This is a genomic window from Ramlibacter sp. (genome assembly GCF_035627355.1).
Taxonomy (GTDB): domain Bacteria; phylum Pseudomonadota; class Gammaproteobacteria; order Burkholderiales; family Burkholderiaceae_C; genus Ramlibacter.
The window spans coordinates 1-55,551 of record NZ_DASPLW010000054.1; the positions used below are offsets into that span (position 1 = coordinate 1).

54 protein-coding genes are annotated in these 55,551 nt (G+C 71.5%); 27 read left to right on the forward strand and 27 right to left on the reverse strand.

Going from position 1 to position 55,551, the window contains the following annotated elements; all coding sequences use genetic code 11:
- A partial coding sequence (locus VEC03_RS13655; RefSeq protein ID WP_324916031.1) for a M48 family metallopeptidase occupies positions 1-1,088 on the reverse strand: 1,088 nt, incomplete at its 3' end.
- A 52-nt stretch (positions 1,089-1,140) separates the two neighbouring features.
- Between VEC03_RS13655 and orn the strand changes: the two genes are divergently transcribed.
- The 3 genes from orn to VEC03_RS13670 all read left to right on the forward strand — a co-directional run bounded on the left by orn (position 1,141) and on the right by VEC03_RS13670 (position 4,504).
- The gene (orn, locus tag VEC03_RS13660; protein WP_324916033.1) at positions 1,141-1,728 is read left to right on the forward strand and encodes an oligoribonuclease; all 588 of its coding nucleotides are present in this window, start codon (positions 1,141-1,143) and stop codon (positions 1,726-1,728) included.
- Between the two features lie 257 nt (positions 1,729-1,985).
- Positions 1,986-3,629 (forward strand): DEAD/DEAH box helicase, encoded by a 1,644-nt coding sequence (locus VEC03_RS13665; protein ID WP_324916035.1) that lies wholly within the window; start codon positions 1,986-1,988, stop codon positions 3,627-3,629.
- A 35-nt stretch (positions 3,630-3,664) separates the two neighbouring features.
- Positions 3,665-4,504, forward strand: a complete 840-nt coding sequence (locus VEC03_RS13670) for an IclR family transcriptional regulator (protein ID WP_324916037.1) — start codon at positions 3,665-3,667, stop codon at positions 4,502-4,504.
- 61 nt (positions 4,505-4,565) lie between these two features.
- On the opposite strand, the gene VEC03_RS13675 is transcribed toward VEC03_RS13670, so the two are convergent.
- From VEC03_RS13675 to VEC03_RS13710, 8 genes are all read right to left on the reverse strand, one after another.
- Positions 4,566-5,729, reverse strand: a complete 1,164-nt coding sequence (locus VEC03_RS13675) for an ABC transporter substrate-binding protein (RefSeq protein ID WP_324916039.1) — start codon at positions 5,727-5,729, stop codon at positions 4,566-4,568.
- 41 nt (positions 5,730-5,770) lie between these two features.
- Positions 5,771-6,478, reverse strand: coding sequence for an ABC transporter ATP-binding protein (locus VEC03_RS13680; RefSeq protein WP_324916041.1), 708 nt, complete (start codon positions 6,476-6,478; stop codon positions 5,771-5,773).
- Positions 6,465-7,229 (reverse strand): ABC transporter ATP-binding protein, encoded by a 765-nt coding sequence (locus VEC03_RS13685; protein WP_324916043.1) that lies wholly within the window; start codon positions 7,227-7,229, stop codon positions 6,465-6,467. The genes VEC03_RS13680 and VEC03_RS13685 overlap by 14 nt, the downstream gene beginning before the upstream one ends.
- Entirely contained in the window at positions 7,222-8,253 is a 1,032-nt protein-coding gene (locus VEC03_RS13690; RefSeq protein WP_324916045.1) for a branched-chain amino acid ABC transporter permease, read from the reverse strand. The genes VEC03_RS13685 and VEC03_RS13690 overlap by 8 nt, the downstream gene beginning before the upstream one ends.
- Positions 8,250-9,113 carry a branched-chain amino acid ABC transporter permease gene (locus VEC03_RS13695; protein ID WP_324916046.1) on the reverse strand — a complete coding sequence of 288 codons (864 nt, stop codon included), beginning with the start codon at positions 9,111-9,113 and terminating at the stop codon, positions 8,250-8,252. The genes VEC03_RS13690 and VEC03_RS13695 overlap by 4 nt, the downstream gene beginning before the upstream one ends.
- A gap of 254 nt (positions 9,114-9,367) precedes the next feature.
- Positions 9,368-10,603 (reverse strand): multidrug effflux MFS transporter, encoded by a 1,236-nt coding sequence (locus VEC03_RS13700; protein ID WP_324916047.1) that lies wholly within the window; start codon positions 10,601-10,603, stop codon positions 9,368-9,370.
- Between the two features lie 129 nt (positions 10,604-10,732).
- Entirely contained in the window at positions 10,733-10,996 is a 264-nt protein-coding gene (locus VEC03_RS13705) for a hypothetical protein (RefSeq protein WP_324916049.1), read from the reverse strand.
- A 335-nt stretch (positions 10,997-11,331) separates the two neighbouring features.
- On the reverse strand, positions 11,332-12,450 hold the full coding sequence (locus VEC03_RS13710) for a PepSY-associated TM helix domain-containing protein (protein ID WP_324916050.1): 1,119 nt from the start codon (positions 12,448-12,450) through the stop codon (positions 11,332-11,334).
- Between the two features lie 49 nt (positions 12,451-12,499).
- Here VEC03_RS13710 and VEC03_RS13715 point away from each other — a divergent pair, with 49 nt between their 5' ends.
- The 5 genes from VEC03_RS13715 to VEC03_RS13735 all read left to right on the forward strand — a co-directional run bounded on the left by VEC03_RS13715 (position 12,500) and on the right by VEC03_RS13735 (position 19,187).
- On the forward strand, positions 12,500-14,596 hold the full coding sequence (locus tag VEC03_RS13715; RefSeq protein ID WP_324916052.1) for a TonB-dependent siderophore receptor: 2,097 nt from the start codon (positions 12,500-12,502) through the stop codon (positions 14,594-14,596).
- Between the two features lie 22 nt (positions 14,597-14,618).
- Positions 14,619-16,574 carry a cytochrome c/FTR1 family iron permease gene (locus VEC03_RS13720; protein WP_324916053.1) on the forward strand — a complete coding sequence of 652 codons (1,956 nt, stop codon included), beginning with the start codon at positions 14,619-14,621 and terminating at the stop codon, positions 16,572-16,574.
- 73 nt (positions 16,575-16,647) lie between these two features.
- A complete protein-coding gene (locus tag VEC03_RS13725; protein ID WP_324916054.1) occupies positions 16,648-17,868 on the forward strand; it encodes a c-type cytochrome in 1,221 nt (406 codons plus the stop codon).
- Between the two features lie 87 nt (positions 17,869-17,955).
- A complete protein-coding gene (locus VEC03_RS13730) occupies positions 17,956-18,327 on the forward strand; it encodes a DOPA 4,5-dioxygenase family protein (protein ID WP_324916056.1) in 372 nt (123 codons plus the stop codon).
- A complete protein-coding gene (locus VEC03_RS13735) occupies positions 18,324-19,187 on the forward strand; it encodes an alpha/beta fold hydrolase (RefSeq protein ID WP_324916057.1) in 864 nt (287 codons plus the stop codon). The genes VEC03_RS13730 and VEC03_RS13735 overlap by 4 nt, the downstream gene beginning before the upstream one ends.
- A 3-nt stretch (positions 19,188-19,190) precedes the next feature.
- On the opposite strand, the gene VEC03_RS13740 is transcribed toward VEC03_RS13735, so the two are convergent.
- Positions 19,191-20,864, reverse strand: coding sequence for an FAD-dependent oxidoreductase (locus VEC03_RS13740; RefSeq protein WP_324916058.1), 1,674 nt, complete (start codon positions 20,862-20,864; stop codon positions 19,191-19,193).
- A gap of 17 nt (positions 20,865-20,881) precedes the next feature.
- Between VEC03_RS13740 and VEC03_RS13745 the strand changes: the two genes are divergently transcribed.
- A complete protein-coding gene (locus VEC03_RS13745) occupies positions 20,882-21,754 on the forward strand; it encodes an intradiol ring-cleavage dioxygenase (protein ID WP_324916059.1) in 873 nt (290 codons plus the stop codon).
- A complete protein-coding gene (locus VEC03_RS13750) occupies positions 21,751-22,836 on the forward strand; it encodes a maleylacetate reductase (protein WP_324916061.1) in 1,086 nt (361 codons plus the stop codon). Before VEC03_RS13745 ends, VEC03_RS13750 begins: the two co-directional genes overlap by 4 nt.
- Before the next feature lie 4 nt (positions 22,837-22,840).
- Here the strand turns inward: VEC03_RS13750 and VEC03_RS13755 are convergent, their stop codons facing one another.
- The 3 genes from VEC03_RS13755 to VEC03_RS13765 form a co-directional block, all read right to left on the reverse strand.
- Positions 22,841-23,398 (reverse strand): hemerythrin domain-containing protein, encoded by a 558-nt coding sequence (locus tag VEC03_RS13755; protein ID WP_324916062.1) that lies wholly within the window; start codon positions 23,396-23,398, stop codon positions 22,841-22,843.
- A 98-nt stretch (positions 23,399-23,496) separates the two neighbouring features.
- Positions 23,497-23,898, reverse strand: coding sequence for an Hsp20/alpha crystallin family protein (locus tag VEC03_RS13760; protein ID WP_324916063.1), 402 nt, complete (start codon positions 23,896-23,898; stop codon positions 23,497-23,499).
- A 13-nt stretch (positions 23,899-23,911) separates the two neighbouring features.
- On the reverse strand, positions 23,912-24,361 hold the full coding sequence (locus VEC03_RS13765) for an Hsp20/alpha crystallin family protein (RefSeq protein WP_324916064.1): 450 nt from the start codon (positions 24,359-24,361) through the stop codon (positions 23,912-23,914).
- 165 nt (positions 24,362-24,526) lie between these two features.
- Between VEC03_RS13765 and VEC03_RS13770 the strand changes: the two genes are divergently transcribed.
- The 7 genes from VEC03_RS13770 (at position 24,527) to VEC03_RS13800 (ending at position 27,413) form a co-directional block, all read left to right on the forward strand.
- Positions 24,527-25,696: an MFS transporter gene (locus tag VEC03_RS13770; protein WP_324916066.1), complete on the forward strand. Its 1,170-nt coding sequence runs from the start codon at positions 24,527-24,529 to the stop codon at positions 25,694-25,696.
- A gap of 108 nt (positions 25,697-25,804) precedes the next feature.
- The gene (locus VEC03_RS13775) at positions 25,805-26,272 is read left to right on the forward strand and encodes a septal ring lytic transglycosylase RlpA family protein (RefSeq protein WP_324916067.1); all 468 of its coding nucleotides are present in this window, start codon (positions 25,805-25,807) and stop codon (positions 26,270-26,272) included.
- Between the two features lie 82 nt (positions 26,273-26,354).
- Complete coding sequence (locus VEC03_RS13780; protein WP_324916068.1) at positions 26,355-26,642, forward strand: hypothetical protein; 288 nt, start codon at positions 26,355-26,357, stop codon at positions 26,640-26,642.
- A gap of 95 nt (positions 26,643-26,737) precedes the next feature.
- Positions 26,738-26,893: a hypothetical protein gene (locus VEC03_RS13785; protein WP_324916070.1), complete on the forward strand. Its 156-nt coding sequence runs from the start codon at positions 26,738-26,740 to the stop codon at positions 26,891-26,893.
- 10 nt (positions 26,894-26,903) lie between these two features.
- Entirely contained in the window at positions 26,904-27,059 is a 156-nt protein-coding gene (locus tag VEC03_RS13790; RefSeq protein ID WP_324916071.1) for a hypothetical protein, read from the forward strand.
- Positions 27,060-27,084: 25 nt separating this feature from the next.
- Positions 27,085-27,228: a hypothetical protein gene (locus tag VEC03_RS13795; RefSeq protein ID WP_324916072.1), complete on the forward strand. Its 144-nt coding sequence runs from the start codon at positions 27,085-27,087 to the stop codon at positions 27,226-27,228.
- Positions 27,225-27,413, forward strand: coding sequence for a hypothetical protein (locus VEC03_RS13800; RefSeq protein WP_324916074.1), 189 nt, complete (start codon positions 27,225-27,227; stop codon positions 27,411-27,413). The genes VEC03_RS13795 and VEC03_RS13800 overlap by 4 nt, the downstream gene beginning before the upstream one ends.
- A gap of 1 nt (position 27,414) precedes the next feature.
- Here VEC03_RS13800 and VEC03_RS13805 read toward each other — a convergent pair whose 3' ends face one another.
- Entirely contained in the window at positions 27,415-28,149 is a 735-nt protein-coding gene (locus VEC03_RS13805) for a hypothetical protein (protein ID WP_324916075.1), read from the reverse strand.
- Between the two features lie 104 nt (positions 28,150-28,253).
- Between VEC03_RS13805 and VEC03_RS13810 the strand changes: the two genes are divergently transcribed.
- The 9 genes from VEC03_RS13810 to VEC03_RS13850 all read left to right on the forward strand — a co-directional run bounded on the left by VEC03_RS13810 (position 28,254) and on the right by VEC03_RS13850 (position 38,442).
- Positions 28,254-28,562 carry a hypothetical protein gene (locus VEC03_RS13810; RefSeq protein WP_324916076.1) on the forward strand — a complete coding sequence of 103 codons (309 nt, stop codon included), beginning with the start codon at positions 28,254-28,256 and terminating at the stop codon, positions 28,560-28,562.
- Between the two features lie 536 nt (positions 28,563-29,098).
- A complete protein-coding gene (epsA, locus tag VEC03_RS13815) occupies positions 29,099-29,887 on the forward strand; it encodes an XrtB/PEP-CTERM-associated transcriptional regulator EpsA (protein ID WP_324916078.1) in 789 nt (262 codons plus the stop codon).
- Positions 29,880-31,340 (forward strand): undecaprenyl-phosphate glucose phosphotransferase, encoded by a 1,461-nt coding sequence (locus VEC03_RS13820; protein ID WP_324916079.1) that lies wholly within the window; start codon positions 29,880-29,882, stop codon positions 31,338-31,340. The genes epsA and VEC03_RS13820 overlap by 8 nt, the downstream gene beginning before the upstream one ends.
- 102 nt (positions 31,341-31,442) lie before the next feature.
- Positions 31,443-32,768, forward strand: coding sequence for an XrtB/PEP-CTERM-associated polysaccharide biosynthesis outer membrane protein EpsL (gene epsL / locus VEC03_RS13825; RefSeq protein WP_324916080.1), 1,326 nt, complete (start codon positions 31,443-31,445; stop codon positions 32,766-32,768).
- Between the two features lie 43 nt (positions 32,769-32,811).
- Positions 32,812-33,672: a polysaccharide export protein EpsE gene (gene epsE, locus VEC03_RS13830; protein ID WP_324916082.1), complete on the forward strand. Its 861-nt coding sequence runs from the start codon at positions 32,812-32,814 to the stop codon at positions 33,670-33,672.
- 26 nt (positions 33,673-33,698) lie between these two features.
- Positions 33,699-35,102 carry a chain length determinant protein EpsF gene (gene epsF, locus VEC03_RS13835; protein ID WP_324916083.1) on the forward strand — a complete coding sequence of 468 codons (1,404 nt, stop codon included), beginning with the start codon at positions 33,699-33,701 and terminating at the stop codon, positions 35,100-35,102.
- Positions 35,099-36,004, forward strand: a complete 906-nt coding sequence (gene epsG / locus VEC03_RS13840) for a chain length determinant protein tyrosine kinase EpsG (protein WP_324916084.1) — start codon at positions 35,099-35,101, stop codon at positions 36,002-36,004. The genes epsF and epsG overlap by 4 nt, the downstream gene beginning before the upstream one ends.
- Positions 36,004-36,789: a WecB/TagA/CpsF family glycosyltransferase gene (locus tag VEC03_RS13845; RefSeq protein WP_324916086.1), complete on the forward strand. Its 786-nt coding sequence runs from the start codon at positions 36,004-36,006 to the stop codon at positions 36,787-36,789. Before epsG ends, VEC03_RS13845 begins: the two co-directional genes overlap by 1 nt.
- A gap of 231 nt (positions 36,790-37,020) precedes the next feature.
- Positions 37,021-38,442, forward strand: a complete 1,422-nt coding sequence (locus VEC03_RS13850; protein ID WP_324916087.1) for a hydroxysqualene dehydroxylase — start codon at positions 37,021-37,023, stop codon at positions 38,440-38,442.
- 76 nt (positions 38,443-38,518) lie between these two features.
- On the opposite strand, the gene VEC03_RS13855 is transcribed toward VEC03_RS13850, so the two are convergent.
- From VEC03_RS13855 to VEC03_RS13915, 13 genes are all read right to left on the reverse strand, one after another.
- The gene (locus VEC03_RS13855; protein WP_324916088.1) at positions 38,519-39,850 is read right to left on the reverse strand and encodes a glycosyl hydrolase family 8; all 1,332 of its coding nucleotides are present in this window, start codon (positions 39,848-39,850) and stop codon (positions 38,519-38,521) included.
- A gap of 573 nt (positions 39,851-40,423) precedes the next feature.
- Positions 40,424-41,470 carry a GNAT family N-acetyltransferase gene (locus VEC03_RS13860; protein ID WP_324916090.1) on the reverse strand — a complete coding sequence of 349 codons (1,047 nt, stop codon included), beginning with the start codon at positions 41,468-41,470 and terminating at the stop codon, positions 40,424-40,426.
- 52 nt (positions 41,471-41,522) lie between these two features.
- Positions 41,523-42,530, reverse strand: coding sequence for an NAD-dependent epimerase/dehydratase family protein (locus VEC03_RS13865; protein WP_324916092.1), 1,008 nt, complete (start codon positions 42,528-42,530; stop codon positions 41,523-41,525).
- Positions 42,527-44,212: a GMC family oxidoreductase gene (locus tag VEC03_RS13870; RefSeq protein WP_324916093.1), complete on the reverse strand. Its 1,686-nt coding sequence runs from the start codon at positions 44,210-44,212 to the stop codon at positions 42,527-42,529. The genes VEC03_RS13865 and VEC03_RS13870 overlap by 4 nt, the downstream gene beginning before the upstream one ends.
- On the reverse strand, positions 44,209-45,393 hold the full coding sequence (locus tag VEC03_RS13875) for a glycosyltransferase family 4 protein (protein ID WP_324916095.1): 1,185 nt from the start codon (positions 45,391-45,393) through the stop codon (positions 44,209-44,211). Before VEC03_RS13875 ends, VEC03_RS13870 begins: the two co-directional genes overlap by 4 nt.
- Positions 45,394-45,401: 8 nt before the next feature.
- On the reverse strand, positions 45,402-46,457 hold the full coding sequence (locus VEC03_RS13880; RefSeq protein WP_324916097.1) for a glycosyltransferase family 2 protein: 1,056 nt from the start codon (positions 46,455-46,457) through the stop codon (positions 45,402-45,404).
- Positions 46,454-47,422 carry a glycosyltransferase family 2 protein gene (locus tag VEC03_RS13885; RefSeq protein WP_324916099.1) on the reverse strand — a complete coding sequence of 323 codons (969 nt, stop codon included), beginning with the start codon at positions 47,420-47,422 and terminating at the stop codon, positions 46,454-46,456. The genes VEC03_RS13880 and VEC03_RS13885 overlap by 4 nt, the downstream gene beginning before the upstream one ends.
- Positions 47,419-48,858: an O-antigen ligase family protein gene (locus VEC03_RS13890; protein ID WP_324916100.1), complete on the reverse strand. Its 1,440-nt coding sequence runs from the start codon at positions 48,856-48,858 to the stop codon at positions 47,419-47,421. The genes VEC03_RS13885 and VEC03_RS13890 overlap by 4 nt, the downstream gene beginning before the upstream one ends.
- Positions 48,855-50,351 carry an oligosaccharide flippase family protein gene (locus VEC03_RS13895; RefSeq protein ID WP_324916102.1) on the reverse strand — a complete coding sequence of 499 codons (1,497 nt, stop codon included), beginning with the start codon at positions 50,349-50,351 and terminating at the stop codon, positions 48,855-48,857. The genes VEC03_RS13890 and VEC03_RS13895 overlap by 4 nt, the downstream gene beginning before the upstream one ends.
- The gene (locus VEC03_RS13900; protein WP_324916104.1) at positions 50,348-50,704 is read right to left on the reverse strand and encodes a hypothetical protein; all 357 of its coding nucleotides are present in this window, start codon (positions 50,702-50,704) and stop codon (positions 50,348-50,350) included. Before VEC03_RS13900 ends, VEC03_RS13895 begins: the two co-directional genes overlap by 4 nt.
- A gap of 144 nt (positions 50,705-50,848) precedes the next feature.
- The gene (locus tag VEC03_RS13905; RefSeq protein ID WP_324916106.1) at positions 50,849-51,772 is read right to left on the reverse strand and encodes a DMT family transporter; all 924 of its coding nucleotides are present in this window, start codon (positions 51,770-51,772) and stop codon (positions 50,849-50,851) included.
- On the reverse strand, positions 51,769-52,263 hold the full coding sequence (locus tag VEC03_RS13910; protein ID WP_324916108.1) for a methylated-DNA--[protein]-cysteine S-methyltransferase: 495 nt from the start codon (positions 52,261-52,263) through the stop codon (positions 51,769-51,771). Before VEC03_RS13910 ends, VEC03_RS13905 begins: the two co-directional genes overlap by 4 nt.
- Positions 52,260-53,882: a DNA-3-methyladenine glycosylase 2 family protein gene (locus tag VEC03_RS13915; protein ID WP_414708499.1), complete on the reverse strand. Its 1,623-nt coding sequence runs from the start codon at positions 53,880-53,882 to the stop codon at positions 52,260-52,262. The genes VEC03_RS13910 and VEC03_RS13915 overlap by 4 nt, the downstream gene beginning before the upstream one ends.
- Before the next feature lie 103 nt (positions 53,883-53,985).
- On the opposite strand from VEC03_RS13915, the gene VEC03_RS13920 reads away from it, so the two are divergent.
- Complete coding sequence (locus tag VEC03_RS13920) at positions 53,986-55,368, forward strand: phosphomannomutase/phosphoglucomutase (RefSeq protein ID WP_324916112.1); 1,383 nt, start codon at positions 53,986-53,988, stop codon at positions 55,366-55,368.
- Positions 55,369-55,551 lie beyond the last annotated feature (183 nt).

The window sequence follows — 55,551 nt, forward strand, 5'->3', positions numbered from 1 at the left end:
AATTCGTGGCGGCGCGAGAACTGCGCCAGCAGCGGCGAGATGAAATAGGTGAACACCGGCACCGCCAGCATGAACAGCAGCAGCGCCAGGGCATCGTTCGGGCCTTCCAGGTTGGGCCGCACGCCCAGCCCGGTGTAGAACCAGACCCGGCTGGCCAGCGATCCCAGCAGCGCGAAGCCCAGCAGGCTCAGCGCGAACAGGGCCACGATGCGCTTGATGATGTGCTTGTGCTTGAAGTGCCCGAGCTCGTGCGCCAGCACGGCATCCACTTCCGCGGGAGACAGCTTGGAGAGCAGGGTGTCGTAGAAGACCACGCGCTTGGCCGCGCCGAAGCCGGTGAAGTAGGCGTTGGCGTGGGCGCTGCGCCGGCTGCCGTCCATGACGAACAGGCCCTTGGCGCGGAAGCCGCAGCGCTGCATCAGCGCGGTGACGCGCGACTTCAGTTCCTCGTCCTCCAGCGGCTTGAACTTGTTGAACCAGGGCGCGATGAAGAGTGGGTAGACCACCATCGCGAGCAGGTTCACGCCCATCCACACGGCCCAGGCCCAGACCCACCACAGCGGCCCGGCCGCGCCCATCAGCCACAGGATCAGCCAGGCGATCGGTCCGCCGATCACCACGGCCAGTACCAGCCCCTTGGCCAGGTCGGCGATCCACAGCTTCCAGGTCATCTTGTTGAAGCCGAAGCGCTCCTCCACCACGAAGGTGCCGTACAGGGAGAAGGGCAGCTCCAGCAGGCCGCCAATCAGGACGAAGCCAGCCAGCAGCGCGAGCTGTTGCGCCATGCCCGGACCCAGCGCGGCGAGCAGGGCCTGGTTGAGGGCGTGCAGCCCGCCCAGCAGGGTCCAGCCCAGCAGCACGGCGGCGCCGAACGCCATCTCCAGCAGGCCGACGCGCGCCTTGGCCAGGGTGTAGTCGGCCGCCTTCTGGTGGGCGGCCAGCGGGACCGTGCCGGCGAAATCGGCGGGCACTTCGGCGCGGTGGCGCGCCACGTGCCGGATCTGGCGGGTGGCGAGCCAGAATTTCACGCCCAGCCCCGCCAGCAGGGCGAGGGCGAAGGCCAGGGTCCAGAGATACGACGCGCTCATCGCGGCGAGTGTAGGGAATCCGCCGGTCGTCCGCTGCGGTGACAATCGGGCGATGACCGACATCGCTCCCGCCGCCGAAGTCGCGGCCCTGCAGAAAAACGACCAGAACCTGGTGTGGCTCGACTGCGAGATGACGGGGCTGGACCCGGAAGTCGACCGCATCATCGAGATCGCCGTGGTGGTCACCGGCCCCCTGCTGGAGCCGCGCGTGGAAGGGCCGGTGTTCGCCATCCACCAGACCGACGAGCAGCTCGACCGGATGGACAACTGGAACAAGACCACGCACGGGCGCAGCGGGCTGACCGACCGGGTGAAGGCCTCGGTCATCTCCGAGGCGATCGCCGAGCAGGCCGTGCTGGACTTCATCGGACAGTACGTGGACAAGGGGGTCTCGCCGATGTGCGGCAACACCATCGGCCAGGACCGGCGCTTCCTCGTCAAGTACATGCCGCGGCTGGAGGCCTGGTTCCACTACCGCAACCTCGACGTCAGCACGCTCAAGGAACTGGCGCGCCGCTGGCGGCCCGAGATCTACAACAACTTCAAGAAGCGGCAGGCGCACACGGCGCTGGCCGACGTGCACGAGTCGATCGACGAACTCGCGCACTACCGGCAGCACTTCATCCGGCTCGGGGAATAGAAGCCGCTCCCCAGCACGCGCGGCGCGCTTGTGGGACAATCACGGTCTTCGCGGCGCACACCGTGCCGCAATTCCCGCATCCGACCTTCATGCACAGGCCCCCGATGGGCCACCGGCGCCACGCGCCGGACGTCGTTGATGGTTGCATGTTCCCTTGACCATTGACGACGGCGTTCTGATCGGTGGGGGTCAGAGAAATTGCTTCGCAATTTTGTGATCAGACCCCCAAGGAATCCGACTCGCCGCATGAAAGTTCCATGACCGACACGTTCGACGTGCAGGGCGACTTCGCGCCCGCGCACACCTCCTTCGAAGACACCACCGCCACGGCCGCGCTGCCGAACGGCTTCACCCGCCTGGGCCTGGAGCCCGAGCTGATCGCCGCCGTGGAGGACCTCGGCTTCTCGCAGCCCACCGCGGTGCAGGAAGAAGTGATCCCGCGGGCGCTGCCCACCGGCCAGGAAGGTGGCGACGCCTTCATCGACCTGATGGTGTCCAGCCAGACCGGCAGCGGCAAGACCGCGGCCTTCCTGCTGCCGGTGCTGCACACGCTGCTGCAGATGCAGCGCGAGACCCTGGAGCGTGAGCGCGCCGAGGAAAAGCGCCAGGCCGAGGAGGCCGCCGCCCGCGGCGAGGCGCCGCCCAAGCGCCGCCGCCGCAATCCGGCCGACCCGCGCAACTTCAAGCCGGCGGTGCCCGGCGCGCTGGTGCTGTGCCCGACGCGAGAGCTGGCGCAGCAGGTGGCGCACGACGCCATCGACCTGGTGAAGCACTGCAAGGGCCTGCGCATCGCCAACGTGGTGGGCGGCATGCCCTACCAGCTGCAGATCGCCCGCCTGCAGAACGCCAACCTGGTGGTCGCCACCCCCGGCCGCCTGCTGGACCTGCAGCGCTCGGGACAGATCCAGCTCGAGCAGGTGCGCTTCCTGGTGGTGGACGAGGCCGACCGCATGCTGGACCTGGGCTTCGCCGACGACCTGGCGGAGATCCAGCAGCTGACGGCGCAGCGGCAGCAGACCATGATGTTCAGCGCCACCTTCGCGCCGCGCATCCAGCAGCTGGCCGCGCGCGTGATGCGCCAGCCGCAGAAGATCCAGATCGACACGCCGCAGGAGCGCCACGCCAACATCCGGCAGGTGCTGTTCTGGGCCGACCACCCGCAGCACAAGCGCGCGCTGCTGGACCACTGGCTGCGCGATGCGTCCATCGACCAGGCCATCGTGTTCGCCTCGACCCAGGTCGAGTGCGACGCGCTCGCCGGCGACCTGCAGCAGGCCGGCTTCGCCGCCGTGGCGCTGCACGGGGCCCTGAGCCAGGGCCTGCGCAACCGCCGGCTGGGCGCGCTGCGCAACGGCCAGGTGCAGATCCTGGTGGCCACCGACGTGGCGGCGCGCGGCATCGACGTGCCGACGATCACGCACGTGTTCAACTTCGGCCTGCCGATGAAGAGCGAGGACTACACGCACCGCAGCGGCCGCACCGGCCGCGCCGGGCGCGACGGCCTGGCGGTGACCTTCGCCGAATACCGCGACCGGTTCCGCATCTTCGACATCGAGGCGTTCACCAAGCAGCCGTTCAAGGCCGAGGTGGTGGCGGGGCTGGAGCCGCAGCAGCGGCCGCCGCGCGCGCCGCAACCGGGCTTCGGCGGCCGCGGTCGCAACGGCGCCTCCGCGCCGCGCGGCGGCGCACCCGGTCCGCGTGGCGGCCATGGCGCCCGCCGCAGCCCCGGTGGCGAATACGGCCGCAAGGCCGGCTTCGGCGATTTCGGCGGCGACCGCCGCGAGCGCGAGGCCTCGCCCTGGGAGAAGCCGGCGCCGCGCTCGTTCGCCAAGCCCGGCAACGGCGGCAAGGTGTTCGTGCCGCGCGATGCGAAGAAGCGCGCGTACAAGCCGGCGCGCTGAGCGCCGCATGGGCCGGCGCTGACACAATCGCGGCCATGGCCGCACGCCGCGATCCCGCTTCCGCTGCGCCCCCGCGCGCCTCGAGACCCGTCGAAGACCGGCACTTCGTGACCGCGCTGGCCCGCGGCCTCGAGGTGCTGGCCTGTTTCCGCACCGGCTCCGTCCTGGGCAACCAGGAGCTCGCCGTGCGCTGCCAGCTGCCCAAGTCCACCGTCTCGCGGCTGACCGCCACGCTGACGCGCCTGGGCTACCTGATCCAGATCGGCGAGAGCGGCAAGTTCCGCCTGGGCACCGCGACCCTGTCGCTGGGCAGCGCCATGCTGTCGAAGCTGGACGTGCGGCAGGTTGCGCGGCCGTGGATGGAGGAACTGGCCGCGCAGTGCAAGGTGGAAGTGGCGCTGGGCGCGCGCGACCGCCTGTCCATGATCTACATCGAGTCCTGCCGCAGCCCGCGTCCGCCCGCGGTCGTGCTGGACGTGGGCGCCCGCATCCCGGTGGCGACCACGGCGATGGGCCGTGCCTGGCTGTCGGCCATCGACGGCCACGAGCGGGAGGAATTCCTGGAGCGGGTCCGCCGGCGCGATGCGGCGGCCTGGCCGGAGACGAAGCGCGGCATCGAGCGCTCGCTGCACGAGCACCGCACGCTGGGCGTGACCTGCTCCTTCGGCGAATGGCAGTCCCACATCAACGGCATCGCCTGCGCCGTGCGCCCGGGCGACGGCCTGCCGCCGATGGCGATCAGCTGCGGTGGCCCCGCGGCCCGGCTGTCCCCGCGCCAGCTGCTGGCCGAGGTGCGCCCGCGCCTGATCGCGATGGTGGCCCGCATCGAGGATGCGCTCACGCTGCCGAACGGCCGGGCCCGCTGGTCCGCCTGAAGGCGCTTCCCAACGAAAAGGGCGTGCCGCGGCACGCCCTTTTCGCTGCAAGCCGGCCGGCTTACTTGAAGGAACTGAGCGCGCGTTCCTTGACCTTGCCGCCTTCCACCACCGCGACGCGGGTGTCGGCCAGCGAGCCGCCGCGCTCGTCCACGCCGTCCAGCCCGTGCGGGTTCACCGACGCCGGCAGCTGCTTCATGGCCTTGTCGAGGTTGGCGCGGATCGCCACGGCGTCGGTCACGGTGCCGGCCAGCTTCATGGCCATCGCGGTCGCGTGCACCGTGGTGTAGTTGAGCGACACCTCCGAGCTCGGGTTGCGGCCCGGGTAGGCCTTCTGGAAGCGCTGCACGAAGGCGCGGGTGTCGGGGGCGGAGTCGTCCACCACCGGCAGCACGCCGATCGAGCCTTCCAGGGCCTGGTAGCCGCCCATCACCTTGGCCATCTCGTCCATCTTGGCCTGGTCGATGATCACGAAGCCGCCCTTGAAGCCCAGTTCGCGCGCCTGCTTGGCCACCAGCGCGGTCGGCTCGGAGGCGCCGCCGATGAACATCACGTCCGGCTTGGCCGCCGCCACGCGGCTGACGCCGCTGTAGAAGTCGGTCGACTTGTTGTAGCTCATCGGGTTCTCGGCCACGATCTTGCCGCCCGCGGCTTCCCAGGCCGGCTTGAAGGCGGCCATCCAGGCCTTGGCGTAGTCGTGGTCGGCTGCGGCGATCGCCAGGTTCTTGCCGTACTTGCCCATCGCATGCTTGATGAAGGGCTGGATGTAGGTGGTGAACTCCGGCGGGATGCGCAGCGTCATCTTGTTGCCGCGGGCGGTGACCTGCGGCACGCTGGTGTAGGACAGCAGCAGGTACTTCTGCTGCTCGTTGTTGGTCTGCAGCGCGAAGGTGCCGCCCGAGTGCGGGGTCAGGATCGCCGGCGTCTTGTGCTCCTGCACCAGGCGCTGGGCGTTGATGGCGGTCTCGCTGGGGTTGTACTTGTCGTCCAGCGCGACGATCTCCAGCTTGTACTTCTTGCCGCCCACCTCGAAGCCGGCCGCGTTGATCTCGTTGACGGCCATCTGCATGCCGTCCAGCACGTTCTTGCCGTACAGCGCGGCGCCGCCGGACAGCGGCCCCGAGTAGCCGATCTTCACCACCTCCTGGGCGAGGGCGGGTGCGCCGGCCAGCGCGCCGAAGGCGACGGCTGCGGCGATGCGTTGCAGTTGCTTGGGAAATGCCATGGTGCTTTGTCTCCTGGATGGCGAAGGGAAAGGGGAAGTGCTCAGGCCCCGATGTAGGCCTTGCGGACGGATTCGTTGCCCATCAGGCTGTCGCGATCGCCTTCCATGACGATGCGGCCGCCCTCGATCACGTAGGCGCGGTGGGCGATCTTCAGCGCGGCATAGGCGTTCTGCTCGGCCAGCAGCACGGTGGTGCCGGCCTTGTTGATCCGCTGGATCACCTCGAACACCTGCTTGACCACCAGCGGCGCCAGGCCCAGCGAGGGCTCGTCCAGCAGCAGCGCCTGCGGCCGGCTCATGAGGGCGCGGCCGATGGCCACCATCTGCTGCTGCCCGCCCGAGAGCGAGCCGGCCGCCTGCTCGCGGCGCTCGGCCAGGATGGGGAACAGCTCGAACACCTCGTCCAGGCGCTTCTGGTTGCCGGCCTTGTCGCGGCGGTGCACGTAGGCGCCCAGCATCAGGTTCTTGAGCACCGACATCTGCGGGAACAGCTTGCGGCCCTCGGGGCACAGCACCACGCCGCGCTCGACCACCTCGGACGGCTTCATGCCCGCGAGTTCGTGGTGGCGGAAGCGGATGGAGCCGCCGCTGGCCTTCAGCAGGCCGCTGGCCGTGAGGAAGATCGTGCTCTTGCCGGCGCCGTTGGCCCCCAGCAGGACCACCAGCTCGCCTTCCTTCGCCTGCAGGCTGATGCCGTCCAGGGCGCGGAAGCTGCCGTAATGCTGCGAGACGTTCTCAAGCGCCAGCATGCTCGCTGCCCAGGTAGGCGTCGATGACGGCCGGGTTGCTGCGGATCTCGGCGGGGGTGCCCTCGGCGATCTTCTCGCCGTAGTTCAGCACCATGATCTTGTCGGCCAGGCTCATGATCATGTCCATCTTGTGTTCGATCAGGCAGACCGTGATGCCGTGCCGCACGAACTTGCGGATCAGGTCGGCCAGGCCCGCGGTCTCCTCCGGGTTGACGCCGCCGGCGGGTTCGTCCAGCAGCACCAGCGTGGGATCGGTGGACAGCGCCAGCGCGAAGGCGACGCGCTTGCGCTCCTCCTGCGAGATGTCGCCGGCCAGCCGGTTGGCGACGTGCGACAGGCCGACGAAGTCCAGGGCGGCGCGCGCCTTCTCGCGGCAGGCGCGCTCCTCCTCGCGCAGCCGGCGCGAGTTGAACAGCACGTCAACCAGCCCCGACTTCGTGCGCAGTCGGTGGCCCACGATCAGGTTGTCCAGCACCGTGGCCATGTCGAACAGGGTGGTGGCCTGGAAGGTGCGCGAGATCCCGAGCTGCGCGACCTGGTCGGCGCGCAGCCCCGCGAGGTCGCGGCCCTCGAACACGATGGAGCCGGAGCTCGGTGGCAGCGTGCCGCTCACCAGGTTGAAGAAGGTGGTCTTGCCGGCGCCGTTGGGTCCGATGATGGCGTTGACCTTGCCGCGTTCCACCGTGGTGGAGACGTCGTGGACGGCGGTGAGGCCGCCGAATCGCTTGCTGACGTTGAGGATCTCAAGCACGGCTGGCTCCCGGCTGCGCGTCCGTCGGCGTGGTTTCGGCGGCGGCGCTGCGAGCCGCCGGTGCGGGCGCCGGACCCGCGGCGGCAGCCCGCCGTGCGCGCCAGCCCAGCCAGGTGCCGACGATGCCGTGCGGCAGGAAGATCACCAGCGCGACCAGCAGCGGCCCGAACACGATGAAGCGGAACTCCTGCAGGAACTGCAGGTACTGGGTGAGCCAGGGCACGGCCAGTGCGCCGAGCAGCGGGCCGAGCAGGGTGCCCAGGCCGCCCACCAGCATGTACATGGTCATGTCGAAGCTGTGTTCCACGCCGGCCACGCCGGGGCCAAGGAAGCGCACGAAGCCGGCATACAGCCCGCCGGCCAGCCCGGCGTAGAACACCGACAGCATGAAGGCGAGCAGCTTGTTGCGCATCAGCGGCATGCCCAGCGCCTCGGCCAGCGCCTCGCCGTTGCGGATCGCCATGAAGGTGCGCCCGAGCAGCGAGTTGGCGATGCGGCCCATGACGAACACGGCCAGCACCAGGAAGAAGAACACCAGGTAGTACAGCGAGCGGGGCGTGTCGAAGGCGATCGGCCCGATCGCGCTCGGAGCGGGGATGCCGATGATGCCCACCGTGCCGTGGGTGAGGCTCTCCCACTTCTCGATCACCAGGTACATGATGTAGCCCACGCACAGGGTGAAGATCGAGAAGTAGTGGCCCTTCAGCCGCAGCGACACCAGCCCGACGAAGAAGCCGAGCGCGGCGGCCGTGAAGCCGGACAGCGCGAAGGCGATCCAGAACGGCACCTGGTGGTCCACGGTGAGGATGCCCACCGTGTACGCCCCCACCGCCATGAAGCCGCTGTGCGCCAGGTTGTACTGGCCGGTGTAGCCGGTGATCAGGTTCAGCCCCAGCGTCGCGATCGCGAAGATGTAGGCGGTGGACATCACCGTCAGGTGGTAGTCGTTCTTCGCCAGGAAGGGGAAGGCCAGCCCCAGCGCCAGCAGCAGCATCCAGCCCGGCTTGCCGGTGAGGTACTTCATCCGTGCGCTCCCTTGAACAGGCCTTGCGGGCGCAGCGAGAGGATCGCCACCAGCAGCGCGAAGGCGATGATGTCCTTGTAGTCGGTGGAGATGTAGAAGGCGCCGAAGCTCTCGGCGAAGCCGATGATCAGGCCGCCGGCGATGGCGCCGGGCACGCTGCCCATGCCGCCCAGGATGATGATCACGAAGGCCTTGGTGATCACCAGGTGGCCCATCGCCGGGTAGACCAGGTTGATCGGCGCATACAGCGTTGCGGCCACCGCGGCCAGCACGCCCGAGATGGCGAAGGTGAGCATGGACACGCGGTTGGCGTCGATGCCGACCAGCGAGGCGCCGTCGCGGTTCTGCGCCATCGCGATGATGGTCGAGCCGGTCACGGTGCGCGTCAGGAACAGGTGCAGCGCCACCACCAGGCCGAAGGCGGCGCCCACGATCATCAGCCGCTGCACCGGCGCGGTCACGCCGCCCAGTTCGACGATGCCGGTGTAGGGCGTCTGCATGCGGTGGAAGTCGGCGCCCCAGATCGCCTGCGCCGCCGCTTCCAGGAACAGCAGCACGCCGATGGCCGCGATCATCGGGTGCAGCCCCGAGGCGTTGCGCAGCGGGTGGAACACCAGCCGCTCGGCCAGCGTGGCCAGCAGCGCGACCGCGAGCGCGGAGCCGCCCATCGCCAGCCAGTAGTTGAAGCCCCAGGCCGACATCAGGTGGAAGGACACGAACGCGCCGGCCATGTACAGAGCCCCGTGTGCGAAGTTGGGCACGTGCAGGATGCCGTACACCAGGGTCAGGCCCAGCGCCACCAGGCTGTAGATGCCGCCCAGCGTGAGGCCGTTCAGGACTTGTTGCAGGAAGAGGTCCATGGGTCTTTCGTGCGGGGCGGACGGCAGGTGCGCCGCGCCTCTCGGACCCATGTTGCCTGCGTCATCGCGCGGATTCGCGGCCGCAGTTCTGCAGTGCGGAACACAGGAGGGAAAACACCAGCACTCGACGCCCCCTGCATGTCACGTAGGCGGCACGGTGCGCACGCAATGAATACGTTCGTTGGATGCGGCGCCCGTGCGCCATGAGTACGTTCGTTGGACCGCGTTGCGCCGCGGCCGCGCGGGCAGCGCCGTCAGGCGTGCGCGACCACGTGCCGGCCGATCTCCGGCCAGCGACTGTGCACGTACAGCCAGGCGAACAGCCCCACGCTCATCATCAGCAGCGAGGCGACCGCCAGCCAGGCGGTGGAGTGCATCACCAGCGGCGCGATCACGCCCGCCACGATGCCGTTGGCGGTGGAGCCGATCACGGCCTGCAGCGAGGAGGCCAGGCCGCGCCGGTCCGGATTGAGGTCCAGCACCAGCAGGGTCACCACCGGCACCATCAGCGACCAGCCGAAGGCGAACAGCGCGATCGGCAGGAGGGCCCACCAGGCCTGGGCCGGGAACAGCAGGTTGGCCGCCACGTTCAGCAGCGAGATCGCCAGCATGATCACGAAGCCATGCCGGATCTGCTGCTTGGGCGGGATGCGCCCGGCCAGCCGCCCGCTGAACCAGGCGCCGCCCATGATGCCGGTGATGGTGAGCACGAAGAACCAGAAGAACTCGGTGGGCGCGAGCCGCAGGTGCGTGCCCAGGAACTCCGGCGCCGCCAGCACGTACAGGAACATGCCGTTGAAGGGCACGCCGCTGGCCAGCGCCAGCAGCAGGAAGCGCGGGCTGGAGACCAGTGACCAGTAGCCCTGCATCAGGTTGCGCGCGTTGAAGGGCTGGCGGTGGTCGAGGTGCAGCGTTTCCGGCAGCAGCTTCCAGTTGGCCACCCACAGCAGCACGCCCACTGCCGTGAGGAACCAGAAGATCGAGTGCCAGTCCAGGTGCACGAACAGCCAGCCGCCGATGATGGGCGCCACGGCCGGCGCGACGCCGAAGTAGATGGTCACCTGGCTCATGACCTTCTGGGCCTGCGCCGGCGGGAACATGTCGCGGATCACCGCGCGCGACACCACGATGCCGGCGCCGGTCGACAGCCCCTGCAGACCGCGGAAGAACACCAGCTGGCCGATGGTCTGCGACAGCGCGCAGCCGATCGACGCGATCGTGAACACGGCGATACCCCACAGCACCACCGGCCGGCGGCCGAAGCTGTCCGACAGCGCGCCGTGGAACAGGTTCATGAAGGCGAACCCGAACAGGTAGGCCGAGAGCGTCTGCTGCATCTCGACCGGCGTCGCGCCGATCGCGGCCGCGATCCCGGAGAACGCCGGGATGTAGGTGTCGATCGAGAACGGCCCCAGCATGCCCAGCACGGCGAGCAGGACCGCCAGCGCCCAGCGCGGGGCGCGCCACAGCTTGTCGGCGTCGGGGTTCACGCGAGCCGCTCCGTGGGGGAGGGCGGTTGGGATTCGGGGGAGTCGGTCGCGTGCGGGGTCGGGATCATGTGGCCCCGATGTTAGAGGCAAGTCGCGGCGCGCTGCGTCGCCGCGCCGCGCCCCGGCGCGTCAGAACGGTGCCGCGGGCGCCGTGTCCGGCTGGCGCACGGGAAGGGGTCGCACGGCGGCGTCGAAGAAGGCCTTGTCCAGGTGGCGTGCGAAGCGCGTGGGCCAGGTATCGCGTGGGTAGAACGCGGTGCCGCGCGGACCCGACAGGCGCACCAGCCCGTCGGCCTGCAGGGCGATGCGGAAGCTGCCGGGATCGCGGCCGCGCTCGCGCAGCAGGCTGTCCAGCAGCGCGCGTTCGTCGGGGCGGAGTTCGGGGGCAGGCATGCCGCGCATCTTGGCCCCGCCCGCAGCCTGAGCGGTAGGCGCCCGAGAGGCAGCGCGTGTAGGACGGCGCCTTGCAGGTCAACGCAACGTGAGTCGTCGCACGAACGGGCGCAGCGCTGTCCTACGAGACCGACCAGCCGCCGTGGCGACCATCGCAGTCAAGCGAAGCCTTTCGTCACATCGAGCATCCGGCCGCAGCCGGCACAGCGGAGACTGACATGCCCCCGGAAGATTTCGGACTGGTCGGTACGCCCTATTTCTGGACAGGGATCGGCAGCGTGGTCGCCGTCTGGGCGATCGTGATGCTGGTGCTCTGGTCCTGAGCCCGCCCCGCGTCAGCGGTTGGGCTGCCCTGCCGCCGCGCCGGTGCGGCGGGCGCGCGGCACGCGCCTTCGCTTCCACCACAACAGCAGGCCGCTGCCACCCAGGGTCGCCAGCGCCAGCCCCGTCACGCCCACCAGCACCTCGTGCAGCGGGCCGCCCAGCACGCCCGTGTGCAGCGGATAGGCGAAGGACACCAGCCGGTTGCCGGGGTCCAGCTCGGACCAGCGCACGGTCCGCAGCACCCGGCCATGCGCTGGATCCAGCCAGACCGAGGTGAGGCCGTTCGGATGCGGGTCGTCCGGCAGCTTCAGGCGCACGCGCACCGGCTGCGTGGCCGAGGCCGGCACCTGGACGTAACCCACCCGCCCGCTGGGAAAGCGGGCTTGTGCCTGGCGCACCAGCGCGTCCAGCGATGAGCCGCTGCGGGCGGCCGGTGCCTGCAGCTTCGGCGGCGCGACCGGCGTGCCGCCAGCCGCCGTCGTCACCAGCGTGCGCAGGGGCGGCCAGGCCATGTAGGCGCCGCTGGCGACGGACACTAGGATCAGCAGGCCCAGCAGGGCGCCGGCCGTGTTGTGCAGGTCCAGCAGGCTCCTCAGGGCGCCGGCGCGCCATTGGATGCGGAAGGACGGTGGCCAGCGCCGCGGCCACCACAGCACCAGCCCCGTCGCCAGCAGGAACAGGTAGGTCACGGCCGCGGTGGTGAGCACCGCCTTGCCGGTGTCGCCCAGCAGCAGCGAGCTGTGCAGCTCGAAGAGCAGGTTGTAGGCGCCTTCGGTCTCACCCCGCCGCCCCAGTTCACGACCCTCGGCATCGAAATAGACCACCCCGTCCCACGGCCCGCTCACGTACGCCCACAGGGTCTCGCCCGGCGCGCGCGGCGGCCGGAGGGTGTAGCTGGCGCGGTCGCCGAAGCTGCGGTCCAGGTGCAGGCGGACCGTATCGAGCGAAGGACTCGCGATAACCGCGGGGGCAACGGGGTCTCGGAACAGCGCCGGATGGCTCCACTGGTCCAGCGGCCTGGCCAGGGTGAGCAGGGCGCCCAGGAAGCCCGCCAGCACCAGCAACCAACCCAGTGCGAGGGCCACCCAGCGATGCAACCTGAGCCATGAGCCGCGCAAGGCAGGTTGCATGCTTTACACTTCGCGAATACGAACAATTCTCATTGAGGTTGACTTTACCATGCCCCAGTTCCATCGCCGCTCCGCCGTGTCCATCGCTGCCGCATTGGCCGTGCTGTCGTGGTCCGGTGGAACGCTGGCGCAGGACGGGGCGGTGCGCACGCTGCCGGAACTGAAGGTGACCAGCGAGCGGCCCAGCTTCAATTCGCGCAACGTGCAGGTCGGCGCCTTCCGCGACCAGGACCCGCTGGACGTGCCGCTGACCAACAACGTCATCACCCGCGGCGTGCTGGACGCGCAGGGCGCCAACACCCTGTTCGAGGCACTGCGCAACACGGCGGGCGTGACGCGCTCGCAGCTGAGCGGCTCCACCTACGACAACATCTCGATCCGCGGCATCCTGGTCGAGAACCGAGGCAACTACCGGCTCAACGGCTCGCTGCCGGTGATCAACCTCATCGACATCCCGCTGGAGAACAAGGAACGGGTCGAGGTGCTCAAGGGCGCGTCCTCGCTCTACTACGGGCTGGTGCCGCCCAGCGGCGTCGTCAACTTCGTGACCAAGCGCGCCGGCCCGGTGCCGGTGACCAGCGTCGCCACCTCGGTCAACAACCACGGCGGCATCGATGCGCACGTCGACATCGGCCGGCGCTTCGCCGACGGCGACATGGGCCTGCGCTTCAACGCGGCGGCCGGCAAACTGGACATCGGCATCGACAACTTCGACGGCGACCGCGGGCTGGTGGCGCTGGCCTACGACTGGCGCGTGCGCCCCGGCTTCGGGCTGAAGGCCGACCTGGAGCACTACCGCAAGGACGTGAGCGAGCAGGCCGCCATCGCGGTGCCGGCGGCCGTCGGCGGCGTGATCACGCTGCCGGGCATCCCGGACAACAAGCGCAACCTGGCCGGCAACTGGCAGCGCTACGACGCCGAGGCCACCAACCTGCTGCTGCGCGGCGACCTCGCGCTCGGCGACAACTGGTCCATGGTGCTGGAGGCCGGCCGCGCGGAAACGATCCGCGACCGGCGGTTCTCGCAGTTCCAGGGCTTCGACCTGGGCACCGGCGAGGGGTCGCTGGTGATCTTCTTCGCCAACGGCCAGAAGTACGTCAACAACAACTACCGGGCCGAGGTGACCGGCCTGCTGGGCAGCGGGACCATCCGGCACGAGCTCACCATCGGCTACACGCGCAACGAGCGCAACGCCTACTCGGGTGCCTCCGCGCCCCGGGCCACGGTGCCGCAGAACCTCTACAACCCGCGCACGATCGCGCCGCTGAACCCGGCGCTGACCGCCGGTACCGACTCGACGATCGTCGACAAGGGCCTGTACGTGTTCGACCGCGTGATGCTGGGCGAGCGCTGGCAGGTGCTGGCCGGCCTGCGTGCGGCGGACTACAGCAACACCACCACCGTCTCGCGCTTCGACGCGGACAAGGTCTCGCCCAACCTGTCGGTGATGTACAAGCCCAACCCCGACACCTCCATCTACGCCAGCTACCTCGAAGGGCTGGAGGAAACCGGCACCGCGCCGGCCAACCGCGCCAACACCGGCGAGATCCTGCCGCCGGCCGTGAACAAGCAGAAGGAGATCGGCATCAAGACGCGGGCCTTCGCCGGCGTGTTCGCGCAGGCCGCGCTGTTCCAGATCGACCGGCCGCAGACCACCGTCGACGCCGCCAACCGCTTCGTGCTCGGCGGCAAGAGTCGCTACCGCGGCCTGGAGCTGTCCGCCAGCGGCGACATCACGCCCAACTGGGGCATCGTCACCTCGATGCAGATCCTCGACGCCACCATCGCGTCGGTGGGCGCGGCCAACGCCGGCGAGCTGGGCAAGACGCCGGAGAACACGCCCCGCCGCACCTTCAGCCTGTTCGGCGAATACCGGGTGCCGCAGGTCGCCGGACTGTCGCTGAACGCCGGCCTGTTCCACGTCGGCAAGCGTGCGGTGAACAACCTGAACCAGGCCTTCGTCGGCGGCTACACCACGCTGTCGCTGGGCGCGCGCTATCGCACCCGGATGGCGGGCCAGGCCGTGACCCTGCAGGCCAACATCGACAACGCGACCGACCGCGACTACTGGGCGACCGCCGGCAACGGCCTGCTGGGCACCGGCGCGCCGCGCACCCTGCGCCTGGCCGCCAAGGTCGATTTCTGACGCCATGACCGAGGAGTACCGCATGGCCCGCTTTGCAAGCTGGGCGAATCGCCTGGCATCCGGCTGGCCGCTGGCGCTGCGCTGCCTGCTGGCGGCGCTGTGCCTGCAGGCGGCTCCGCTCGTCCATGCCCAGTCGCCGGCGGAGGCCGCACCATCGATCATCCACATGCTCGACTACGTGAGCGTGGACTACCCCGAGTTCGTGCAGGACGGCAAGGTGCTGGACGAGCCCGAGTACCAGGAGCAGAAGGAGTTCGCGGCGCGCTCGCTCGCGCTGCTGGAGCGCCTGCCCGTCAAGGCCGACAAGCCGGCGCTGGTCGCGAAGGCGCAGCGCCTGCTGGCCGCGATCGAGGTCAAGGCACCGGGCGCCGAGGTGTCGACCCTGGCTCGCCAGGTGGCGGCCGACGTGGTCCGCATCTACTCGGTGGCCGTGGCGCCGCGCCGCGCGCCGGACCTGGGCCGCGCGGCCACGCTGTTCCAGCAGCACTGCGCGTCCTGCCACGGCGAGCAGGGCCGCGGCGACGGCCCGGCCGCGCAGGGCATGGACCCGCCGGCCAGCAACTTCCACGACGCCGCGCGCATGCGCCAGCGCAGTCCCTACGGCCTGTACAACACCATCACGCTGGGCGTGGGCGGCACGCCCATGCGCGCGTTCACCGAACTGTCGGACGCCGACCGCTGGGCGCTGGCCTTCTTCGCCGCCGGCCTGCGCCAGGGGCCCGACACCCTGAAGCGCGGCGAGCAGCTGTGGCAGCAGGGCGTCGGCAAGACCGAGCTCGGCAGCCTGCGGCAACTGGTGACCGCCGCCCCCGGCGACCTCGCCGGCGACGACTTGGCGGCCGTGCAGGCGCACCTGCTGGCGCATCCCGAGGCGCTGGAGGCGGGCCGGCCCGGCGCACTCGCGTTCACCCGCGCCCGCTTGCAGCAGGCGCTGGCCGCCTACCAGCGTGGCGACCGCGAGGGCGCGCGACGCGACGCCATCACCGCCTACCTCGAGGGCTTCGAGCTGGTCGAGTCCAGCCTGGACAACGTCGCGCCCGAGCTGCGCGTGGCGACCGAGAAGGAAATGATGGCGCTGCGCCATGCCATCGACGACGGCCAGCCTGCGCAGGCCGTGGCGGGCCACGTGCAGCGCATCGACGCCCTGATCGACGAAGCCGAGGCCAAGCTCGGCGAAGGCGGCCTGTCGCCGCAGGCGGCCTTCACCAGCTCGCTGCTGATCCTGCTGCGCGAAGGCCTGGAAGCCATCCTGGTGCTCGCCGCGATCATCGCCTTCGTGCGCAAGACCGGCCGGCGCGATGCCATGCCCTGGATCCACGCCGGCTGGATCGCCGCCGCGCTGCTCGGCGCGGGGACCTGGGTGGTGTCCAACCACGTGCTGGAGATCACCGGCGCCAGCCGCGAGATGACCGAAGGCGTGTCCGCGCTGCTGGCGGCGGCGATGCTGCTGTACGTGGGCGCCTGGCTGCACAAGCGCTCGCATGCGCAGGCCTGGCAGTCCTTCATCCGCGAGCAGGTGACCTCGGCGCTGGAGCGACGCACCCTGTGGGCGATGGCCGGCATCGCCTTCCTGGCCGTGTACCGCGAGCTGTTCGAGGTGATCCTGTTCTACCAGGCGCTGTGGGCGCAGGCCGGCCCTGACGGCGGGCAGGCGGTGCTGGGCGGCATGGCCGCCGGCGCGGCCCTGCTGGTGGTGCTGGCCTGGGTGATCCTGCGCTTCGGCGTGCGGCTGCCGATCGGCCCCTTCTTCGCGCTCACCTCGGGCCTGCTGGTGGTGATGGCGGTGGTGTTCGTGGGCCACGGCATCGCGGCGCTGCAGGAAGCGGGCGTGCTGGGCGCGACACCGGCCGGCGACATCTCGCTGCCGCTGCTCGGCATCCACCCGACGGCGCAGGGGCTGCTGGCGCAGGGCGCGCTGGTGGCCGCGATCGCGATCACCTGGCTTGCGGGCCGGCGCAGGGCTGCGCGCACGACCTGAGTTCCTGTCACCCGAGCGGCGCTTCGTGCGTCTATGCCTGCAACCGACTCCCGGTTGCAGCAAGGACCCCACGATGCGCCCACCTCATTCGCGGCGACGCCTGTCGCGTGCACCCCTCCCGCTCGCCCTCGGCCTGTGCGGCCTGCTCCTGGCCGCCTGCGGCGGCTCGGACGGACCCGCCACGCCGACGCTCGATCCCGAACTCGTCGCGCAGGGCAAGCAGATCTTCCGCGAGGACACCTTCGGCGACGAGGTGCAGTGGACCGACACGCTGCGCATGCACGAGGTGATCGAGCAGAACGTCACGCCCAAGATCGCGCTCGCGGTCGGTCTCAAGGTCGATTCGGAGGCGCTGCCCGCCGCCGTCGTCGAGGGCATCCAGAAGGGCGCCGTCGACCTCGACGACCCGAAAACCACGCTGGCGCTGATCAAGCTCGGGGCGGTGGTCGGCGTCAAGGGCACGGTCGAGACGGTGGGCGGCGTCGAGCGCCTGACCAAGGTGGGCATCACCTGCGCCCTGTGCCATTCGACCGTCGACAACTCGTTCGCGCCCGGCATCGGCAAGCGCCTGGACGGCTGGGCCAACCGCGACCTCGATCCCGGGGCCATCATCTCGCTGTCGCCGGTGCTGAACGCGGCGCAGAAGGCCGTGTACGCCTCCTGGGGCAAGGGCAAGTTCGATCCGCGCTTCAACGTCGACGGCCAGAGCAAGCCGGTCGTGATCCCGCCCGCGTTCGGCCTGCTGGGCGTCACCAAGATCACCTACACCGGCGACGGCGACGAGATCGCCTACTGGAACCGCTACGTGTCGGTGGTGGAAATGGGCGGGCAGGGCTCCTTCTCCGAGCCGCGCCTGAACCTGGACGTGGTGCACGGCACGCAGGACCTGGTGTCGGACAAGCTGCCGGCGCTGCAGGCCTACCAGCTCTCGCTGGCTGCGCCCGCGGCTCCGGCCGGGTCCTTCGACGCCGCGGCCGCCGAGCGCGGCCGGGTGCTGTTCTTCGGTGCCGGCCAGTGCGTGAGCTGCCACTCCGGCGAAGCCTTCACCGACTCACGGCTGCATCCGCCTTCGGCTTCCATGGCCGAGCCGGAAACCCCCAGCTACGCCAGCCGCTCGGCGACCAAGATGTATCGCGCGACGCCGCTGCGCGGCAACTGGCAGCACCCGCCGTACTTCCACGACGGCTCCGCCGCCGACCAGGAAGCGGTGGTCGACACCTACAACAACCGCCTCGGCCTGGGCCTGTCGGCGCAGGAGGTGCAGGACCTGGCGCAGTACCTGCGATCGCTGTAAACCAAGGTCCGGGGCCCTGCCGCTGATCCACCCGGCGGCAGGGCCCCCGCGCCTGTGTGCGCAGAGCGGGCACGCGACAATGGCGCCATGCCACGCCGTCCCGTCAACGTCCATTCCGCCTACCACGCCCACGTCTACTTCGATGCCAGCTCGGTGGCGCAGGCCCGCGCCCTGTGCGAGCACGCCGGGCGGCTGTTCAAGGTGGCGGTCGGCCGCGTGCACGAGAAGCCGGTCGGCCCCCATCCGCGCTGGAGTTGCCAGCTGGCGTTCTCGGCGGCGGAGTTCGATTCCATCGTTCCCTGGCTGGACGCCCACCGCGGCGAGCTCGACGTGCTCGTGCACGGCGTGAGCGGCGATGACCTCAAGGACCACACCGACCACGCCGCCTGGCTAGGCCGGGAGTGGCCGCTGGACCTGCGGCAATTCCAGGCTGCCCCGACGGCAAAGGACGCGCGGTGACGACGCTCCCACCCCTGTCGCACGAACTTCCTGCGCCCGCGCTGCGCGTGCTGTCGCGATCCCGAGCCTTCGAGACCGTCCATGGCGGCAGCCGGATCGCCTGGCACGCCTGGGGCGACCCCGCCGACGAACCCGTGGTGCTCCTGCATGGCGGCAGCGGCAGCTGGACGCACTGGCTGCACAACGTGGAACCCATCGCAGCGAGCGGCCGCCGCGTCGTCGTCCCCGACCTGCCGGGCTTCGGCGACTCCGTGGCAGCCGAGGGCATCGTCGACGCCGACGGCATGGTCGAGCCTGTCGCGGCCGGCCTGCGCGAGCTGCTGGGCGAGGGCGCCGTCGACGTCGTCGGCTTCTCGTTCGGCGGCCTGCTGTCCGGGCTCATCGCCACCGCGCAACCCGCACGCGTGCGCCGCCTCGTGCTGGCCGGTGCTCCCGCGCTGGGCATCCCGGTGCCGGACCTGCGGCTGAAGGAGTGGCGCCACCTGGCCGACGCGCAGGCGCGCGAGCAGGCGCACCGCCACAACCTGCGCAGCCTGATGCTGCACGACCCGGCCGGCATCGACGAGCTCACCGTGAGCCTGCACGCGGCCAACCTGGCCCGCGACCGCGTGCGCCAGCGGCGCCTGTCGCGAACCGACATCCTCGTCCGCTCGCTGCCCACGCTGCACTGCCGGGTCGACGGCATCTGGGGCGAGTTCGACCAGCTCTATGCCGGCACCATGGACCAGCTGGAAGGTGTCCTGCGGCGCATGCCCAACTTCGGCGAGCTGGTGCGCGTCCCGGATGCGGGGCATTGGGTGGCCTACGAGAACGCGGCGCGCTTCAACGAGGCGCTGCTGCGATTGCTTGCGCTGGCCTGAGCGCTAGCAGCCACGGGCGCCGAACCCGCCCGCGCGCGCCAGCACGGCATCGGCCTGCGAGGCGACGTGCCCGCGCCAGGCCACGATCTGGTCGGGCCGGATGAGGGCCAGCGGCGCTTCGTACAGCTCGCGCAGTTGCGGCACCGCATGGCGGACCACCTGCAGGTCCATGCCCCGCTGGGCCGCCGCCCGCTCGAAGGCTGCGGTGTCCGGCGCATCGGTGCCCAGCACCAGCAGCGTCCATTCGAAATGGAAGCTGTCGTACAGCGAGCGGCCGTCGTCCAGCCAGGCGTGCGGTGCACGGCCGCCGGGACAGGCGCTGGGCGTGTACGCGTTCGGCTCGTCGGGCGGCGGCGAACTGCCGTCCGGCACGATGGCCGGCGAGCCGTCGTAGCGGGTGCCGAAGGTCACGCCCGGGATGTTGAACTCCAGGCGCGCATGCGCGTCCAGGTGCGCCGAGGCGGCGGCCCGGGCGGCGTCGCCGCCTGGCCCCGGCTCCTCCAGCTCGGGCAAGGCGGCGAACAGGCCGACCGAATCGGCGAAGCGGCGCGCATAGCCGGTGTTGCGCTGTGCCGCCGGCAGCCGCTCGGGCTCGTAGCTGTCCAGCAGCGCCTCGCCGGCCTGGCCCCGCACCACGTGGGCGAGCTTCCAGCCCAGGTTCACCGCATCCTCGACCGCGGTGTTGTAGCCCAGCCCGCCGGTGGGCGTGAACAGGTGGGCCGCATCGCCGCCGATGAACACGCGGCCTTGCCGCAAGCGCTGTGCGACCAGCGAGTGCCCGGCCACCCAGGTCCCCACCGACAGCACCTCGATCGGGATGTCGCGCCCGAAGGCCTGGGCGAAGACGCGCCGTGCATCCGCTTCGGTCCAGTCCTCGGCGTTCTCGTGCGGATGCACCGCCGCATGGAAGGCGTACTCCGAGACGCCGTCGACCGCGGCCATGAAGGCGCGCCGCTCGTGGTTGACGGTCACGTGCATCCACGCCGGCGGGTGCGGCATCTGCTCGCGCAGCGTCGGCGCGCGCAGATAGACGGCAAACATCCGGCCGCCCATGAAGTCGCGCTGCACGCCGGTCATGCCGGTCCATTCGATGCCGAGCTTGCGGCGGATCGGGCTGCGCGCACCGTCGGCGCCCACCAGGTAGCGCGCCCGCACGGCCACGGCGTCGCCGTCGCCACCGGCCGGCCGCACGGTCGCGCGGATGCCGTCATCGACTTCCTCGAAATCCTCCAGCCGCCACTCGAAGCGCACGTCGCAGGACGGCAGCGCCCGCGCATGGCGCAGCAGCACGGCCTCGACGAACTTCTGCGAGATGCGGTGCGGCAGCTCGGCCGCGCTCCAGGAGCCGCCCAGCGTGCGGATGCGGCTCACCGCCTCGCGCGCAGTAGGCAGCGCCAGCCGGGCCAGCTCGTGGCCGGCGAAGCGGGTGAAGTACGCGATGTCGGTCGGGTGATCCGCCGGCAGGCCGAGGAAGCGGATCTCCTGCGCGAAGCCCAGCCGCCGGAAGTGCTCCATGGTGCGCGCCTGGGTCGCATTGGCCTGCGGGTTGAAGGCCGTACCCGGCTTGGGATCGACCAGCAGGCAGCGCACGCCGCGCCGCCCGAGCTCGTTGGCCAGCATCAGGCCGCACGGGCCTGCGCCGGCGACCAGGACATCGGTGGTGATTTCGTGGGGCATGCGCCATCATTGCATCCATGCGGAACATCGACGAGAAGACCATCACGCAGGCCGTGCTCGGCGCGATGGCCCAGTGCCCCGATCCGAGGCTGCTGGAGATCATGGGATCGCTGGTGCGCCACCTGCACAACTTCGCGCGCGAGGTGAGGCTCACCGAGCCGGAGTGGGAGGCGGGCATCCGCTTCCTGACCGACACCGGCCACATCACCGACGAGCGGCGCCAGGAGTTCATCCTGCTGTCCGACGTGCTGGGCCTGTCGATGCTGGTCACCGCGCAGAACAACGCCCGGCCCGCGGGCTGCACCGAGGCCACGGTGTTCGGCCCGTTCTTCGTCGAAGGTGCGCCCAGGGTGGAGAACGGCGCCGACATCGCCAACGGCGCCAAGGGCACGCCCTGCTACGTGAGCGGGCAGGTGCGCGGCATCGGCGGTGAGCCCGTGGCCGGCGCAAGCATCGACGTCTGGCAGTCGGACGAGCAGGGCCTCTACGACGTGCAGCAGCCCGATGCCGCCGGCGGGCACACGCACCGCGCCCGCGCGCAGCTGCGCAGCGACGACCAGGGCCGCTTCCACTTCCGCTCGATCCTGGCGCATTGCTACCCGATCCCGCACGACGGCCCGGTCGGCCGCCTGCTGGCCGCGCTCGGCCGTCACCCCTGGCGGCCGGCGCACCTGCACTTCATGATCGCGGCACCCGGCTACGAGCGGCTGATCACGCACGTGTTCCGCGCTGGCGATGCATACCTCGATTCGGATGCGGTGTTCGGCGTGCGCCAGAGCCTGGTGGCCGACTGGCAGCGCCACGAGCCCGACGCGCAGCACCCGGGTGAAGGCGGCTACTACACGCTGGCCTACGACTTCGTGCTCAACCCCGTGGGCGGCGCCGCGTGACGACCGATCGCGCCGCCTTCACCTGGCAGGGCCGCCCCGGGCGGGTGGTGTTCGGCGCCGGCAGCCTGCAGCACCTGGAGCGCGAGCTGGATGCGCTGGGCCTGCAACGGGTGCTGGTGCTGTGCGGGCCGCAGCAGCGCGACGGCGCGGCGGCCATCGTGGCACGCCTGGGTGCGCGCGTCGCGGGCCTGTACGACCGCGCTGCCATGCACGTGCCGATCGAGGTCGCACGGGAGGCGCGCGAGCTGGCCGCCCGCCTGCACGCCGACGGCACCCTGGCCATCGGCGGCGGCTCCACCGTCGGCCTGGCCAAGGCGATCGCGCTCGACTCGGGCCTGCCCATCCTGGCCGTGCCCACCACCTACGCCGGCAGCGAGATGACCCCCATCCACGGCATCACCGAAGGCGGGCTGAAGACCACCGGCCGCGACGAGCGGGTGCTGCCGCGCTGCGTGATCTACGACCCCGACCTGCTCGCCTCGCTGCCGGCGCCGCTGGCCGTGACCAGCGGCCTGAACGCGATCGCCCACGCGGCCGAGGGGCTGTATGCGCAGGACGGCAACCCGGTGCTGGACCTGATGGCCGAGGAGGGCATCCGCGCCATCGCGGCCGCCTTGCCGCAACTGGCCAAGGGAACCGGCAGCGGGCAGGCCGGCGCTCGCGCCGGTGCGCTGTACGGCGCGTGGCTGTGCGGCACCGTGCTCGGCTCGGCCGCCATGGGCCTGCACCACAAGCTGTGCCACACGCTGGGCGGCAGCTTCGACCTGCCGCATGCGCAGACCCACGCCGTCATGCTGGCGCACACGCTGGCCTACAACGCCTCGCATGCGCCGCACGCCATGGCTCGCATCGCCCGCGCGCTCGGTGCGCCGCAGGCACCGCAGGCCCTGTTCGAGCTGCAGCGCGCCACCAGCGCACCCACCGCCCTGCGCGACATCGGCATGCCCGAGGACGGGCTGGACCGGGTGGCCGACCTGGCCGTGAAGACGCCGTATCCCAATCCGCGTCCGCTGGAGCGCGCTGCCTTGCGGGCCCTGCTGCAGCGGGCGTACGAGGGCGCGCCGCCGCTGTCCGACGCCTGAAGCGTCAGCAGCCGCAATCCGCCTGCGTGGCGATGGCGCGGCGCAGCCGTTCGAAGCGCTGGTCGACCTCGCCGGAGAACAGCGGATCCGCAGCCGGCGCGTACGTGGCCGCGATCGCCTGCCAGTCCGCTTCGTCCAGGGACTTCGCGGCCTGCGGGATCAGCACCAGTTCCTCGAAGGCGATGTTGTGGCGCAGGCGCTCGGCATACAGGCGGCTGTTCAGCGCCACCAGTTCGAGCGGCACGGTTTCCCGGCGCATGGCGCCTTCCATGTCGCGCAGCAGGTCCGGGCCCTGTTGCGCCAGCCGGGCGTGCTGCGCCTCGAGTTCCTGGCACAGGTCGGCCGCCAGCGCCCCCCGGGTTCGCAACCGTTCGGCGATGCGGTCCTCCAAGGGGTGGTGCGATACGTCCGGGAAGTGGGTCAGGTAGACCAGCACGTCCACCAGCAGGCCGACGTGCGGCGCATCGGGATCGGGTTCCAGCGAGGGCTGGCGCTCGAGCAGCCCGATGAGCCGGGCCATGTCGCGGTGCTGGGACAGCAGGGCGTCGAGGAGCGGATGCATCCGGACCAATCTAGCACCGAACCGCGCTGCACCGCCTCCACGCCCCTGCGGCCTGTGCGGGCGCTCCGGCCTTGTTCCGGGCGCGCCCGTCGAAGGCTTCAGCCCACGCGCACCTCGACCCGGCGCGGGCGGGCTTCTTCCGACTTCGGGATCATCAACCGCAGCACGCCGTCCTTGAGTTCGGCCTCGATGCGGGACGAGTCCAGCTCCCGGCTCAGGGTGAACTCGCGCCGGTAGGCCGCCAGCCGTGCCTCGCCGTAGATCATCTCGATCGTGGCGGGGGCCGGCACCTCGGCCGTGCCCTCGATCACCAGGTTGTCGCCGTCGACGCGCACGCCCAGGCGCTCGCGGCTGACGCCCGGCAGGTCGGCCAGCAGCGTGATGCTGCCTTCGTCCTCGAACACGTCCACGGGCGGCACCGCGTAGCGCAGGCTGCTGCCTTCGCTGCGGCCGGTGGCCTCCGGTTCGCGGGCGGGGGTGGTCTGCAGTTCGTTGCTCATCGCGATCTCTCCTTCAATGGACTTCGATGCGGCGCGGCCGGGACGACTCGCGCTTGGCCACGGTGATGCGCAGGATGCCGTCGCGGTAGCTGGCATCGATCTTCGCGGGGTCGGCCTCCTGCGGCAGGCCGATCACGCGGCGGAACGAACCGGCGAACCGCTCGCGCAGGTGGACGCTCAGGCCTTCGCGCCCTTCGGGCACGGTGCCCTGGCGCTCGCCGGCCACGACCAGCAGGCCGCGGTCGACCGTGACCTGCAGGGTCGCCGGATCGAGTCCGGGCGCGATCGCCATGACCTCCACCGTATCCGGAGTGGTGCCCACGTTGATGACCGGGAAGGCGGTGCCGGCCTGGCCCCGGATGCTGGATCGGTCGAGCGGACGGAAAACCTGGTCGAGGAGGCCTTGCAGGCGGGCGAGCTCCCCGAAGACGTCCGCGGCAGGGCCGAATGATGCTTGCAACATCGCTGCTCTCCTTGAAGTCTTGTCAGGTGAACCGCGCGGCGTGGGGCCGCGCAGGCCCGAGATGGCGGCAGCGCCGCGCGCTTTCAAGGGTCGCGTGCACGCCGGCGCCGCGCCGGGCTGTGCGCGGCTCGGCGCCAACGGCCGGGCTGCCCGACAATGGCGCCGATGATTCCGCCCCGCGCCGGCACCGTCGCCGCCCTCGGCAGCGCCCAGACGCTGGCCTGGGCCTCGACCTATTACCTGCCGGCGATCCTGGCGGCGCCGATGGCGCGCGACCTGGGCCTGTCGGTGCCCACCGTGTTCGCGGCCTTCTCGCTGGCCCTGGTCGGCTCGGCCTTGATCGGGCCGTACGCCGGCCGCACCATCGATCGCTGGGGCGGCCGCCCGGTGCTGATGGCCACCAGCCTCGTCTTCGCCCTCGGGCTGGCGCTGCTTGGCGCGTCACGCACACCCCTCATGCTGTTCCTCGCGTGGGCGGTGCTGGGCATAGGCATGGGCAGCGGGCTGTACGAGGCGGGATTCGCTGCTTTGGTGCGGCTGTATGGCGCCTCCTCGCGCGGCGCGATCACCGGCATCACGCTGATCGCGGGCTTCGCCAGCACCGTGGGCTGGCCGCTGAGCGCCTGGCTGGAGGCGGAGTTCGGCTGGCGCGGGGCCTGCTTCGCCTGGGCCGCGCTGCACCTGGTGCTGGGCCTGCCGCTCAATGCCTGCGTGCCCCGCGCCGGTGCGCTGCCGGCCAGGGAGGCGACGGCCGAGGCGCCCGCGCAGGCCGCGCCGCCGATGCGGGCGATGCTGCTGCTGTCCTTCGTGTTCGCCGCGACCTGGTTCATCAGCACGGCGATGGCGGCCCACCTGCCGCGGCTGCTGGTGGCCGGCGGCGCCACCATGGCGGCGGCGGTGGCGGTCGGCGCCCTGATCGGGCCGGCGCAGGTGGCTGCCCGCCTGCTGGAGTTCGGCCTGCTGCGGCGCGTGCATCCGCTGCTGTCGGCACGGCTGGCGGCGACGATGCATCCGCTGGGCGTGGCGGCGCTGGCGGTCGCCGGCCCGCCAGCGGCGGCGGTCTTCGGCGTCCTGCACGGCGCGGGCAACGGCATCCTCACCATCGCCAAGGGCACGCTGCCGCTGGTGCTGTTCGGGCCCCAGGGCTACGGGCACCGGCAGGGCGTGCTGATGGTGCCGGCGCGCATCGCCCAGGCGCTGGCGCCCTGGCTGTTCGGCGTTGCGCTGGACCACTGGGGGGCCGGGGCCCTGGCGCTGTCCGCCGGGCTGTCGCTGCTGGCGCTGGGCGCTCTGATGGTGCTGCGCGGCGGGCCGATGGCGACGCAGCACGACTGACGCGCCGCGCCGTCCTACGCCGGGCTGCGGCGCCGCCCGACCGCGTGGGCGCGCCGGATGCGCCACAAGGACGGCATCGCCCGCGCCGGCCGCGCTGCCCACCGTGCCATGGCTCCTCCCAGATCCGCCTTGCTGCTGATCGGCCTGCTGCTGGCCACCGCGCCGGCATGGTCCGGTGGCGCCGAACCCGGCACCAACGAGCCGGCACCTGCCCGCGAACTCGACCGCTCCGGCCGCAGCCAGGTCGGCGAAGCCTCGTTCTATGCGCCCAGGTTCGCCGGCCGTCCCATGGCCGACGGCACCCCCATGGATCCGCAGGGCGACAACGCGGCCAGCAAGACCCTGCCGCTGGGCACCACCGCGCGGGTCACCAACCTCGACACGGGCCGCAGCGCAGTGGTCACCATCCAGGACCGCGGCCCCTTCGTGGATGGGCGCATCGTGGATCTCTCGCCCGCCACCGCGGAGCAGATCGGGCTCGGACGGGAGGAGGGCGTCACCCGGGTGGAAGTCGCGCCCATCGCGGTGCCGCAACGCGACGGCAGCATCCGGCGCGGCGAGGGCTCCCGCCGCTGAACGCGCCGGCCCCGCCGGGATCGGCGGCAGACGGAGCTTTGTCCTACAAGCGCTGCGCTGCACCCTGCCTAGCATGGCTGGCATGAGATACAGCCGTGCCGAGTACGCCAAGATGCTGGCAGCCCAGCAGGAGGTGGCGCGCGCCGAGGAAGACTACAACCGCTTGCGTGCGGCCTACCTGGAGATCGCCCGCAACGAACCGGGCCACGAGGTCGCGCTGGCGATGGTCGGCGCCGACATGGACCGGGCCCATGCCCACCTGCAGGTCCTGGTCGGCCTGCCGCAGATGCCGTTCACGCACGACCCCAGCCGCACTGTCTCGGACGAGGCCACCCGCGAGCACGACGAGACGGTGAAGGAAGGCGCCTGACCCGTCGGTCCGCGCCGACACGCGAGCGGCGTGCGCTCCGGGCTCCGGCGTCCGCATAGCCTGCGACCATGCCTGCCAGCAAGCCCCTTCCCCCCATGACGGGTCCCGACGATGAGCCTGATCGCGTGCCGCCGGCCGAGCCGGCACCGCCGCAGCTCGGCGACGGCTTCTCGCCGCCGGCTGGTGAACCGCAGCCTTTGGCCGATCCGGCCGAGCCGCCGCAGGTGCCCTGGGGCAAGAGCGACTTCTGAGGTTCGAGCCGTGGCCACCCATCCGGTCGAGCCGGAAGAGCCCGTCGAACCCGGCGCTCCGCCCTCGCCGCCGAATCCCTCGCGGCTGCCGGTGGAACCCGAGTTCGGCCCGCTGGAGCCGCCGCCCGACCCGGGTGAACCGGTGGGCAAGCCGCCCAAGCCCTGAACGCAGACAAGACAAGGATCACCCGATGAGCGTTGCCAATCCCACCGGCATTCCGCGCCTGGAGCAGGAAGAGCCCGAGTTCACCACCGAGGAAGACATTCCCACGCCCTCGAACGAGGACCCGCAGGAGGCCGAGCGCAACACCCAGGTCGCTCCGGACCGTCCATGAGGGCCGGCACCGGCCGGCCGGCGGGCACCCCTGCCACGCCGACCGACCCGGACCCGACGCAGCCGGCCAATCCCGAGCCGCCCAAGCCGACCAACCCGGAACCGGTGCGCACGCCGCCCAAGGACCCGGAGAAGGACCACAAGCCCGAACCCGACGACGGGCATTCGGAGCACCCGAAGCAGTAGTTCAGGCCAGCAGGCCCTGCGCCTCTTCGTCCAGGCCGGCCACCGGCGTGGCCCGCGCCAGCGCCATCCACACCCCGAACGGCAGCTCGCTGCGCCGCGCGCGTGGCGCGGGGCGGCCGACGACCAGCCGCTCGCCCTGCACGAGCAGCACGCCGCAGGTGTCGGGGATCTCGCCGGGTTCGGCGATGCAGCGTCCGCGCGCGTCGCATCCCAGCACGTACCAGCATTCGCCCAGGTCCAGGTAGGCGGCGCGCTTGTCCTGCTGGCGCAGGTCGGACAGCAGGTCGGAGCGCCGCACCTTCACCTCGTGGACGACCGGCTCCACGTACTGTGCCACCGAGGTGTTGCGGATCGAGAAGACGTCCGGGCGCGCCATGCACCAGCGCGCCTCGCCCGCCTCGCCGCCGGCCAGCGGCACCTGCGCCCGCAGCGACAGCCCGCGCCAGGCGATGCGGCCGGCCCGGCCCATCTCGCGCGCGACCCGTTCCACCAGCGCCTCGTGTGCCGACAGCCGTGCGCGGTTGCCGGCCAGGGTGTCGGCCAGCAGGCGCAGGCCGGCGGCGGTCACGCGCAGCGATTCGTGGCCCGAGGGGGCCAGCACGCGATCGAGCAGGCCGGCCGCGATCAGCTCGATCTCCAGCGCGTCCTGGCAGGGCCAGCCGGCGGAACGGTAGACGTCGCGCAAGCGGCGCGCATGGGCGCGGCTCAGCGGCAGGTCCTGGGTGGCATCGGGCATGGGAGCGGAATGGTAGTTCGCGCGCCGGGCGTAGGCAGCATCCGACGGGCGTTGTCGCGATCCGCCGATGAACCGCGGCGGGCGCTGCGCTTACAGAATGCGCGATGGCAGAGAAAGCCACCTACGGCATCACGGCGCTGCGCTACGCAGGGTCGCAGATCGTCGAGGCCATGATGGGCCTGATCGACGCCACCAGCGCCCGCTGGGACCTGCGCCCGGCGCCCACGCGCGTCAACGAGGTGGTGGACCGGCTGGTCGAGGGCGACACGGTCATCAGCCTCTTCCCCGACGACGAGGGCGGCCTGCAGCCCGGCCCCGAGGTCAAGGTGGACGTGCTGCCCGGCGGCACCGAGACGCTGTCGCTCGCCGAGGAGCAGCCGGGTCGCCGGCTGGACGACCTGCCGCGGTTCTGAACCGACGCGTCCAGCTCTTCGTCATTCCCGCGAAGGCGGCGATCCACGGTTTCCGCTTGCGCGAGCGCTGCCGCTACGTTGCGCCGGAGACTCCCACGTCCGTGCCTCGACGTGCGTTGCCCATGCATGAGCCAGCTGGACCGCTCTCCTGCCGAGCTGCGCCCCCGAACACTCGCAGGCACGCCGATGCACCTCGTAGCGGCGCGCACGACGTGGTTACACGCCGGATGTGTCGAATTCCCCCGACACGGCGATACCGCGTGTGACGACACCAAGGAAGGCGCGGTGCCTACCTGTGGCGCATGTCCATTTTTCACACCATTCCCCATGGCCGCGACACGAAGCGACAACCCGCTTGCGAGACAGGTCCTTTCCATGTCGGACGACCCCTGTCAAGTCGTTCGTGGTGCAAGGGCAACGGTGATCACACATCGTTTCGGACAGCAATGCATGGACACGCGAATCGGCGCTCGCAGCCCCGGAAAAGTGTTTCGGTTCATGTCGGCCGCGGGCGGCCGAACCATCGGGAGATCCAAATGATCAGCACGCCAGCCGTTCCGGACGTCGATCCGGTGCAGTTCCTCAAGATCGCGGGCCAGGGTGCCCAGCTGCGCACCCACGCCGACCTGTGGCGCTGGCTGCAGGGCGAGGTGCAGAGCTGGCTGCCGCACGACATCCTGCTGGTGGGCTGGGGCGACTTCCGGGCCGGCGACCTGCAGTACGACATCATCTCCAGCCTGCCGGGCCTGCGCACCCACCTGTGCCCGGCCTCGCGCATCGCGCCGCTGGTCAACTACTTCCGTGACTGCTGGGTGGCGGCCCAGTCGCAGCCCTGCGAGCTCGACATCTCCGGCTGCGGCCAGCTGCTGGGCGAGGCCGGCCAGGGCTGGGCGCCCGCCGCCGGCATGCCCGGCATGCATTCGGCGCTGGTGCACGGCATGGGCGATTCGCGCCTCGGTGGCGAGCGCATCTTCGCCGCCCTCAGCAGCGACCCGGCGCCGGCCGCCGGCCCGGCCGCGCTCAAGCTGCTGGTGCCCTTCGTCGATTCCTCCCTGCGTCGCATGCCGCCCGCGCCCATGCGCCAGCCCGGCGCCGAGCGCAGCCAGGTCGAGCACCTGGTGGTGCGCCTGGGCCAGCTGTCCGAGCGCGAGCGCCAGATCATGGTCTGGGTCGCCATGGGCAAGACCAACCCCGAGATCGGCTGCATCCTGCGCATCAGCGAGTTCACCGTGAAGAACCACATGAAGAGCATCTTCAGCAAGCTGGACGTGACCAATCGCGCCCAGGCCGTGGCCCGCCTGACCCGGATGGCCGCCTATGCCTGACGCCGAGCGTGTCCTGGGGGCCGCAGCCGTCGCCTCCGGGACCGCGCCCGCCACCCCGCCGCCGCCGGCGCCCGCCCTTCCGGGGCCGGCCGTCTTCAGCCACAGCCGCCTGCTGCGCGCCTTCGAGGCCTTCGTCGAGCCGGCCGCCACGGTGCTGTCGCTGCTGGCGCTGGTGCTGCTGTTCGAGGGCGAACTGGCACCGCGCTGGGTCGGGCTGGCCATCGTGTCGTTCGCGCTGGTCTATCCCGGACGTCCGCAGCTGCGCGCCTCGCCGGCCCGGGTGGCGGCCGACACCGTGCTGGCCTGGGCCTGGACCAGCGGCCTGCTGCTGGCCACCGGCTATGCGATCGACGCGCTGCCGATCTTCTCGCGCCAGGTGGTGCTGAACTGGCTGTGGCTGGCACCGGTCTCGCAACTGGCGGCCCACTGGGCCCTGCGCGCAGCCGCACCGACGCTGATCCGCCTGCAGGGGCCGCCGCTGAGGGCCGTGGTGGTGGGCATGAACGAGCAGGGCGGCTCGCTGGCCGACCGGCTGTCGATGGCGCACTACACCGGGGTGGAACTGCTCGGCTTCTTCGACGACCGCGCGCCCGACCGCCTGCACGGGCGCGGACGGCACCGTTCGCTGGGGCGCATCGAGGAGATCGCCGACTACGTCAAGAAGCACAACGTGCACCTGGTCTACCTGTCGCTGCCGATGGCCTCGCAGCCGCGCATCAAGCTGCTGCTGGATGCGCTGAAGGACACCACCGCCTCGGTCTACTTCGTGCCCGACATGTTCGTGACCGACCTGGTCCAGGGCCGCACCGACTCGATCTGCGGCATGCCGGTGATCTCGGTCTGCGAGACCCCCTTCCGCGGGCCCAACGCGCTGGTCAAGCGGGCCAGCGACATCACCCTGGCTGTTGCAATCCTGCTACTGATCTCGCCGGTCATGCTGGCGATCGCGCTGGCCATCCGGCTGACCTCGCCGGGGCCGGTGATCTTCCGCCAGCGCCGCTACGGCCTGTGGGGGCAGGAGATCATCGTCTACAAGTTCCGCTCGATGACGGTGTCCGAGGACGGCGCCGAGATCCGGCAGGCCCGCCGCGACGACGACCGCATCACCCCGCTGGGCCGCTTCCTGCGCCGCACCTCCATGGACGAGTTGCCGCAGTTCGTGAACGTCCTGCAGGGCCGCATGAGCATCGTCGGGCCGCGTCCGCACGCCGTGGCGCACAACGAGTTCTACCGCCCGTTGATCAAGAGCTACATGATCCGCCATAAGGTCAAACCCGGAATCACGGGCTGGGCCCAGGTCAACGGCTACCGCGGCGAAACCACATCGCTGGAAAAGATGGAAGCGCGCATTCGCTGTGATCTCGACTATCTGCGAAACTGGTCACTGCGGCTGGACCTCTACATCATCCTGAGGACCATCCGCCTGGTGTTCAAGGATGGCGCGGCTTATTGAGCACTAGCACCAATGAGCCATTGTCCGCCCGTGAGCCTGTGCGCGACCATGCAGAACCATGCGACTGTGTGCGTGCCGGGCGTTCTTCGTGAGAGAACACCAATGAAGAAACCCTCCCTCCGGCCCGTGCTGACCGCCGTGGCGGCGGCCACGTGCCTGCTGCCGATGGCATTGCAGGCCCAGACCACACTCCAGGCGCCCGGCGGACGGCTGGGCGAGTCCGCCGCCCAACCGGCCGGACAGTCCATGGGAACGCCGATGGGCGAGTCCATGGCGGTACCCATGGTCGTTCCCATGTCGCCCGCCCAGGCCATCTCGCAGCCGTACTCGCCCGTGTCCTCGGGCGCCGACCAGCGCGAGGGCATCCAGTTCCGCGCCATGGCCGGCGTCGAGCGCGACGACAACGTGCTGCGCACCAATGGCGGCGAGATCAGCGACACCATCACCGGGCTCGGCCTGGGCCTGCGCTACCAGAAGCGCGTGAGCCGCCAGCAGTTCGTGGTGGATGCCGAAGTCAACCACTTCAACTTCGACAAGATCGGGGTCGACTACAACACGCTGAACTACTCGGCCGCCTGGCAGTGGGCAGCCGGCGAGCGCTTCGAGGGCATCCTCAGCGCCGACCGCCGCCAGTTCCGCGACGTCACCTCCAACGGCGTGGCCGCCGGCATCGACCGCCGCACCGAGCGCAACGAGCTGTTCGAGGGCGGCTACAAGCTGGGCGCCTCCTGGCGCGTGCTGGGCGGCCTGCAGCACAACGCCAGCCGCAGCAGCGACCCGGCCGCCTGGGACGCCAACCTGAGCCAGAACAGCGTGCGCGTCGGCGTGGCCTACGAGCCGGCCACCGGCTCCAGCCTGGCCCTGCGCTTCCGCCGCGGCGACGGCGACTACGACAACGCGCCGGTGGCCAGCGACTTCGACGACAACGAGATCGAGGCGTCCATGCGCTGGATCGTGTCGCCCAAGACCCGGGTGGACGCCCGCCTCGGACACCTGGAGCGCGAGCACTCGGGCGCCCCGACCCGCGACTTCAGCGGCGTGGTCGGCTCGGTCGGCGTGAACTGGGACATCACCGGCAAGACCTCGCTGACCGCCGGCTATGCGCGTGACCTGGGCAGCTACCTGTTCGGCACCGGCGGCCACCTGTCCAGCGACCGCTGGTTCGTCGGCCCGACCTGGCGCGCGACCGACCTGATCACGGTCAACCTGCGCTACGAGCACGAGACCCGCCACTGGGAAGACGTGACCGGCAGCCTCGACGTGGGCCGCAAGGACAAGTTCAACGTGGGCACCCTGGGCGTCGAGTGGGCGGTCCGCCGCTCCGTGACCCTGGGCGCGCAGTACCGCCACGAGCGGCGCTCGTCGTCGCTGCCCGTTTTCAACTACCGCGCCAACGTGATCGGATTGACGGCCAAGCTGACGATCTGACGCGGCCGCGCGGGCAACCGCAGGCTTTGAAAGGGAGAGAGAGATGAACAGCGTGTTCCGAAACCTGGGCGGGCTGCTATTGGCAGCCGGGTTGGCCCTGGCGGCCCAGGCCGCCGGGCCGTCCCCCCGCGGGGCGGCCGCGCCGGCCGCCGGGGCCACCGCCGACAAGGGCGCCCCGAGCGACTACCAGCTCGGACCCGGCGACCAGATCCGGGTGCAGGTCTACCAGAATCCCGACCTCTCGATCGAAGCCCGCGTGTCCGAACAGGGCACCATCAACTACCCGCTGGTGGGATCCGTCAACCTGGGCGGCTCCACCATCGCGGAGGCCGAGGCCAAGATCGCCTCGGCCCTGCGCAACGGCCAGTTCCTCAAGCGGCCGCAGGTCAACATCGTGCTGCTGGAGGTGCGCGGCAACCAGGTGGCGGTGCTCGGGCAGGTGCAGAAGCCCGGCCGCTTCCCGCTGCAGACCACCAACACCCGCGTGAGCGACCTGCTGGCGGCCGCCGGGGGCATCACCCCGATGGGCGACGACACGCTGATCGTCACCGGCACCCGCGCCGGCAAGCCCTTCCGCAAGGTGATCGACATCCCGGCGCTGTTCCTCAACCAGCGCGGCCAGGACGACATCCAGGTGCAGGGCGGCGACACCCTGTACGTGGCCAAGGCCCCGGTCTACTACATCTACGGCGAGGCCCAGCGGCCCGGTCCCTACCGCATCGAGCGCGGCATGACGGTGCAGCAGGCCGTCGCACAAGGGGGCGGACCCACCCCGCGCGGCAGCCTGAGCCGGCTGCGCCTGACCCGCACGGGCCCCGACGGCAAGCAAGTCGAGAGCGACGCCAAGCTCAGCGACCCGGTGCTGCCGAACGACGTGATCTACGTGCGCGAAAGCCTTTTCTGATCCCGAGGACCGAGGAAAGGCCCGCCATGAACCTGTACCAGTTCCTGTCCATCCTGCGTGCCCGCCGCACGATGGCCTTCGTGATCTTCCTGTCGACCATCGCACTGGCCCTGGCCTGGGTGATGCTGCGGCCGAAGAACTACACCGCGCACGCGCCCATCCTGGTCGACCTGCGCGCCAACGACCCGCTCGCCCAGCCCAACTACCAGAGCATCGTCCCGCAGTCCTACATGGCGACGCAGATGGACATCGTGCGCAGCACGCGCGTGGCCGAACAGGTGGTGCAGGCGATCGGCCTGGACAAGGACCCCAAGGCCGCCCAGGAGTGGAAGGAAGCCGGCGGCGCCGGCACGCTCACCGCCTGGCTGGCCAACGAGCTGAAGGCCAACCTCGAGGTCAAGCCGGCGCGCGAGAGCAATATCATCAACATCTCCTACACCGCGTCGACCCCGGCCGAGGCCGCGAAGATCGCCAACGCCTTCTCGCAGGCCTACCTGGACACGGCGCTGGACATCAAGACCGACCCGGCCAAGAAGTACTCCAGCTGGTTCGAGGAGCAGCTCACGTTCGCCCGCGACCGGCTCGAGAAGGCTCAGGGCGCGCTCACCGCCTACCAGCAGCGCACCGGCGTGATCAGCGCCGACGGCGTGGACATGGAGACGCAGCGGCTGAACGAGCTGTCGTCCCAGCTGACCCTGGTGCAGGGGCAGCTCACCGACGTCGCCAACAAGCGCGCGGCCTCGGCCGCCAGCATCTCCGAGGCGATGAACAGCCCGTTGATCAACACGCTCAAGGCCGACATCGCCCGGCAGGAGGCGCGCATCCAGGAGGCCAGCGCCAACCTCGGCTCGCGCCACCCGCAGATGATCCGCATGCAGGACGAGCTCAATGCCATGCGCTCGCGCCTGCGCAGCGAGACCGCCAGCATCGGCAGCGCCATCGACACCGCCTACCAGGTGGGCCGCGCCCGCGAGAAGGAACTGAAGGAAGCCGTGGCCGCCCAGCGCGCCCGCGTGATGCAGTTCAACCGCCACCGCGACGAGCTCAACGTGCTGCGGCGCGACCTCGACGCCGCGCAGCGCGCCTACGAGCAGGTGAGCGAACGCGCCTCGCAGTCCAAGCTGCAGGCCCTGACCAACCAGACCAACATCCAGCGGCTGGCCACCGCCGTGGAGCCGCTCAAGCCCACCGGGCCGGGCGCGCGCCTGGCGCTGGCGCTGGCCGCCCTGGCCGGGGCGCTGCTGGCGATCGCCGGCTCGGTGCTGGTCGAACTGCTCAACCGGCGCGTGCGCTCCGTCGACGACCTGTCGATGGCGACCAACCTGCCGATCCTGGCGACGGTGCCGGCGCACGCCGGGCGCGAGTCGCTGCGGCAGCTCGCCAATGCGCCCATCCGCCCGGCGCTGGCCTACCGTGGGAGCCCCGCATGAACAGCCAGATCCTCCCCCTGCACCGCGAGCTCGATCTCATCGGTCCCGCTGCGCGCGAGCCCGTGCTGCCCATCGGCCACCTGCTGGTGGACGCCGGTCGGCTGACCCACGACGAGGCCGAGCGCATCCACGACTACCAGCAGAAGGTCGGCCTGCCGTTCGGCGAGGCGGGCATCTCCATGGGCCTGCTGACCGACGAGGACGTCCGGCACGCGCTCGCGCTGCAGTTCGGCCACGCCACGATCTCGCCCGATGCCGGCCTGGGCAAGGACCTGATCGCCGCCTACGAACCGGACAGCCCCGCGGTGGAGCACCTGCGCAGCCTGCGCGCGCAGCTCACGCTGCGCTGGTTCGACAACGAGGTCGAGCAGCAGTCGGCGCTGGCCATCGTCAGCCCAGGCCACGGCGAGGGCCGCAGCTACATCACCGCCAACCTCGCGGTGCTGTTCGCGCAGATGGGCAAGCGCACGCTGGTGATCGATGCCGACCTGCGCAAGCCGCGCCAGCATCGCATCTTCGGCCTGCCCGGCAAGGTCGGCCTGTCGGCGCTGCTGGCCGGCCGCGCGGGCGCCGAGGTGATGTGCGACATCAAGCCGCTGCCCGGCCTGACGGTGCTGCCCGCGGGCGTGCTGCCGCCCAACCCGCAGGAGTTGCTGTCGCGTCCGCAGTTCCAGCGCCTGATCCACTCGCTGCGCGGCATGTACGAGGTGATCCTGGTGGACACGCCGGCGGCGTCCTCCTGGGCCGACGCCAGCACCGTCGCGGCGCGCTCGGGCGCGGCGCTGATGGTGACCTGCCGCGACCGCAGTTCCATGCCGCGCGTGATCAAGCTGTCGGAGGATCTGCGCGAATTCGGCGTAACGGTCGTGGGCGCCGTTCTCAACGGGGCAGGAGCGGTGTGATGGCCGCTCTGCCGTCCCCCAGCCGGGACTGGCAGATGCGCTGGTACCAGCTGGTGCGCTCGATGGCCCGGGTGCAGACCCCGGGCGGGGAGGAGCAGTTGCTGGACTGGCTGCTGCGTCCCGGCGAGTCGCGCGTGCTGGCCTTCGTCAACGCGCACGCCTTCAACCTGGCGGCCGAGTCCGAGCCCTTCTACCGCTCGCTCATCTCGGCCGACGTCGTGGTGCGCGACGGCATCGGCGTGCAGCTGCTGATGCGGCTGCTCAACCAGCCGCCGGGGCAGAACCTCAATGGCACGGACCTGATCCCGCGCCTGCTGGAACGCGCCAACGGGCTGGGCATCGCCCTGTTCGGCACGCGCGAGCCCTGGCTCACGCGGGCGCAGCAGGTGGTGCGCGAGCGGCTGGCGCCCGACAGCGCCTGCGTCACCTTGAACGGCTTCCTGCCGCTGGACGCCTACATCCGGCTCGCGGCCCAGTCCCGCCCGCGCGTGATCGTGCTGGGCATGGGCATGCCGCGCCAGGAGGAGGTGGCGATCGCCTTGCGCGGCGCACTGGGCGGGCCCTGCCTGATCGTGTGCGGCGGCGCCATCCTCGACTTCCTGGGCGGCAAGGCCACGCGCGCCCCGCTGTGGATGCGACGTGCGGGCCTCGAGTGGGCCTTCCGCCTGGTCTGCGAGCCGCGCCGCCTGTGGCATCGCTACGTGCACGGCAACCCCCTGTTCCTGCGCCGCGCCTGGGCCATGGTGCAACGCTCCATCCGCCGCGGCTGGCCGGCAGCGGCTTGAGCGCCGGCTTCGCCTTCCGCGCAACGACGGTTCGCCATCCGGGCGATGGCAAGTGCCCCGTCATCCCCGCGAAGGCGGGGATCCAGTGCGTCCGCTCCGGCAGGCCGCCATCCTCATCAACCCCCGCTGACACTCGCCGTCGCCGCTGAGGCAGCCCATGGCCGCAACGAGTCGTTACGCTGCCTTCATGGACCAGCCTGCGGCCATCGCCTGCGCACCGGGAGCACGCGCATGAACGCCGACGCCCTCGTCGTCGGCGCCGGCGTTGCCGGCCTGCGCTGCGCACTGGCGCTGGCCGATGCCGGGATGAAGGTCGTGGTGCTCGAGGCGGCGCCTCATGCCGGCGGACGCGCGGCCAGCTGGCCGGACGAGACCACCGGCGTGCAGGTCGATACCGGCCCGCAGGTGCTCAGCTCGGAACACCGCAACTTCATCGCGATGCTGAAGCGCCTGGGCACCGCCGAGCAGGTGCTGTGGCAGCGGCGCCCGCTGCTCACGCTGGCCGATGCCCGCGGTCCGCTGCGCGTGACCAGTCCGCGGCTGCCGCCGCCGCTGCACGGCCTGCCGATGCTGCCGCGCGCCCTCAGCCACCTGTCGCTGCGCGACGGACTGTCGCATCGCGCCATCGCCTGGCGCGCCGCGCGGCTGGACGAGCGCGGCCTGCGTGATCTGGATGTCGACGACGCCCTGGCCTACCTGCGCGAGATGGGCGTGACGCCGGCGGCGATCGAGTGGTTCTGGCGCACGGCGGTGCTGGCGCTGCTGAACGTGCCGCTGGAGCAGTGTTCGGCGGCGTCCATGATGCGGGTGTTCCGCCTGCTGCTCGGGCGCAGCGGCTGGCACCTGGGCTTTCCGCGGCTGGCGCTGTCGCAGCTGTTCGTACCCGGCTGCTGCCGCGCGGTGATGCGATCCGGCGGGCAGGTGCTGTTCGGCGCCCGCGTGCGGCGGCTGCGCCTGGTCGGCGGCCGCTTCGCCGGGGTGGACCTCGACGACGGCCACTCGGTGACGGCGGCGCATGGCGTACTGGCGCTGCCGCCGCAGGCGCTGGCCGCGGTGGCCGGCGCGAGCGACGAGCCCCTGCTCGAACCACTGGCCCGGGTCGCGAGCTACTTCCGTCCCAGCCCCTGCATCAGCACCTACCTGTGGTTCGACCGTCCCGTCACGGACGAGCGGCTGTGGGCGCGCGTGTGGACGCGGCAGGGGCTGAACATCGCGTTCCACGACCTGTCCAACATCCGGCCTTCGCTGGCCGGGCGTGGCGCCCTGGTCGGCGCCAGCGCGGTCGGGCCGATGGCGCGCGAGGACTGGGACGATGCGCGCATCGTGGAGCACACCACGCAGGAGGTACGGGAGTTCGCGCCCGCGGCCTGCGAGGCGCGGGTGATGCATGCCCGCGTCCAGCGCCTGCCCATGGCCATCCCGCAGCCGCGTCCCGGCATCGAGGCGCTGCGCCCCGGCGCGGCCACCCAGGCCCAGGGCCTGTGGATCGCGGGCGACTGGACCGACACCGCGCTGCCGTTCTCGCTGGAAAGCGCGACGCGCTCCGGCGCGCTGGCGGCCGAAGCGCTGCTGGCGGCCGCCGGCCGCCAGGTGAGTTTGTCGCTGGAAGCGCCGGATACCCGCGGCCTGGTGCGCTGGTTCCGGGCGGCCTGAGGTCCGGGCGACCAGCCCGTGCCGCCGCTGCCCACGTCGCCGGGCGGCGGGGCAGGCGGCGCAGGGGGCTGCGGCCTTACGGGTTCCACCAGTTGCCGGAGGCCACGATCATCGGGATCAGCTGCAGCTCCGAGTCGTAGTAGTCGGTGGTGAAGTTGTTGGCGTTCCAGTTCCACAGGTTGTCGAGGAAGCCCTGGAAGCGCGGATCCACCATCGCGCCGCACAGCATGGGACCGATCATCCCTTCGGGCGAGTAGCTGCGGTCGATCGCGGAGCCGTCCAGCCGGTAGCCGGCCGCGATGCGCGAGCCGTCCCCGCCGCAGTCGCGCTCGACGAAGCCGACCAGCTTGTTGCAGACGTCGCGCCAGCGGCCGTCGCCCGAGGTCACGTAGTCGGTGCCCCAGCGCCACGGGTTGCGCTGCGCGTTGGCGTAGTAGAAGCCCTCGGTGTCCACGAAGTCGCCGTAGCCGCCCGGCGAGGGGATCGGGTTGGGGCTGTCCGTGTGGATGATGAAGTCGGGCATCAGGCCGCAGTTGGGCGAGTACACCGTCTGCATGCGGTCGATCAGCTCGTAGGAGCGGTCGATCGCGCGGTCCCACAGGGCATCGCCGGTCGCGCGCTTGAAGGCGCGGAAGTGCCCGGTCATGTAGTCGGAGGTGCGGCTGACGTGCGGCGTGGCCATGCCCTTGGTCGTGCCGTCCTCCTTCATGTTCCACGCCTTCATGGCGTTGATGGTGTCGACCGCTTCCTGCTTGTAGTTCCAGGCGCCGGTGTCCGAGCCCCACTGGCGGTCGGCCATCAGCAGCGCCATCGCGATGTCCAGGTCGCCGTCCATGGCGTTCCAGCCGCCGCCGGCGGCGTCGGTGGACGAGCCGTCGATGGTCAGGCGCCAGTCCAGCAGCCAGCGGCCCACGTCCGGGATGCTGTAGGCCGGGCGGGCACGCACCGTGGTGAGCAGGCCGTCGAACAGGGCGCGGGCGCCGGAATCATGGCCGGCCATCAGCACCGCGATCAGCATGCCGTAGCCCATGCCCTCGGACACGGTGAGGTAGGCGGTGGAGTTGCCGAAGCGCACCGCCTTGCCGCCGCGCACGGTCGGCACGTCGGTGATGGCGCGCGCCTTCCAGGCGTCGTACGCGCGGCGGACCGCCGCATCCATCTGCTCCGCGGCGGCGGACGGCAGGATGCCGGCCACGTAGGCGTCCAGGCGCGAACCGAAGGGATAGGAGTCCGGACCGTCCACCGCGGGGCGGGTGGTGCTGGCGCTGGTGCCGCCGACCGTGTCGCTGCCCACGCCGGTCGCGAGGTTGCCGACGCCGTCCGCGCCACCGCCACCGCCGCCACAGGCCGCCAGGGCCAGCGCGACAGCGGAAGCGGAACCGGATCGAAGGAAGAGTCGTCTTTGCATGTTCTTCAACTTGTTGAGTAAGAGCGGCCCGGGCCGGCAGCGGTACTGCCGCGCTCCCTTGACCAGGTTGAAAGAGCTGCCGGGGGGAGCCTGCCCGTCCGGTGCCGCGGCATCCGCGGGCAGGGGTCCGGTACGGCTGTGGTTGGTGCTCACCTCAGCGAGAAGCCCGGACTGTAGTAGGAGGCGTCCGACAAAACGGGCGGACGCCGGCCTACAAAAGTAACGAATCCGGGCCACGGTTGGGTTGGCCCTGGCGCGGCCGTAACAGGCTTTTCAGCGGCCTTGGCGGGACCTGTTCATGCGAACAGGGAAACGGCTGAGCGTGGTGCGCGTGCTGGCTCTGCGGAGCGGCGGACCAAGGGTTTGCCCGGGGTGCCGGCTCGGCCGGATCGGGGCGGTGCGGCTAGCTCGTCAAATCGGGTTACGTCAACTTCGGCAGCGAAAGTTACGTTTGCTAGCGGTTCCCGGACTGTCATGCTGCCTCCGCGGGGATGACGCCACCAGCGGGGATGACGTGCCGCGGGATGGCGGCGCCGCGGGGGATGGCGGCACCTCCCGGATGACGCTACCCGCTCAGGACGACGTCCGCGACAGGTGCCTCAGGAGCGGCCGCGCGGGTGCGGCCAGCGGGGAGGTGCGCACCCAGGCGCCCAGCTGCTTCTTCACGCGGCGCGCGTAGGTGACCGGCGTGGGACGGCTGATGCAGCCTTCCAGCAGCGGCCAGCTGCAATCGGCGAAGCTGAGCTTGTACGGCTCGTCGCCCTTGCCCAGGTCCAGCAGCGTGTGCCCCTCCGCAGCCGCGGCGCGCGCGACTTCCAGCAGCAGCAGCGAGCCGGGGGAGTACAGCGAGTGGGCCTGGCTGTAGACCGGGAACCACCAGTGCCACACCTGCGGCGTGTGCATGCCGAAGTGCGCCGCCACCAGCGTCTCGCCGGCATGCAGGGTGGACAGGCAGCCGGCGAAGTCCTCGTCGTCGGTGTCCCGCACCCGCTGCACCAGCGCGCGCGTCCAGTTCCAGGCGAAATAGTCGAGCTGTCCGGTGCGCCGGCACTGCTCCGACTTCAGCCGGATCACTTCCTCGAAGGCGGCCGCATCGCGGCTGTGCAGCTCGAAGCGCAGCGGGCCGCATTCGCGCTCCAGCTTGCGCAGCTTGCGCGGCAGCTTGCCCAGCGTGTTGCCGCTCGCCAGCTTGCCGCGGTGCCAGGCATCGAAGCCGCGCGACAGGTCCAGCCCGGGCGAGCTGGCGCAGGTCACGGGCGTCGCCGGTCGCTGCCAGGCCGCCAGGTGGTCGAACTGCCAGAACGACAGCCGGCAGCGCCGCAGCAGTTCGTTCCAGTCCCACTCGGTGCCCGGTGCGGCGATCACCCCGTGGTGGTCCGACAGCCGCCCGCCGGCCGGTCCGCCCGCGCCCATCCGGTGCTGGAACGGAAAGAAGCCGATCACCTTGCCCTCGTCCTCGAGGATCGCGACCCGCACGTCCGGCCGCGCGGCGGCGGCCGCCTGCGTGAACTGCCACGAGAAGCAGGGGCTGGCCAGGGTGGGGCTGGCCAGCTGCAGGGCGCGCCAGCGCGCGCGCTCCGGCGGACCCAGCTCGTGCGGTCGAATCACGGAAACCTTCATCCTTCTGCTCTCTCCCAGTGCGCGGCGGCGCCGGTGCGCGCCGTCCGCCTGCTCAACCCGCGGTCGCCGCGGCCCGGGCGCTCACCCGGGCCAGGCTCTCCTGTTCGACGAACCAGGCGGCGGCCTCCTGCAGCGCGGCCGGGTAGGGCGTCCAGTCCATGCGCAATTCGCGCGTGGCGGCCCGCGGATCCAGCCGCAGGTGGCGCTGCCACAGGCCCACGAGGCCCGGTGTGATCGGCTCGGGCACGCGCCGCCCGCCGCGGCCCAGCCGTTGCAGCCCCTTGCGCAGCAAGTACAGGGCCGGGCCGGCCAGCCGCGCGTCCAGCTGCAGCCGCCGCGGCGACAGCCGCCGCACGGGCGTGGCCTCGATCGCCAGCGCCAGGTCGATGAAGTACTCGTTCCAGCGCGGGCTGTCGGGCCCGGCCAAGTTGAAGGTGCGCACCTCGCCGCGTCCCAGCGGCAACTCGAGCGCGCGCAGCGCGGCCACGCAGACGTCGTCCACGTGCACCAGGTTGGACCAGCCGTCCCCCGCGATTCCCAGGTCGCCCAGCCGGCCGGCGCGCAGCCAGCGACCCATGCGCCCCACCCACAGTTCGCTTTCCGCGCCCCACACGCAGCCCGGGCGCAGCACCACGGCCTGGCCGCCGCCGTGGGCGAAGGCCGCCACGTGCTGCTCGGCCGCGCGCTTGGCCTTGTCGTACCAGCCGAGCAGCGGGCCCGGCGGGACCCGTTCGTGGACGCAGCCCTCGACGGCGCCATAGACCGACATGCTGCTCAGGTGGACCAGGCGCCGGCAGCGGGTCGTTGCACGGGCCGTGTCGGCCAGCACGCGCGCGCCCTCGGCGATGGCCGCGCCGTCGCCGGCCACGCAGTTGACCACCGCATCCACGTCGTGCAGCGCGGCCTGCAGGGCGCTGCGGTCGCGGGTGTCGATCCGCAGCTGCCCCGGTGCCGGTTTGGTGCGCGGCGAGGCACTGGTCGCCTCGATCCCGGCGCCGCGCAGCATCGCCACCAGGTTCGAGCCGATGTAGCCGCGGCCGCCCAGCACCAGCACCTTCATGCGAACACCTCCTCGGCCGCGGCCCGGCGCGGCTGAAGGCGGCGGGCCAGCCGGTCGGCCAGCCGCAGCGACAGCGCGACGATGGTCAGCGTCGGGTTGGCCTGGCTCGAGGTGGGGAACACCGCGCTGCCGGCCACGTAGAGGTTGTCCACCCCGTGCAGCTTGCAGTCGGCATCCACCACGCTGGTGCGCGGATCGGTGCCCATGCGGGCCGTGCCGATGTGGTGGCCGCCATAGGCGCCGTAGCGCATCAGGTCCTGCTCCAGCGTCGCGGGGTCGTACTCGAAGCGGCCGACGCCGGTGCGCGCCAGTTCGGCCGCCACCAGGTCCAGCGTGCGCGCGATCGATTCGATGTCGCCGCGGCCGTAGCGCCAGTCCACCCGCAGCCGGCGCATGCCCAGCGCGTCCACCGACGGCGTCAGCTGCACCCGGCTGCCGGCCATCGGCTGCTGCTCGCCCTGCACCTCCAGGCTGAAGCGGTTGCTGCGGTTGCGCAGGATGACCGAGGGGAACTTGCGCTGCGCCAGCGTGCGGTGGCGCAGCCAGTGGGCCAGGAAGGCGGCCGTGTCGCCCGGATCGCGGACGACGTTCAGCACGTGCCGCAGCCACTCCTGGGCGGTCAGCGGCCGGGTGTCGCGCAGCCGCTTGCCGTATTCGTAGCTGATCAGCCCCTTGGCCAGCAGCAGACCCGACAGCACGCCGCTGCGGTGCGCCGGGTCGGTGATCTTGGGGAAGTGCAGGCGCGCCACCGCGTTGAGCAGCCCGTGCCGGCGCTGCTGCTCCGCCGCGATCGTGATGCGGCGCCGGCAGTACACGCCGTCGGCCGCCATCTCGTAGCCGTGGCGCACGTTGGCGGTGGTGCCGAACACGGTCAGCGTGCCCACGTTGCCGGCGATGTGGCACTGGTAGTAGCGGCCCACCACGTCGTGCGCGTTGCCCACGCCGCGCGGCGAGACGTCGTCCGAGTGCAGCAGCAGCCGCGCGGTCTCCAGCCCGCCGGTGGCCAGCACCACCGCGCGCGCCGCCACCTGGAAGCGGTTGCCGGCCAGCGTGGCGACGTCCAGCGCGCGCACGCTGTCGCCGTCGGGCTCCAGCCGGATCGCGGTGCAGTGCGCGCCGGCCAGCACCCGCACGTCCGGCGCCACCTCCAGCCGCTTGCGGTAGCGCACGCCGAAGTCGGTGGGGCAGGAGAAGCGCTCCAGCCCCTCGGTGCGCACGATGTCGCTGTCGAACTCGGCGAACAGCGGCGGCACCCCGGGCAGCGCGGTGCGCGCGTCGTACGCGAAGCGGCCGGCCTCGGCCCAGGTGTTGGCCCGCGCGTAATAGGGCAGCAGGCCCTCGTAGGAGATCGGCCAGCCGCTGTCGGGCACCCAGGGCCGGGCCTCGAAATCGATCGGGTCGAAGGGCATGCAGCGGCCGCCCCACAGGCTGGTGGAGCCGCCCAGTCCGCGCAGGCGGTAGCGGTGCAGCGGGCTGTGCAGGCGCTCGTCGGCCACCTCACCCTCGTAGTGCGCCTGGGCCTTGCCGTCGCGCGTGCGCTCGCCGGCCTCCAGCAGCAGGACCGACAGGCCCCTGCCCGACAGCGACAGCGCCAGCGGGATGCCGGCCGCGCCGGCCCCGACCACGCAGACGTCGGCGGCCAGCACGGTGCCGCGCGGCACGGCGTTGGCGCTCTCGATCACGGCCGCGCTCCTTCGGCCGCTGCCGGCGGCTGCGGATGCGCGCTCAGCCCGAACTGGCGCTGGTGGATGCGGGCCACGCCGGCGGCAAAGCGCGCCAGCGAGAAATGCGCCTCGTGCAAAGCGCGGCCGTTGCGCTCCAGCTGCTCGCGCAGCTCGTGTGTCGTCAGCACCTGGGCCAGCCCGCGCGCGATGCTGGCCGGGTCGCCCGGATCCACGAAGCAGGCGTCGCGCTGGTGGGCCAGCACGTGCGGGATCTCGCCCACCGGGGTGCAGACCACCGCCACGCCATGCGCCAGCGCCTCGAGGATGGCCAGCGGCAGGCCTTCGTCGTAGGAGGGCAGCACCAGCGCATCGGCATCGGCCAGCAGCTCGCCGAGCTGCTCCTGGTCGGCCCAGCCGAAGAAGCGGACCTTGTGCGAGACGCGCAGGCGGGCGGCCTGCGCCGCGTAGCCCGCGATGTCGCCGCCGCCGGCCAGCGTCAGCTGCAGCGGCACGTCGGCCAGCGCCGGCTGGGCCAGCGCCTGCAGCAGGTCGCTCACGCCCTTGCGCTCGGACAGGTTGCCGACGAACAGCACCTGCGCTTCGTGCCGGCCGCGGGCGCGGCGGCGCGGCGCGGCCGGCTCGGGCACACCGTTGATCACCACCTCGACCTTGTGGGCCGGCACGCCCAGGTCGTCGGTGACGAAACCCGCCGACACCTTGCCCAGCACCACGCAGGCCCTGGGCAGCGAGAAGATCCAGCGCACCAGCGCGCGCACCGGGCGCGGGAAGCGCGCGTAGCTGTGGTGCAGCTGCGCGGCATGCAGGTGCAGCACCGTGGGGACGCCCAGCGCCCGGCAGGCCACCAGCACGATGGACTCGCGCACGAAGTCCAGCCGCTCGGCCATGTTGACGTGCACCCCCGCCAGCCGGCCGCCCAGGCGGGCCCGGACCAGCCGCCCGACCGCGCGCAACACCTGCAGCATCGACGCGGCGGCGCTGCCGCTCCCGCGCGTGTCCAGCGGCCGCAGCACCGGCCCGCCTTCGCCCGCCGCCTGCGACTGGATCAGGTAGTCGGCGACCTTGAACATGCCGCCGCCCACCGGCGTCCACGGCACGGCGATGTAGATGAAGCGCCCGTCCCGGGCGTCGTTCGCTGCTGCGGAGGGAGATGCCAGGTCGAGGGTGGGGGAGTTGTCCATCGGCCGCGTCATGAGCACAGTTCCTGGCCACGGCGGGGCGCGGCCTGCGGGTCCTTGATCACGATGCTGGGGATCAGCGCCTGCGGCGGCTGGCGCCGCGCCAGCAGGCCGCGCAGCACGCCCGCGGCATGCACGTTCCAGGACACCACCGAGTACAGCGCCCGCGCCAGCGAGCGCTTGCGCCAGGCCATGGCCGCCAGCGGCGCCAGCAGCAGCGCCAGGAAGGCGGCCGCGGCTGCGCTGCCCGGAATCGGCCACAGCGGCACGCTGGCCAGCACCAGCCACCAGGCGATCACCGCGAGGTACAGGCGCAGTTCGCGCAGCCCGCGCAGCACGCCGCCGGCCCGGTGCTGGGCCAGCCCGGCGCGCAGCACTTCGCCGGCGCCGCAGGCATAGCGCGTGCGCCAGCGGCGCAGCAGCAGGCGGTAGGGCGGCGCGTCGTGGCCGTAGTGGGTGACGGCGTCGATCGGCAGACGCCACAGCTTCCAGCCGCGCGCGCGCAGCCGCAGGGCGAGGTCGAACTCCTCGTAGCTGTGCAGGTTGCGGTCGGAGAACCAGCCGGCCTCCTCGATCGCGCGGCGCCGGTACAGGCCGCCGCCGTCCAGCCGGTCGACCGGGCCGGGCCGCCGGTGCGCCTCGGCGCGCTGGCTGCGCTCGCCGCGTTCGCGGTATTCCAGGCTCTCGGTATTGAGCTCCACCACGCGTCCGGACACGCCCGCGACTTCCGGATGCTGGGCGAGGAAGGACAGGGCCTGCTCCAGGAAGCCGGGCACCAGCTTCATGTCGCCGTCCATGATCAGCACGTACTCGCCCTCGCAGTGCTGCCAGCCGAGCTGCGGCCCGGCGCCGCAGCTGCGGTCCTGCGCCCGCGCGAGCTGCACGATGCGGATCGGGTAGCGGCTGGCCGCCGCCACCGTGCCGTCGGTGGAGGCCGAGTCGGCCAGCACCACCTCGCCGCCCACGCCGTCCAGCGCCGCCAGCCCGCTCTCGACGGCGTCGGCGATGCTGGCCTCCTCGTTGAGCGCCTTGATGACGATGGAGACGGGGCAGGGTCGCCGGTTCATTGCGCAGGGCCCTCCCGCGAGAACACCTCGGCGCTGCGCAGGCGCCAGCGCTGCCAGTTGTCGGCCACGCTGGTGGGCATGAACAGGGCCATCAGCAGCGTGAGCTGCCAGCGGGTGGTTAGCGCCACGCTGCGCGCGTCGACCAGGAAGCGAAGGGCGGCGCGCCGGTTGCCCGCGCTGAGCGCCTCGCGCGCCAGCGTCACTTCCTGCTGGCCCACGAACCACAGCGCCGACTTGCGGTGCCGCGCCGGGATCCGGCCGGCGCGTGCGTCGGCGCGCATGCGCTGCAGGAACATCGGCAGGGTGAGCACGGGGTGGCGTGCGGACAGGCTGTCGGGCAGCACGCGCGTGGCGGCGAACGGCGCGTTGACGATGGCCACCAGCGACTGGTCGGCGACGCGGAACCACAGGTCCAGGTCCTCGCCGTAGTGGTCGCCCTCGGCGAAGCACGGCTGCATGGCCTGCAGCCGCTTGGCGCGGATCGCCACGCTGCTGGAGCAGAACGGCGAGGTGCGCATCCAGCGCTGGCGCAGGTCGTCCACCACCTCGACCTCGTAGAAGTCGTCGGTTACCGCCCAGGGGTCCGGGTCGGCGCCCATGAGGTGCGGCACCTTGCGGAAGCCGGCGCCCAGCATGTCGGCCTCCGGGCAGGCCTCGTGCGCCTGCGCCAGGGCGGCCAGCATCTCGGGGTGGTACCAGTCGTCGGCGTCGAGCAGGGCGATCCAGTCGCCGGTCGCTTCCGCGATGCCGCGGTTGCGGGCGGCCGACACGCCGGCGTTGGCCTGCCGGATCAGCTGAACCCGGGGGTCGGCGATGCTCTCCACGGCGGCGGCACTGCCGTCGGTGGAGCCATCGTCCACCACCACCACCTCGTGCGGCGGCAGCGTCTGCGCCAGCACCGACCGGACGGCGCTGTGGACATAGCGGGCCTTGTTGTACAGGGGGATGACGACGGAAAACTTCATGGGGGCGCGGTCCTGAGGGTCGGTTCGATGGGCGCGGCGGGCACCACACGGGTCGGGATGCGGGCGGCGGCGCCGGACGCGACGGCGACGATGAGGAGGAAGTGCGCCATCACGTGGCTGCCGTAGTCGATCAGGATCAGCGGCACTTCGCTGATCGACAGCAGGGCGTGGTTCACGTACAGGGCCAGGCTCAGCCCGCCGGTGGCGCGCGCGTAGCGGAACGCCATCACCGTGAGCACCAGGGCGTACAGGACGAGGCCGGTGGCGCCTATGGTCCCGGAGCGGGCCAGCGTGTCCAGCAGCTGGTTGTGCGCGTGGGTCGCCTGGGGCATGCCGATGGATTCGCGGAAGTCCGCGTCCCACAGCGACAGGCCGTAGCCGAACACCGGCTGGCGCGCCCACTCCTCCATCGCCACCACCCAGATGCGGTCGCGGCCGGTCAGCGAGGCCAGCTGGGCGCCCTCGCGGGTGTCGAAGAAGTCGGCGATCACCGAGGGCAGGTCGAACACCAGCACCGCCACCAGCACCGCCAGCACCGCCGCGATCACGGCCAGGCACAGGCCGACGCCGAAGGAGCTGGCGCGCGGGTCGCCGGCCCGGTGCATGGCATCGGGCGCGCGCCGCACCGCGAGCAGGCAGATGGCGCTGAGCAGGAAGCACACCCACGCCGTCTTGGACTGGGCCAGGAACAGCGCGGCCAGCCCGATCGCCCAGCAGGCCAGGTTGGTCCAGCGGTTGCCGGTCGGCCGCGCCCACAGGATCACCAGCGCGGTCTGCGCCAGCATGCCCATGCCCACCGGGTGGGTCGCCAGCCCGCCGAAGCGCGGCACGCCCGGCAGCAGGCCCTGCGAGTACGAGGTGTCCAGCACCAGCGTCGGCCAGATGGGGATGAGCGCCAGCCCGGCCAGCGTGAAGATGAACAGCGCGTTGCGCGTGACGGCGAAGATGCGTTCGCGGTCCATCTGGCCGGCGAGCGTGCAGGCCAGGCCCAGCGCCAGCGGGTACAGGTACTCGTGCGACAGGCCGGGGTGGCCGCTGAACACGGCCGGCGAGGCCACCGTCGTCAGCCAGTAGAACAGGAAGGTCCACGTCAGCATCGGCGCCGGCACCGGCTTGCGCTGCAGGAAGTGGCTGACGATGCGCTCCAGCGACGCCGCGAGCAGCAGCAGCGAGACACCGCGCTGCACCCAGGCCAGCAGCGCCGGCCGGCTCGCCTCCTCGATCGCCTGCACCTGCGCCTGCAGCACCAGGAACAGCTGCGTGAGGTCGCGGCCGGACAGCAGCACTTCCATCGCGGTGAGCACCAGCATCGCGGGGAAGATCAGGAACAGCAGCCCGTCCCGCGAGAGCCGGAACGGCTCGGTCCGGTGCCGCTCGCGCGCGGTGACGGTCGTGGCCTCGGCGGCCGGGCGGCGCAGGGGCGGTTGTCGGTTCATGGATGGACCTCCGGCCCGGTGGCGGCCCAGCGCGGCCCCGGCAGCAGCCGGGACACCACGCCGCGCGCCTCGGGGCCCAGCACCTGCGGACGGATGAAGACGAGGACAGACAGCACCAGCGCACCCGCGATGGCGCCGCCCAGCAGGGTCAGCAGCGGATGCCCCAGCGGCAGGGCCGCCGCGCGACCGGCCAGCACCGCGGCGCCGGCCAGCACGCCCAGCGCGAGGCCGCGCAGCGCGAACGGCAGCAGCTCGCGCCAGCGCACGTCCAGGGCGCCCATGCCGGTGGCGACCACGACGCCGGCGCGGGCGAAGATGACCACGGCCGACGCCAGCACCACCGCGTGCAGGCCGCCGTGCTGCGACAGCAGCCACCAGGCCGGCACCGCCAGCACCAGCAGCGGGAACTGCAGCGCCGCCTCCATGTGCTTGCGCCCGGTGTTCCACAGTACCGGCGTCGAGAGTCCCAGCGCGGCCCAGGCGGGCACGCACAGGAACATCACGGCCATCACCCAGCCGGCGTCCAGCCAGGCCGTGCCGTACAGCACGCGCACCAGGTCGCCGGCCAGCAGCGACATCATCACTGCCAGCGGGGTGAGCATGACCAGCACGCAGGCGAGCACCGTGCGCCACGCCGCCGCCAGTTCCCGGGGTTCGTCCTGCAGGCGCGCGCCGGCCGCCAGGAAGGTCGGCTGCATGGCGCTGACCAGCAGCACGTTGGGGATGGACGCGATGTTGTAGGCCACGCCGTACAGGCCGACCGCATGCGTGTTGAGCACGCGGCCGATCACGATGCGGTCCAGGTTGGCGAGCAGCCAGTTGACGATGTTGGTGAGGAACACCGTGCGCCCGGTGTCCAGCGTGTCACCGCCGAGCGGATGGCGCAGCAGCGGCCGCACGGAATGGGGCCGGGCGGCGAAGCTGGCCGCCAGCACCACCGCGGCCTGCACCACGCACGCGGCCGCCAGCGACTGCGCGCCGTGACCCTGCAGGGCCATCGGCAGGCCGACCACCAGGTAGCCGGCGGCGTAGCTGCCCATCTGGATCAGGCCCAGCACCCGGAAGTTGAGGTCGCGTTGCAGCAGGCAGGTCGAGGGCCCGGCCAGCGCCATCAGCAGGCAGGCGGCGGACAGCCAGTGCACCATGCGCTCGATGCGCGGGTCGGCGAAGTACGAGGCGAGCCAGCCGGCGCTGGCGTACATGGCGGCCGAACCCACCACGCCGGCGATGACCTGCCAGGTGAACGCGAAGCGGATGTCGTCCGCGTTCACGTCCTTCTGCAGCATGAGGATGTAGCTGAAGGCGTTGCCGGACAGGAAGGCGGCGAACGTCAGCACGACCAGGCCGATGCCGTACACGCCGTAGTTGCCGGGTCCCAGCAGGCGCGCCAGCAGCACCTGCGCGACGAACTGCAGCATGAAGCGGCCCGCGGTGGTGAGCGCGCTCCACTTGAACGCGCGCTCGGCGAGCGATCGGAGCGCGCTGGCCGTCATCGCTGGTCCGCACCCCAACGCCGCAGCACGATGCCGGCCATCAGGGCCAATGCTGCAAGCAGCATGCCCTCGGTCGACTGGCGTTCGGGCTGCGCTTGCGTTTCGGGGGCGGGGGCCGCGTCGTCGTGCAGCGCCGCCACGACGATGGGCGCCTGGTCGGGGCCGCGGTGCCCGGGAGCCGCCTTGGCCAGCTTGACCTCCACCATGGCGGGCGGCGCGATGCCGCCGGTCACCGGCTTGCCTGCCGCCGCTTCACCGGCCCACGCCGGCTGCAAGGCCATGCAGAGCACGATCGCGGGAAGTAGCCTGTCCATCTCGTTGTCCTGCCATCCGTCTTTGCGGACGATTCTCAAACAACCCCCCTCTTCGATGGGGCGATGCAGCCATGGGGGTCATGGCTCTTTCAGGCTATTTCAAGAGTGACGCGCGTGATGCGCCGGCGGATGGCTTGCAAGCACGCCGTGCGGGCGAACGGACCGTGTCGGCCGATGCGCGGATCAGGCGTCGGCCTGCACCACTTTCGCGCGTGGCCAGCGCAACAGTCCCGTGGACAGGGCGGTGCCGAGCACGATCACGACCGCGCAGCCGAGCATCCATGCGGTCACGGTCTCGGCCAGGAACAGCACGCCGTAGAGCACCGCGAACACCGGCACCACGAAGGTCACCGCGAGCGCGCGCGCGGGACCGGCTTCCTCGATGAGGCGGAAGTACAGGATGTAGGCGAGCCCGGTGCACACGACGCCGAGCGCGACCAGCGCGAGCCAGGCCTGCACGCCGGGCGCCTGTGCCGGCCAGTACCAGATCGCAGGCAGGGCCAGCGCCGCGGTGGCGCCGAGCTGGCTGCCGGTGGCCGTCATCAGCGGCGGCAGGCCCGTCAGGTACTTCTTGGTCGCGCTGGCGGCGATGCCGTAGCACAGCGTGGCCAGCAGGCAGGCCGCCACCGCCCAGCCCGGCGTCGTGGCCGCGGCATCGAGCGTGAAGCTGGCCTTGTCGCCGGCCAGCAGCGCCACGCCTGCGAAGCCGATCAGCAGGCCCAGCGCGCGCATCGGCGCGGGACGGTCCTTCAGCCACACCCAGGCGACGACGGCGCCGAACAGCGGCACCGTCGCGTTGAGGATGGCGGACAGCCCGGTGGTGATCGTCGTCACGGCGAAGGCATAGAGCGCGAACGGGATGCCGGAGTTGACCAGTCCGACCGCGAACACCTTGGGTGCGTGCTGGCGCAGCTGCGGCCCCAGCCCGCGCCAGATCACCAGCGGCAGCAGGAAGGCCGCGGCGATGCCCACCCGCAGCGCCGCGGTGGCCACGGGGCCGAACTCGACCACGGCCAGCCGCATGAACAGGAAGGAGCTGCCCCAGATGGCGCCCAGCAGCACGAAGTCGACCACCCAGGCGCGCGGTCCGCGCGGGCCGGCGCTCAAGCGAGCCCCTCGAGCCGCAGCAGCGCCGACTTGCGGTCCAGCCCGCCCGCGTAGCCGGTGAGCGAACCGTCGGCGCCCAGCACGCGGTGGCAGGGCACGACGATGCACAGCGGATTGCGCCCCACCGCCGCGCCGACCGCGCGCACCGCCGCCGGCGCGCCTATGCCGGCGCTCAGCTCCCCGTAGGTGCGGCGCTCGCCGCAGGGAATGTGCAGCAACGCCTGCCACACCGACTGCTGGAATGGCGTGCCGCCCTGCAGGTCCAGCGGCAGGTCGAAGCGGGTGCGGCGCCCGGCGAAGTACTCGTCCAGCTGCTGCATCGCGCGCACCAGCACGGGGTGCGACGCATCCATGCGCCAGCCGCTGCTGTCCGGATGGTGCCGCTGCCCGTCGAACCACACGCCGGCCAGGCCGCGATCCGTGGCGGCCAGCAGCATGCCGCCGAGCGGGCTCGCGTGGCGGGCGGCGACGAGGGAAGGGTGGAATTTCATGATGGGTCCTTGGTGAGTAGCCCGCCGCCAAAGTGCAGGTCATTCCCGCGAAGGCGGGAATCCAGCCCTCGTGCCTTCGCAGCTGCCGCAGGCGCGTTGCGCTGGACCCCCGCCTTCGCGGGGGTGACGGTGGTACTCAACCCCGCCCACGCCCGGATCACCGCATAGCTGCGCCACGGCTTCCACGCCTGCGACGCCGCTTCGGCCGCGCGCGCCGGCTGGCGTTCCTGCTGCACGCCCAGCGCCTTGTGCAGCGCGACGTCACCGGCCGGGAAGGCATCGGGCCACCGCAGCGCGCGCATGGCGATGTACTGCGCCGTCCAGTCGCCGATGCCCGGCAGCGCCTTCAGCGCCGCGATCGTGGCCTGCACGTCCGCACCGCCGTGCAGCGGCAGCGCGCCCGATTGCACGGCGCGCGCCAGCGCGACGATGGCGGCCTGCCGCTGGCGCACGATGCCCAGCGTGCCGAGCGGATCGCCGTCGGCCTGCGCCAGCGCGCCGGGCGTGGGGAACAGCCGCCCGAGCCCGGCGTGCCCGGTGGCGACCGGCTGCCCGAAGCGCTCGACGATGCGGCCGGCCAGCGTGCGCGCGGCGGCCACCGTGATCTGCTGGCCGAGCACGGCGCACACCGCCAGCTCCCAGCCGCTGAAGGCACCCGGCACGCGCAATCCGTCGCAGCCCGGGAAGGCGTCCTGCAGCACCGCGTTGACAGCGAACGGATCGCAGTCCAGGTCGAAGGCCGCACGCGTGCGGCGGATGACCTGCGGCAGCGCCTCGTGCAGCGACTCGCTCACGCGCAGCACCAGCTGGTGGCGCGGCTCGTCGAAGCCGGCTTCGATCCAGCCCGCATGCGCGCGCCCGCCGACCGACACCTGCAGCGTGCGCCGCAGGCAGCCGTCCGCCGTGACCTGCTCCATGCCGGCGATCGCGCGCTGGCCGAAGAAGGCCAGCATCGCGGCCGTGTCGTAGGGCGGCCGGTAGCCCAGCCGCACCTGCAGGCCTTCGCCGTCCGGCTGCCGGCCCTCGCGCCGCAGCCGGGTCGGCGACAGTCCGTAGTGCTGCACGAACGCGGCATTGAAGCGGCGCAGGCTGCCGAAGCCGCTGACCAGCGCCACCTGCGTGATCGGCAGCCGGGTGTCGGCCAGCAGCTGCTTGGCGGTCAGGAGGCGCCGCGTCTGCAGGTACTGCAGCGGCGAGACGCCGAACTGTGCCTCGAAGATGCGGCGCACGTGGCGCTCGCTCACGCCCAGCCGCGCCGCCAGCTGCTCGACCGTGGGAACCGAACCGTTCCATGCATCGGGCTCGTCGAGCAGCCGTGCCGCCTGCTGCGCCAGGATGCTGCCGGCGTCCTGCATGGACCAGGCCTGCGCATGCGGCGCCAGCTCCGGGCGGCAACGCAGGCAGGGGCGGAAGCCGGCCCGCTCGGCCTGCGCCGCGTGCGTGAAGAAGCGGCAGTTCTCGCGCCGGGGCGTGCGCACCCGGCAGACCGGCCGGCAGTAGATGCCGGTCGAGGTGACGCCCGTGAAGAAGCAGCCGTCGAAGCGCGCGTCGCGCGCCTTCAGCGCCAGGTAGCAGGCGTCCGGCTGCAGGGTCTCGGGGGCGGTGGACATGGCACTCATCATAGGTGCGCGACCGGCGTGGACTCGCCGTTTCCGGACATCTCCCTGCGCCCCGCCTGCCTAGAATCCTCGATTCCCTTCCACGGACCCTCCAGCTCAACCCATGCAAGTCGACGCATCCATCTTCAAGGCCTACGACGTTCGCGGCATCGTGCCTTCGACCCTGAACGAAACCGTGGCCGAAGGGCTGGGACGGGCGTTCGGCACGCTGGCGAAGCAGGAGGGCGAAACGACCGTGGCCGTTGGTCGCGATGGCCGCCTGTCGGGGCCGGCGCTGTCGGCAGCGCTGGTCCGTGGCCTGCAGTCGGCCGGCGTGGACGTGATCGACGTCGGCGTCGTCACCACGCCCATGCTGTACTTCGCCGCCAGCACGCTGTGCACCAGCGGCATCCAGGTCACCGGCAGCCACAACCCGAAGGACTACAACGGCTTCAAGATGGTGCTGGCCGGCCGCGCCATCTTCGGCGAGGAGATCCAGGCCCTGCGCCGCGTGATGGAGCAGGAGAGCTGGGCGCGCGGCGGCGGCGGGAAGGTGCGCAACATCAACGTGGCGGCGCCGTACCGCGACCGCATCACCGCCGACGTGAAGCTGGCCCGCACCATGAAGATCGTGGTCGATTCGGGCAACGGCGTCGCCGGCGCGTCGGCCCCGGGCATCTTCCGCGCGCTCGGCTGCGAGGTGGTGGAGCTGTTCAGTGAGGTCGACGGCAACTTCCCCAACCACCATCCCGACCCGAGCAAGCCCGAGAACCTGAAGGACCTGGTCGCCGCGCTGAAGTCCACCGGCGCCGAGCTGGGGCTGGCCTTCGACGGCGACGGCGACCGGCTGGGCATCATCACCCCCGGCGGCCACAACATCTACCCCGACCGGCAGATGATGCTGTTCGCGCGCGACGTACTCACGCGCGTGCCGGGCGGCACCATCCTGTTCGACGTCAAGTGCACGCAGCGGCTGGCGCCCGCGATCCGCGAGGCCGGCGGCACGCCGCTGATGTACAAGACCGGCCACTCGCTGATCAAGGCGAAGATGAAGGAAGTCGGCGCGCCGCTGGGCGGCGAGATGAGCGGCCACATCTTCTTCAAGGAGCGCTGGTTCGGCTTCGACGACGGCACCTATGCCGGCGCGCGGCTGCTGGAGATCCTGTCGCGCGAGCAGGACCCGGGCGCGCTGCTGGAGTCACTGCCCACCAGCTTCTCCACCCCCGAGCTGAACGTGAAGTGCGCCGAGGGCGAGCCGCACCGCATCGTGGCCGAGCTGATGGCCAAGGCGAACTTCCCCGCCCCGGCCGAGATCTCCACCATCGACGGCGTCCGTGTCGACTGGCCCGACGGCTTCGGCCTGATCCGCGCGTCCAACACCACCCCGGTGCTGGTGTTGCGCTTCGAGGGGCAGACGGAGGAGGCCCTTCATCGCATCGAGGGCGAGATGCTGGGGCTGCTGCGCAGCGTGAAGCCGGATGCGGAGTTCGCGGCGGCGGGGCATTGAGGACAGCCCCCGTCATTCCCGCGTAGGCGGGAATCCAGACCTCCACTCCTTCCAGGGCAGCGGCTGGATCCCCCGCCTGCGCGGGGGATGACGACCTTCTGTCGAGGCGCCGCGCCCCGCCCAGGCGGCAGGCCCCCACCACCAAGCACCGCGCCCCGCCCCACACGAACCCCTCCCGCGCCT

Bases quoted from the DNA above. Each gene is read 5' to 3' on its own strand.
- VEC03_RS13795 (WP_324916072.1), top strand. From the start codon at position 27,085: ATGAGCGTTGCCAATCCCACCGGCATTCCGCGCCTGGAGCAGGAAGAG.
- VEC03_RS13880 (WP_324916097.1), bottom strand. From the start codon at position 46,457: ATGAACCGGCGACCCTGCCCCGTCTCCATCGTCATCAAGGCGCTCAAC.
- VEC03_RS13780 (WP_324916068.1), top strand. From the start codon at position 26,355: ATGAGATACAGCCGTGCCGAGTACGCCAAGATGCTGGCAGCCCAGCAG.
- VEC03_RS13695 (WP_324916046.1), bottom strand. From the start codon at position 9,113: ATGGACCTCTTCCTGCAACAAGTCCTGAACGGCCTCACGCTGGGCGGC.
- VEC03_RS13855 (WP_324916088.1), bottom strand. From the start codon at position 39,850: ATGCAAAGACGACTCTTCCTTCGATCCGGTTCCGCTTCCGCTGTCGCG.
- VEC03_RS13890 (WP_324916100.1), bottom strand. From the start codon at position 48,858: ATGAACCGACAACCGCCCCTGCGCCGCCCGGCCGCCGAGGCCACGACC.
- VEC03_RS13810 (WP_324916076.1), top strand. From the start codon at position 28,254: ATGGCAGAGAAAGCCACCTACGGCATCACGGCGCTGCGCTACGCAGGG.
- VEC03_RS13715 (WP_324916052.1), top strand. From the start codon at position 12,500: ATGCCCCAGTTCCATCGCCGCTCCGCCGTGTCCATCGCTGCCGCATTG.
- VEC03_RS13895 (WP_324916102.1), bottom strand. From the start codon at position 50,351: ATGACGGCCAGCGCGCTCCGATCGCTCGCCGAGCGCGCGTTCAAGTGG.
- VEC03_RS13800 (WP_324916074.1), top strand. From the start codon at position 27,225: ATGAGGGCCGGCACCGGCCGGCCGGCGGGCACCCCTGCCACGCCGACC.
- VEC03_RS13720 (WP_324916053.1), top strand. From the start codon at position 14,619: ATGGCCCGCTTTGCAAGCTGGGCGAATCGCCTGGCATCCGGCTGGCCG.
- epsE (WP_324916082.1), top strand. From the start codon at position 32,812: ATGAACAGCGTGTTCCGAAACCTGGGCGGGCTGCTATTGGCAGCCGGG.
- VEC03_RS13690 (WP_324916045.1), bottom strand. From the start codon at position 8,253: ATGAAGTACCTCACCGGCAAGCCGGGCTGGATGCTGCTGCTGGCGCTG.
- VEC03_RS13805 (WP_324916075.1), bottom strand. From the start codon at position 28,149: ATGCCCGATGCCACCCAGGACCTGCCGCTGAGCCGCGCCCATGCGCGC.
- VEC03_RS13775 (WP_324916067.1), top strand. From the start codon at position 25,805: ATGGCTCCTCCCAGATCCGCCTTGCTGCTGATCGGCCTGCTGCTGGCC.
- VEC03_RS13845 (WP_324916086.1), top strand. From the start codon at position 36,004: ATGGCCGCTCTGCCGTCCCCCAGCCGGGACTGGCAGATGCGCTGGTAC.
- epsG (WP_324916084.1), top strand. From the start codon at position 35,099: ATGAACAGCCAGATCCTCCCCCTGCACCGCGAGCTCGATCTCATCGGT.
- VEC03_RS13710 (WP_324916050.1), bottom strand. From the start codon at position 12,450: ATGCAACCTGCCTTGCGCGGCTCATGGCTCAGGTTGCATCGCTGGGTG.
- VEC03_RS13740 (WP_324916058.1), bottom strand. From the start codon at position 20,864: ATGCCCCACGAAATCACCACCGATGTCCTGGTCGCCGGCGCAGGCCCG.
- VEC03_RS13745 (WP_324916059.1), top strand. From the start codon at position 20,882: ATGCGGAACATCGACGAGAAGACCATCACGCAGGCCGTGCTCGGCGCG.
- VEC03_RS13885 (WP_324916099.1), bottom strand. From the start codon at position 47,422: ATGAAGTTTTCCGTCGTCATCCCCCTGTACAACAAGGCCCGCTATGTC.
- epsF (WP_324916083.1), top strand. From the start codon at position 33,699: ATGAACCTGTACCAGTTCCTGTCCATCCTGCGTGCCCGCCGCACGATG.
- VEC03_RS13680 (WP_324916041.1), bottom strand. From the start codon at position 6,478: ATGCTGGCGCTTGAGAACGTCTCGCAGCATTACGGCAGCTTCCGCGCC.
- VEC03_RS13865 (WP_324916092.1), bottom strand. From the start codon at position 42,530: ATGAAGGTGCTGGTGCTGGGCGGCCGCGGCTACATCGGCTCGAACCTG.
- VEC03_RS13760 (WP_324916063.1), bottom strand. From the start codon at position 23,898: ATGAGCAACGAACTGCAGACCACCCCCGCCCGCGAACCGGAGGCCACC.
- VEC03_RS13875 (WP_324916095.1), bottom strand. From the start codon at position 45,393: ATGGACAACTCCCCCACCCTCGACCTGGCATCTCCCTCCGCAGCAGCG.
- VEC03_RS13725 (WP_324916054.1), top strand. From the start codon at position 16,648: ATGCGCCCACCTCATTCGCGGCGACGCCTGTCGCGTGCACCCCTCCCG.
- VEC03_RS13920 (WP_324916112.1), top strand. From the start codon at position 53,986: ATGCAAGTCGACGCATCCATCTTCAAGGCCTACGACGTTCGCGGCATC.
- VEC03_RS13730 (WP_324916056.1), top strand. From the start codon at position 17,956: ATGCCACGCCGTCCCGTCAACGTCCATTCCGCCTACCACGCCCACGTC.
- VEC03_RS13755 (WP_324916062.1), bottom strand. From the start codon at position 23,398: ATGCATCCGCTCCTCGACGCCCTGCTGTCCCAGCACCGCGACATGGCC.
- VEC03_RS13770 (WP_324916066.1), top strand. From the start codon at position 24,527: ATGATTCCGCCCCGCGCCGGCACCGTCGCCGCCCTCGGCAGCGCCCAG.
- orn (WP_324916033.1), top strand. From the start codon at position 1,141: ATGACCGACATCGCTCCCGCCGCCGAAGTCGCGGCCCTGCAGAAAAAC.
- VEC03_RS13860 (WP_324916090.1), bottom strand. From the start codon at position 41,470: ATGAAGGTTTCCGTGATTCGACCGCACGAGCTGGGTCCGCCGGAGCGC.
- VEC03_RS13820 (WP_324916079.1), top strand. From the start codon at position 29,880: ATGCCTGACGCCGAGCGTGTCCTGGGGGCCGCAGCCGTCGCCTCCGGG.
- VEC03_RS13705 (WP_324916049.1), bottom strand. From the start codon at position 10,996: ATGCCTGCCCCCGAACTCCGCCCCGACGAACGCGCGCTGCTGGACAGC.
- epsA (WP_324916078.1), top strand. From the start codon at position 29,099: ATGATCAGCACGCCAGCCGTTCCGGACGTCGATCCGGTGCAGTTCCTC.
- VEC03_RS13910 (WP_324916108.1), bottom strand. From the start codon at position 52,263: ATGAAATTCCACCCTTCCCTCGTCGCCGCCCGCCACGCGAGCCCGCTC.
- VEC03_RS13850 (WP_324916087.1), top strand. From the start codon at position 37,021: ATGAACGCCGACGCCCTCGTCGTCGGCGCCGGCGTTGCCGGCCTGCGC.
- VEC03_RS13765 (WP_324916064.1), bottom strand. From the start codon at position 24,361: ATGTTGCAAGCATCATTCGGCCCTGCCGCGGACGTCTTCGGGGAGCTC.
- VEC03_RS13785 (WP_324916070.1), top strand. From the start codon at position 26,738: ATGACGGGTCCCGACGATGAGCCTGATCGCGTGCCGCCGGCCGAGCCG.
- VEC03_RS13665 (WP_324916035.1), top strand. From the start codon at position 1,986: ATGACCGACACGTTCGACGTGCAGGGCGACTTCGCGCCCGCGCACACC.
- VEC03_RS13915 (WP_414708499.1), bottom strand. From the start codon at position 53,882: ATGAGTGCCATGTCCACCGCCCCCGAGACCCTGCAGCCGGACGCCTGC.
- VEC03_RS13675 (WP_324916039.1), bottom strand. From the start codon at position 5,729: ATGGCATTTCCCAAGCAACTGCAACGCATCGCCGCAGCCGTCGCCTTC.
- VEC03_RS13670 (WP_324916037.1), top strand. From the start codon at position 3,665: ATGGCCGCACGCCGCGATCCCGCTTCCGCTGCGCCCCCGCGCGCCTCG.
- epsL (WP_324916080.1), top strand. From the start codon at position 31,443: ATGAAGAAACCCTCCCTCCGGCCCGTGCTGACCGCCGTGGCGGCGGCC.